Genomic DNA, 55,862 nt, shown 5'->3' on the forward strand with positions numbered 1-55,862 from the left:
CAAGCCCATGGTCATGGCGAATACGGCCGCTACCAGAATGGTGATGACCCTGGACCGGGTGGTGTTGAGCCTGAGGATGATCAGATAGGCGACGATGCCAGCGATCACGATCGAATTCAGCGAGTGGCCGCTGGGGAACGATGGCGAGTGCTCATACGGTGGGATGGCGTCGGCGAGATCGGGGCGGGTGCGGCCAAACAATGGCTTGCCCAGGATGGTGATGAGAAGCGAGCCAAGGCCGGCGGCGAGCATCAGGATTACCGGAGTCCATGAGCGACGCCTCAGGGCAAGGAAAATCATGATCGCCACCGCTATCAGCGGCATGCCCACCGTTCCGCCGATGTTCGTATAGGCGGTGATGGCAACGTCTGCGGCCGGTGATCTGACGGACTTGGCGGCATCGAGGACCGGGTGGTCAAGGCCCGCGACGCCATCGGCCTCGGTCACGGATTCGTAGACTTCCCCAAACGCCCAGGCCAGGGACAGTGCCACGGCCAGGCCCACCACCAGCGTGATGATCAGTGCGGCGTAGGGACCCAGGAATCTGGTGATCCCTTCTGCTCCGCGCGCCAGAGCGTGGCCAACCGGCGACTTCCAGCGGGTCAGGTCCTTTCCCGCGACAAATCTGTCCTGGTTTACCTCACCGGAGACGCCTTGCTCCGGCGCCTCTTTTCCTTCAGTCGTCACTCGTGTCCCCTATCCGTGGCGGCCTCAGTATTGGTGAGTAACCTTAGCAGTTGCTGCCCGGAGGTTCCTGGGTGTTCTTTTCGGTCAGGGGCCCGCTACTTCCCGGTGACAGGCGGCGCTGAGCTGTCAGGCAACATTTGTCCCACTTTGACCAGCAATGTCTGTTCGGGTTTGAGTTCCATGCCGCTGTCCCCGAGGGGCCGAAGTTGCGGGACCGGCTGACCCGTGGCTGGATCCATGAGGACTGAATGGTGCTCTTTGGCGCCAAATGCATTGCGCTCGCCCCACTGCCGAAGGCTGAGGATCGCGGTGAAGAGGTCCCGGCCGGCCTCCGTCAGTTGGTACTCGCTGCGCGTACCGCGGTCGTTGGGAGCCCTGTTCAGGACACCCCTGTCCACAAGGAGCCGGAGGCGATCCGAAAGGATGTTCTTTGCCACCCCGAGCGACCTCTCGTATTCGGAGAAACGACGCTTGCCGTCCAGGGAGTCCCTGATGATCAGCAGGCTCCACTTGTCCCCCACAAGATCGGCGGCGCGGGCAACCGGGCACTCCGGGTCGGTCCACTCGACATCACTTGGTTGCAACATGAAACCATTCTGCCATAAGGTCAAACGGTTGCATATTGAAACCAATCTATGGAGAGGGGGCATCTTGGGCACCAAACAACCCATGCATTCCCGTGAGGGAACCAGCCGGGCTCTCTTGCTGCTGTTGGCCGTTGTGGCCGGCTTCATGGTCTCGAACATCTACTACGGGCAACCATTGCTTGAGCGGATCGGCGCCGATCTGGATTTGCCCACAGCAAGCCTCGGCTGGATCGTCGCGTCCTCCCAGGCCGGCTATCTCCTGGGACTGGTCCTCCTGGTGCCGTTGGGGGACATGGTGAGCAGGCGCTTGCTCATTCCAGTGCAGGTTGCAGCCAGTGCCGTGGGCGCGTGTGCCGTCGCACTGGCGTCGTCGCAGGCTGCCCTCCTGGTTGCTTTCGGGATCCTGGGATTGGCGTCGTCAGTGGTGCAGACCATCGTTGCCTACGCCGCATCGGCCAGTACCCCCGACCAAAGGGGCGGAAACATCGGAACCGTCACGTCCGGCGTCGTGAGCGGCCTCATCCTGGCCCGGACCGTAGCGGGCGGCATGACCGATCTCTGGGGTTGGAGGTCGGTCTACGTTTTCGCCGCGGTGGCCGGGATTGTCCTCGCCGTTGCGGTTTTCCGCGCCCTGCCTGAGGAAGGTGCTTCCAAGGCCAAGGTGGGTTATTGGCGCGTTGCCTCGTCCGTGGTGGTCCTCACGCGGAGGAATCCCGTGTTCCGGACCCGGTCGCTCACCACCTTGCTGCTTTTCGCGTCCTTCGGGGTGCTGTGGAGTGGGATGTCGCTGCTGCTCAGCGGCCCGTCATGGCACCTTCCGCCGGGCTTTATTGGGCTGTTCGGGCTGGCGGGCATGGTGGGCGTTCTCGCTGCTTCCAAAGCCGGCACCGCGTCCGACCAAGGTTGGGGTCTGCGGGTCACAGGGTGGGGGTTGGCGGCGCTCCTGGCCTCGTGGGTCGCGTTGTCCTTCGGCAGTTGGTCGCTGCTGTGGCTCATAGCCGGGATCATCGTGCTCGACGCTGCAGTCCAGGCCGTGCACGTCAGCAGCCAAACGCTCATTGTTGCGGGCGCCGAAGAGTCAGCCAGCAGCATCATCGGCAGCTATATGGTGTTCTACTCGGTAGGGAGCGCCGTGGGGGCAGCGGCTGTTGCGCCCGTCTATGCGGTGTGGGGATGGACCGGCGCCAGTGTTCTGGGGGCGGTATTTGCGCTGGGTGCGCTCGCCGTTTGGGGAACAGATCGGTTTCGGCTGCGGGGTGCTGGAACGCGGTTGGTTCGCTCCGGGCAGCAGGCTGGGGCAGAATGACCTCAACCAGCTGAAGGAGTTCGCACATGCACGATATTCTGACGTCCCGGTTCCTGTTCGGCCCCGGCCCGAGCAATTGCTACCCCGAAGCCATGGCTGCGTTGGCCTATCCGGTCCTCGGGCATCTGGACCCCGTCTTCATTGAGCGCCTTGACCACACCTGCGAGGGCCTCCGGACGGTGTGGGGAACGTCCAACGCACGGACACTTCCGTTGAGTGCCACAGGTTCAGGCGGCATGGAAGCAGCTTTCGTCAACACAGTGTCCGACGGCGACGTGGCAGTGATCGCTGTTAACGGACTGTTCGGGGCGCGCATGTGTGAAGTTGCCCGGCGCTGCGGTGCCACGGTGGTCCGTGTTGACCACGAATGGGGCCAGCCCGTGGATGCCGACCGCGTACTCTCGGCGCACCCCAATCCGAAAGTGATCGCGGCGGTCCACGCCGAAACCTCTGTGGGGGTGCTCTCCGACATCGCGGCCCTCGGCGCGGGCAAAGGTGACGCCCTGCTGATCACCGACGCCGTTACCTCCATCGGCGGGCTGGAACTCCGCGCGGACGACTGGGGGATCGACGTCGGATACGCCGGCACGCAGAAATGCCTGGGTGTTCCGCCGGGACTTTCGCCGTTTACCGTGTCCGACCACGCCTTCGAGCGCCGCGTCAAGGATCCGCGCTCCTGGTACCTCGATATCGGGCTGTTGGGAGGCTATGTTGGCGCGGCCAGCGGTGCCCGGACCTACCACCACACCGCCCCCGTCACCATGATCGCCGGCCTCGAAGCCGCCCTGGACCGCATCCTCGCCGAGGGCCTCGAGAACGTGCAGGCGCGGCACCGTGCAGCCGGTGCGGCGTTGCAGGACGGGCTCCAGGAAATGGGGCTGGAACTGTTCGCCGCCGAAGGCTCCCGACTGCCAAGCCTCACCACCGTGAAAGTGCCCGACGGCGTCAACTCGGCTGCCGTCCGCTCTTACCTTCTGGAGAACTTCAGTATGGAAATCGGCTCGGGAGTGGGGGAGTTCGCGGACACCGTGTGGCGGATCGGCATGATGGGTCCGAATGCGAACAGCGCCTCGGTGACCCTGGTGCTGGGAGCGCTGAAAGAGGCGATCGCGAAAGCCTGACGCTCTCGCACATCCCCGGGGTTGGGCCGAACCCTCTTGCACATCCCCCAGGGTTTGGGCCCAACCGTCTCTCACGTCCCCCGGGGTTTGGGCCCATCGCTCTTGCACATCCCCCGGGTTTGGGGCGGAACCCTCTTGCACATCCCCCGGGGTTTGGGCCCAACCGTCTCTCACATCCCCCGACGCCGACAATCAATCGGTGACGTGACCGGCGTCGTACGTCAACGTAGCTGAGGCCGCGGAACTGCTGTCGGCGGGTCGAATGGACGTGACCGTCAGCAAGCCCGCGCCCGGCAGGGCGATCGACTGGCCCTCGCGGAACGCCTGCTTCCGCTGCTGTTCGGCGGTCCGGATCCAGAATTGGATGGCGGGAGCACCGTCGGCGATACCGATCTTGACTACGCCAACCTTGACGCCGTCGAATGTGGGCTGCATGCCCTGCTTGACTGTAACCAGCTGTTCCATGGCCATCCTTACTTCACGTCCACGGAGTACACGGAGTCGAAGTTTTCCTTGTACTCATCTTCGGTGAGTTCCAGCGTTCCGGACTTATGGTCGTCGTCGCCTTCCAAGTATCCGCCGGAGGGTCCCCACGGGTTGGCCAGGACGATCACTTTGTCGCCGTCGTCGTTGGTCTTTACATCGACCACAACATACGCGTGGTTGGGCACGACGTCGGTGCGGTTGACTTCGTCGGACTCCCAGACCCAGTCGAAGTCGTCATCCTTCACATCTTCGGTGCCCACGGAAACAGCTTGGCCATCCGAGAGTTTGTCCTCGATATCGTCAAAGTACAGCTCGCCGTCCTTGTCTGCGGACTGGCCGGTCATCAGTTCCATGGCCTCGTTGCTGAAGCCGCCGTCGATGTCGTCGTAGGATCCGCCGCGGTGCTCGGCAGCTGCGCGTTCGTAAATGGAAAGCCAGTTCGGCTCGCCGTCGGCGCCGCGGACACCGCCCTCAGTCGACTTGGCCTCCACAGTTACTTCGACGGGTTCGCCGTCTTCGTACAGTGTGACCACCCAGTGCGTGGGCGGATCGCCGACCGGACGCATGTGCGATTCGAGGAACTCGTCCAGCTTGCCTTCGCGCTCCAGCACTTGGGCCACGGAGCCGATTCCTGCCAGCAACCAGCAGTCGCCGATCTGTCCCTGGTTGATGTCGGCGGGGTCGCCGGCGTCGGGGTCGTTGCGAACGTCGCCGGGCACATCGACGTCGGGAGCGTCCGGATTCAGGGGGCCCGGGTCGCCGGGTGGGTTCGAGTCTCCCCGCCCGGAAGCGCTGCCGGATGCTCCGGAGCTGGACTTGTCCTGCTCGTCCGCATTGCGGATCAGCTCTGTGGCCTGCGCCTGCAGCTCGCCGGAAATCTTCTTCAGCATGGGGCGGTGCTCGGAGTCCCACGAGGCCCTGAACATCGCCGCGTCGCGGCCGTCCCACCGCGCATTGCTGATCAGGTGACCCAGCTCCGTGGACAGGGAGGTCATCCGTTCCGAGTGCCGGGACATGGTCCTTGCCAGTGCCCGCAACTGTTCAATGTCAGCGCCGTAGAATCCGGGCATTACTTCTCCCCCTGGGGTAGTTCGCTGGCATCGCAGCTTTCGGACTGCACTGGTGCGGTGATGTCGAGGTAGGCCGGAAACTTCGAGCGGATGGTCACCGTGGCGCCCGCAGCGTCGGTGCTGCGGGTGACCACCCAGCCTCCCGGGGTGGGGTCAGTTCCGTCGAACGCCGGGAACCCGTGCTGCTGCAGGATGGGATCGGCCGCGGCGAATACCTCTTCAAAGCTCCGTGAGGGCTTCACGATGTCCGCGCTGCTTTTCATGCTCCGTAGGGCGAGCACGCATTGGCCATCTTTTACCCGGCTCAGGCTTACGGGGTCGTCCACCGACCAGGTGATACCCGGCAGCTTCGCTTCAAGAGCGGCAACAAGTTCGGTGGTCAGGGCGTCGTACTTGGCGACACTCTCCGCCACGGGCGCCGGGCTGGCCGTAACCGGGGGTGCACTGCTTGGTTCCCGGGTGGGTCCGTCCGGGGTATTGCCGCAGCCCGCAGTCGCCATCAGCGCCAGGGCAGCAGCCAGCGCCCAAGGCTTAAGGTACGTGCTGCGGTTCATTTCGTCCCCAATTTCCGGTTAACGTTCGACGGCGGATCTCACCGAATGCTGTCAGGTTGCGGTTCGCTTGGCGATGGGCAGAACGACCCATGCAGGTGGGAGATGGTTCGGCTCAAGGGTGGGGGATGTGAGAGATGGTTCGGCTCAGGGGTGGGGGAGGTGAGAGATGGTTCGGCTCAAGGGTGGGGGATGTGGGAGATGGTTCGGCTCAGGGGTGGGGGATGTGGAAGAGGGTTGGGCTTATGGGTGGGGGATGTGGAAGAGGGTTTGGCCCAAGGGTGGGGGAGGTGAGAGATGGTTCGGCTCAAGGGTGGGGGATGTGGAAGAGGATCAGGTGTTGCGGGTGAGGATCCAGGTGTTTGTGCCGTCCTGGCGCTCGAACGTCACCGTGGTCACCAAAGCCTCGATGAGTGCCAGCCCGCGCCCGGACTCCGCATCCTCGTCCGGCATGGAAGCCTGCATGTCGTTGGCGAACGGTTCGCGGGCGTTGTAAGCGCTGACCTTCGCGATCAGGCGGGAGGGCCGGACGCTGATGTCGACGTCGATCTCCACGGGCTTCTCCGCCACAGGGAGTGCGTGCTGAACAATGTTCGCTGCCGCCTCAATGACGGCCGTAGCGAAGGTCATCCGGTCCATGTCCGGCACGAACGAGGCATCGTCCCACAAGGCGTCGAGCTCGTTGTGGATGGCCTCGATGGCTTCCTCGTTGGAAGGCCCGTGGAACCCCCGGCGGGCGATGACCTCAGTCATCTCCGAATGCCTCTTCGGCAGTGGAGTACGCCGTGAGGACCCGGTCCATGTTGGTCAGTTCCAGGACCATCTTCACCTGGGGTTGAACGCCGGCAATCCGAAGGTCGCCACCTGCCTGGCGGGCAGCCTTGAGGCAACCGATGAGGGCACCGAGACCCGAGGAATCCATGAAGTCCGTCTCGGCCAGGTTGACCACAACCCTGCTGGATCCACCGGCTACAACCTCATTCACTACCTCGCGGAGCTTGGGCGCTGCCACCATGTTCAGGCGGCCGACGCTCTTCACCTCCGCGTAGGAGTCCTTGACCTCATAGCTAAACTGCATCTGCGTTCCTTTCCTCGGGGCGCTCGGGCCCAACATCTTCGGGGCCGATACCTACAGGCGCATCGCCTGCAGGTACAAAGCCCTTATACAAAACTGCCTTGACCAGCACGCTCAGGACCACCAGGTCGTAAGCAACCCAGGCAACATTGACCAGCGTTCCCAGGGGTTCAGAGAGGCCGGTCAACAGCCGGGCAACACCAACCACCAAGGCGATAGCCAACAACACCGCCACAATGATCTGCGGCCGGATCAGGCTCCAACTCGGTCCGCCGCTCTGGCGTGCCTTGGGGGTGACCGCAAACCCGAGGGGGCGTCCGAACCAAACGTTTCGCGCCGCCGTCGTGCATGCCTTGATCCAGGTGGGGAACAGCGCGAGGCTGTATTGCTGCCCGCGCCAGGTGGGGATGCCGTGGCCGGCCACCACAAACAGCAGCTGGTTCACCACCATGAACGGGATGAAACGGATGAAGAAGTCGAGGCTGAGGCTGCTCACCGGAAGGATGCCCAGAATCAGGTAAATGATGGGCGCCGCGAAGTACACCACGGCTGCGAAGCCGCTCAGGTAGCTCCACATGGTGGAGAAGTACATGAGCCGCTGGCCCCACGACATCCGGCGTTGCACCAGCGGGTTTTCGCGCAGGAGGACCTGCATGGTGCCCTGGGCCCAGCGAAGGCGTTGGGTGAGCATGGTCTTGAGGTCTTCAGGGGCCAGGCCATTGGCCAGGATTTCGTGGTGGTACACGCTCTTCCAACCCAGGCCGTGCAGGCGCATGGACGTTGCCATATCCTCGGTGACGGAGATGGTGGCCAGCGGCATGATTGGCTGTGCTTCGTCGGTGCGTTCCACGGAGATGGCGGACAGGATGGCGTGGACCGATTCCAGCGCACCCAGGGGGGACCAATCGCGTCCGGACATGCGGTCGACGGCGTCACTCGCCACCGTAGTCACGCCCGACTCTCCGACGTGGGCCAGTTCCATCGCGGCGATTTCCTCGAGGTCGGCCTGCAGCGCGGAGAAGTCGGCGGCCACCAGGGTGCGCACGGCCTCGTCCACTTTGCGGCGGACCCGGTACGTGATTTCGCTGAGGGGTGCCCGGGCCTCGAGTTCCAGTTGGGCGGCATTGGTGGCGGCCTCTACCTCGTTGAGCATCTGCTCCACGAGCGGGTTTTTGGCCTCTGCCGAGCGCCGTGCTTTCTTGATGGCGGATCGGGAAGCGGCCAGGGCCCGGCGGACACTGTCCTCGGTGGCTTTGACGTAGCCCACCAAGCCCAGCTGCATGAGGGCTTCCCGGCGGAGGATGGCGTTGGAGCCGCAGAAGAACGCCGCGTTCCAGCCGTCCTTGCCCTGCTGGATGGGTCCGTAGAACAGCGGTGCCTGGCTGCCCAGGGGGTCGTCGGCGGGGACGTTGATGAAGTATTGCGGGGTCTGGACCAGCGCTACGCGGTCATCGTTGAAGTAGCCCAGCGTCTTGTCCAGGATGTCCGGCTCCGGGATCTGGTCGGCGTCGAGGATCAGCAGGTATTCGCCCGAGGTGACCATCAGCGCGTTGTTCAGGTTGCCGGCCTTGGCGTGCCGCGGCATGTCAGGCGTCCAGTCCGCGCCACGCGTCACGTAGCCAATCCCGTGCGACTCGGCGAGTTGGCGCATCTCGGGACGATCGCCGTCGTCGAGTATCCAGGTGCTGTGCGGCCAGCGGATGGCCTTGGCGGCCAGTGCCGTGGTCATCACCAGATCCAGCGGCTCGTTGTAGGTGGTGATGAAGACGTCCACAGTGGCCTCAGCCGGGGGAGCGGGAGGCGGCTTGCGGAGCTTGAGGTTCCACACGGTCAGGCCGAACAGGATCACGTCAATGAGGCTGTACGTTTCGGCGATCACCAACGGAACGGCGATCCACCACGCCTCCCAGTTCAGGGAGGCCATCCAGCGCCACGCCACATAGTTGACGCCCAAAATGACTGTCAGGACAACGAACAGCCGGGTCCAGAAACGTGTCACAATCCCCCCTTTTTTGTGGTTCGTTAGAGTCGGACGTCAGGTTTTCTGCGAACGACGACGGCGGTCACGTCGTCTTCCGCTGTAGCCGCGGGTGCCAACTCAAGAAGGGCAGCGCATACGCCGTCCGAGGTTGCCTCGCTCCGCGCCGACTTTTCCACGTTCCGGATGAAATCTTCGAGGGAAGCGTGGGCGTCAAGCACGCCGTCACTGACGATGACCAGGGTGTCGCCGGGTTCCATCAACAGCTCAGCGGCGGGCCAGTGCTGTCCTTCGAGGATGCCCACCGGCGGGCCGGCGGAAACCAACCTCTGGACCGCCCCCTCAGCCGGGATGTACAGCGCGAGGCCGTGACCGGCGTCGATGTAGCTGAGCCTTCCGGAAGGGGCGTCCAGCCGTGCATGGAACATGGTGGCGAAGGAGCCGGACTGGTCCAGGTCTGTGGTGATGGTGGCGCTGGCCGAGGAGAAGGCGGCGTCGATGGCCGGGGTGTCCGCTACCGAACGCATCACGGCGCGGACTGTGGCTGCGATCAGGGCCGCGCCCATGCCTTTGCCCATGGCATCCGCGAACGTCAGATGCATGCCGTCCCTGGTCTGGTACCAGTCGTAGAAGTCCCCGCCGACGCTGCGGGTCGGGCGGAAGGCACCGGCGACGTCGTATCCCTCAAGCCGCACTGTTTCCCGGGGCAGGAGGCTCTGTTGCACCACGGCTGCGCGCGCAAGTTCGTCCATCTGTGCGGTGTCTTCGGCGGGAGCGGCGGGTGTGCGGGCCCTGCGGAACAATGCCCGGATGCGGGCCTGGAGTTCCTTGGGGCTGAAGGGCTTGTTGATGTAATCGTCGGCGCCGATATCCAGGCCGTTCAGGCGGTCGATCTCATCGGCCCTGGCGGTCAGCATGAGGATGTAAGCGTCCGAGAATTCGCGCAGGCGCTTGCACACTTCCATGCCGTCGATGTCCGGGAGGTTCACATCCAAGGTCACCAATTCAGCGTTGGTGTTGCGGACAGCCTCGACGCCGGACAGACCGTCCGCGGCTTCGGTCACCACAAAGTCGAGCTGCTCGAGGACCAGGACGAGGAGGCCACGGATGTCGGCGTCATCTTCGACGACTACAGCGTGGCGGACGGGCGTGGGAGAGACCATGGCTCCATTAACTAATGCTGCTGGGTATTTGTCACGTTTAGTCACGGTACATGAAACGCCCGCTCACAAAAGTGGGCGGGCGTTACAAGTTTTGTGCAGTTATGTGAGAGAGGGATTCGCTCAGGCCCGGGGATGTGGAAGAGCGTTGGGCTCAGGCCCGGGGGATGTGGAAGAGCGTTGGGCTCAGGCCCGGGGGATGTGGGAGAGCGTTCGGCTCAGGCCCGGGGGATGTGGAAGAGCGTTCGGCTCAAGCCCGGGGGATGTGCGAGAGGGTTAGACGCCCAGCTCTTCCTTCAGCGCCTGGACGTGGCCCTGGGCGCTGACCTGGTACTGGGTGAGCTTCACGGTGCCTTCGCCGTCCAGCACAACGGTGGAGCGGACCAGGCCTTCCACGATTTCGCCGTCAACCAGCTTCTCGCCCCAGGCGCCGTAGGCCAGGGCAACCTTGTGGTCTTCGTCGGAGAGCAGCGGGAAGGTCAGTGCAAATTCGCCGGTGAACTTGGAGAGTGCTTCGGGAGCATCCGGGGAGATCCCGATGACCTCGTAGCCCTTGCCCTGCAGGCTGGCGAGGTTGTCGCGGAAATCGCAGGCTTCGGTGGTGCAGCCGGGGGTGGCTGCCTTCGGGTAGAAGTACACAATGACGTTGCGTCCGCGGTAATCGGACAGCGAGACCTTGGTGCCGTCGGCGTCGAGAAGCGCGAAATCAGGTGCTTGCGTTCCGACGAGGAGTTTCTGGGTCATGGCGATCCTTTACGTTTCACCGGCAAACAGCCGGCCTTCATTTCAAACAACAGCGGTCAAGCAAATTGCGGGGCGTTGATGTTTTACAACAGCGAATCTAGATGCTGTATTCCGCAGGTCCGCGCACCGTGGCATAGGGGCCTGGCACGAACTGGTAGCCGCCACCACGGACGGTGGCGACGGTGTGACGGGCGGAGCCTAGCTTCCGCCGCACCCTTCCAACATAAACGTCGATCGAGCGAAATGCAGCGCCGGGGAGGTCAAATGACTCCAAAAAACGTTGCAATTCTTCACGGCTGATGGCCCGTGAGCAGTTGACCACGAGGTAGCGCAGCAGCTTGTATTCCATGCCAGTAAAGGAAACCGGCTCGCCGTCCAGGAGCACTACTTCAGCGGCGAGGTCCACCGCAAGTTGGCTGCGGCGGCTGGCCAACGTTACGGGCTCGACGGCGGTGCTGCCGCCCTCTTCGGTGCTGTCGCCGCCGTCGGACATGGCTTCCGCTCGGGTCACCGCACGCGCCTCCGCGAGGGCATCGGCGAGCGAGAGAGAGCCGTTGGTACCGGCGTCGGCGGCTTCCTGCGGAGTGCCGCCCCAGGAAGTGTCGCCGACGCCGGAGTGCTCTGCCCCGGTGGCGGGCCAGATGCGGACTTCCGCCTCCGGGGCAAGTTTCATGGCACGGGCCAGCACAAGGCGTGCCGCCCTCTCCCAGACTGCGGGATCGATCTCGTCGCCCTCGGCAGGGTTGACCCAGAGGGCCAGCCCGTGGGCGGTGAGGCCGTTCCGTTCATTCACGCTGCGAGGGTTCTGGCCAGGCCGCCGTCCCGTGGAGCGCGAGGCGGGACCACGGGAAGGCGGCGGCCCGTAGGCATTGACTGCCATGACGGTTGACCTAAACGTTGCCGCGGCGGAGCAGCTTACCGCCGGGGTTCTGGCCGTCGATGGGGGTCCCGCGCAGGTAGGTCTTCCGGACGACGCCGGCCAAGGGGCGGCCGTCGTACGGCGTGATCGGGTTCTTGTGCTTGAGCTTCGTGACGTCCACAACGAAGGCCTCGTCCGGGGCGAAGATGGAGAAGTCGGCGTCGTAGCCCAGGGCGAGCTGGCCCTTGTTGTGCAGGCGTGCCAGGGCGGCGGGCTTCTCGGCCATCCAGGAGACAACCTGCTCCAGCGGGATGCCGCGGTGGCGGGCCTCGGTCCAGATCAGGGACAGGCCCAGCTGCAGCGAAGAAACGCCGCCCCATGCCACTGCGAAGTCACCGTTTTCCAAGTCCTTCAGGTCCAGTGTTGAGGGGGAGTGGTCCGAGACGATGCAGTCGATGGTGCCCTCCTGCAGGCCCTTCCAGAGGAGCTCGCGGTTGGAGGCTTCACGGATGGGCGGGCAGCACTTGTAGGCCGTGGCGCCGTCGGGGATTTCTTCGGCCATGAGGGTCAGGTAGTGCGGGCACGTCTCAACGGTGAGGTTGACGCCGTCGCGCTTTGCTGAGGCGATCATCGGCAGCGCGTCCGAGGAGGAGAGGTGCAGGATGTGGGCGCGGGCGCCGGTCCAGCGGGCACGTTCGATGACCTCGGCGATTGCCTTGTTCTCGGCGCCGCGGGGACGGGATGCCAAGAAGGTTTCGTAGTGGTCGCCGCCGGGATGCGGGGCGCGGTCGATCGCATGGGAGTCCTCGGCGTGCACGATCATGAGGGAGTCGAAGGACTTGAGCTCAGCCATGTCCTCTTCCATCTCATCCGCGTCCAGGTGCGGGAACTCGTCCACGCCGGAGTGCAGAAGGAAGCACTTGAAACCGAAAACACCTTCGTCGTGCAGCGGGCGGAGGTCGCTCTTGTTGCCCGGGATGGCACCGCCCCAGAATCCGACGTCCACAAAAGCCTGGTCCTTGGCGACCACGCGCTTCTGCTCCAGGCCGTCCACGCTGGTGGTGGGCGGGATGCTGTTCAGCGGCATGTCGATGATGGTGGTCACGCCACCGGCGGCTGCGGCACGGGTGGCGGAGGCGAAGCCCTCCCACTCGGTGCGGCCGGGCTCGTTGACGTGGACGTGGGTGTCCACCAGGCCGGGGATGAGGGTTTCGTCGTCTGCGAGTTCAATGACCTCGTTGCCCGTCAGGCCGTTGCCCAGGGGTTCGATGGCGACGATGATGCCGTCGCGGATGCCAACTTCGCGGGCTGCGAGGCCGGCGGTGGTCAGGATGCGCTGGCCCCGGATAACGAGGTCATAGGCGCCGATTGCTTCAGACATTGAGGTACTCCTTGTTTTCGGTCCGTTCCGCCAGGTACACGCCTATGTGCCTACCTAATTGTTCAAGCAACGGACCTGCTTCAGCGATACATTTTTGGACATCTTTTTCCAGATCGGTCAGTGCATGGACCGTGTGGAAGCCGGCATCCGTGAGTTGTTCCCGGCTCAGGGTACTCCGGCCGCACACTGCGATCACGGGAACCCCGTTCCGTTGCGCCGCCCGCGAGACACCCATGGGCGTCTTGCCGAGCAGGCTTTGCTCATCCAGGCTGCCTTCTCCGGTGATCACCAGATCGGCGCCCTTCAGGCGTTCTTCGAGTTCAGTGAATTCAAGCACGACGTCGATGCCCGGCCGCCGCTCTGCCTTCAGCGCCGCGATCGCAATGTAGCCAACGCCGCCCGCTGCTCCGGCGCCTTCTGCCTTGGCGGCGTACTTGGCGTGCTGGCCGGTGGTTGCTGCGAGCACGTCCACGAAGTGGCTTGCTGCCGCGTCCAGTTCGGCGACGTCGTCCGGCGTCGCGCCCTTCTGCGGACCGAAAATGGCTGGGGCTCCGCTGGCCCCCAAAAGGGGATTGTCGACGTCGGACGCCAAGACGAACTCTGTGGCCTCGACGCGGACGTCGAAGTTGGAGAAGTCGATGGTCTCGATGTCAGCGAGAGCGGCACCGCCGCCGGGGAGTTCGTTGCCGTCCTTATCCAGGAACACGGCGCCGAGGCCCTGCAGGACTCCCGCGCCGGCGTCGGTGTTGGCGCTGCCGCCCACACCCAGGATGATCTTGCGGCAGCCGAGGTCCAGCGCGGCGCGGATGAGTTCACCCGTGCCGATGCTGGTTGCGGTCTTAGCGGTCTGAGACGTGGGGCCATCCGGCAGGAGGGCGAGACCGGAAGCCGCCGCCATTTCGATGACAGCTTCCTGCTCCCGCACTGCGAAGTCTGCCTTCACCGGCTCGCCGAGCGGGCCGGTGACGGTGGTGGTCCGGCGGGTGAAGCCGGAGCCGATGGCAGCGTCGATGGTTCCTTCGCCGCCGTCGGCCACCGGAATGCGTGTTGCTTCTATGCCTTTGCCGAACCCCGCCTGCAGGCCTGCTGCCAGGTGCTTGGCGACGTCGGGCGCGGACAGCGAGCCCTTGAATTTGTCCGGGGCGATGACAACACGCATTCCGGTGCCTCCTTACTGTTTTCTCTAGGCTTTGGTCAGGATCGCGGTGGGTGCGTCCGCCGCGGACTCTGCCAACTCTTCGAACTCGTTCACGCCGTTGATCTCAACGCCCATGGAGATGTTGGTGATCTTTTCCAGGATCACTTCAACCACCACGGGAACCTTGAACTCGCCCATGAGTGCCTTGGCCTTGTCGAAAGCGGCCGGCAGATCGTTGGGGTCCTCAACGCGGATGGCCTTGCAGCCCAAGCCCTCGGCAACCTTGATGTGGTCCACGCCGTAGCCGTTGGTCTCCGGGCTGTTGATGTTCTCGAAGGCCAAGGAAACGTTCTGTTCCATGTTGAAGCCGCGCTGGCTCTGACGGATCAGGCCCAGGTAGCTGTTGTTCACCACAACGTGGATGTACGGCAGGTTGAACTGTGCGCCCACGGCCAGTTCTTCAATCATGAACTGGAAGTCGTAGTCACCGGACAGGGCAACAACGGTGGCATCCGGGGTTCCACGAACAACGCCCAGTGCGGCGGGGGCGGTCCAACCCAGTGGGCCGGCCTGGCCTGCGTTGATCCACTTGCGGGCACCGAACACATGCAGCATCTGTGCGCCGGCGATCTGCGAGAGACCAATGGTGGACACGTAGGTGGTGTCGCGGCCGAAGGCCTTGTTCATCTCCTGGTACACGCGCTGCGGCTTGATGGGCACGTTGTTGAAGTTGGTCTTGCGGTGCAGGGAGCCCTTGCGCTCCTGGCACTCGGCAACCCAACCCGAGTAGTTCGGCAGGGTCTTTGCAGCCTGGCGCTCGCGGGCCAGCTCCAACAGACCGTCCAGCGCCGCACCGGCGTCGGACGCAATGCCCAAGTCCGGGGAGAAAACGCGACCGATCTGCGTCGGCTCAATGTCGATGTGCACGAACTTACGGCCGGCCGTGTAGGTGTCCAGGCCGCCGGTGTGGCGGTTGGCCCAACGGTTGCCGATGCCGATCACGAAGTCGCTCTGCAGGAACGTCTCGTTGCCGTAGCGGTGCGAGGTCTGCAGGCCAACCATGCCGGCCATCAGCTGGTGATCGTCCGGGATGGTGCCCCAGCCCATCAGCGTGGGGATAACCGGAACGTTCAGGATCTCGGCCAGCTCAACCAGCTGGGCCGAAGCGCCGGCGTTGATGATGCCGCCACCGGCAACGATCAGCGGGTGCTTGGCAGCGGTCAGCAGGTCCAGCGCCTTTTCGAGCTGCTTGCGGGAAGCCTTGGGCTTCTCCACCGGCAGGGGCTCGTAGGCGTCGATGTCGAACTCGATCTCGGCCATCTGAACGTCGATGGGCAGGTCCAGCAGAACGGGGCCCGGGCGACCCGAACGCATCAGTTGGAACGCCTTCTGGAAAGCACCGGGAACCTGGCCCGGCTCCAGGATGGTCATGGCGAACTTGGTCAAGGGCTTGGCGATGGACTCGATGTCCACAGCCTGGAAGTCTTCCTTGTGCAGCTTGGCAACGGGTGCCTGGCCGGTGATGCAGAGCATGGGGATGGAATCGGCCTGGGCTGCGTACAGGCCAGTGATCATGTCCGTGCCTGCAGGGCCCGACGTGCCGATGCAGATGCCGATGTTGCCATCAGCTGCGCGGCTGTAGCCGTCGGCCATGTGGCTGGCGCCTTCAACGTGGCGGGCCAGCGTGTGGCGGATGCCGCCGTGGGCACGCATTGCTGAGTAGAACGGGTTGATCGCTGCGCCGGGCAGACCGAAAGCTTCGGTTGCGCCTTCCTTTTCCAGGATGGCTACGGCCGCATCAACGGTGCGCATCTTTGCCATGGTGTACTCCTTGTTTTTTGCCCTGAAGGGCGAAGTCTGTGGTGTTTTTGGGTGTGGTGAGGGAGCCGCCGTCGTTTAAGTACGACGGCGGGTTCCCTGCTTTGTTGCTTTTGCCGGCTTGTGCCGGGTGCTTACTTCCGGCCGCTGAGCTGGAGGACCTGCTTGAAGAGGCCCGAGTGGTCGAGGCCGCCGTCGCCCTGGTTGACGGTTGCGGCGACGAGCTGGGCGACGACTGCGCCGAGCGGGACAGCGACGTTGGCTTCGCGGGCTGCGGAGGTGACGATGCCGAGGTCCTTGTGGTGGAGGGCCAGGCGGAAGCCGGGGTCGAAGTTGCGGTCGAGCATCTTCTGCCCCTTCTGGTCGAGGACCTTGGAGCCGGCAAGGCCGCCGCCGAGGACCTTCAGTGCTGCGTCGGTGTCTACGCCGTAGGCCTCAAGGAAGGCGATTGCCTCGCCGAGGACCTGGATGTTGACGGCCACGATCAGCTGGTTGGCTGCCTTGACGGTCTGGCCGGAGCCGGACGGGCCGACGTGGACGATGGTTTTGCCCACTGCGTTGAGGACATCCTGCGCTGCCTCGAAGTCTTCCGCGGAGCCGCCGACCATAATGGACAGGACGGCGTCGATTGCGCCCTGTTCGCCACCGGAGACGGGGGCGTCGAGCGGGCGGATGCCGGCTGCTACGGCGTCGTCGGAGAGGCGCTTGGCGACGTCCGGGCGGATGCTGGATGCGTCGATCCAGATGGTGCCCTTCTTCGCGTTGGCGAAGACGCCGTCCTTGCCGCTGACTACACCCTCAACATCGGGGGAGTCCGGGACCATGGTGATGACGACGTCGGCGTCCTTGACTGCGTCCGCGATGCTCGTGGCACCCTGGCCGCCCTCGGAGACAAGCTTGTCGATCTTGTCCTGGCTGCGGTTGAAACCGGTGACCGTGTGGCCGGCCTTGACGAGGTTGATGGCCATGGGGAGGCCCATAATTCCGAGTCCGATGACTGCAACGTTGCTCATTGTGGTTCTCTTTCTGAAAGTCTTTGTTTTAACTCGAGCGGGCTATTTGGTGAGCGCCGCCGCTGTGGTGAGTGCCGCCGTCGTGCGTTAGTTGGCGTTGGCGCGCTGGCGGATGGCCCAGCTGAAAGCCGTTTCCTGCGGTTCTTTGTACTCGAGGCCGATGTAGCCGTCGTAGCCGAGTTCGCGGCTGCGGGCGATCCATTCGCCGAGGGGGAGGGTGCCGGTTCCGGGAGCTCCGCGGCCGGGGTTGTCGGCGATCTGGATGTGGCCGAAGTCCTTGGCGTGGTTCTCGATGACGGATTCGACGTCGTCGCCGTTGACTGCCAGGTGGTAGAAGTCGGCGAGGAGCTTGATGTTCTGTGCGCCGGATTCTGCTTTGACACGGGCGATGACCTTGAGTGCGTCTTCGGCGGTGAGGAGCGGGTACTTGGGTGCGCCGCTGACCGGCTCGAGGAGGACGGTGCCGCCGATACGGGCGACGCCTTCCGCTGCTGCGGCGAGGTTCTTTGCCGCGAGTTCGTCCTGTTCCTCAGGGGTGAACTCGTCCTGGCGGTTGCCGTAGAGGGCGTTGAAGGCCTTGCATCCGAGGCGCTCACCGATGCCGGCTACGACGTCGATGTTGTCCTTGAACTCGGAGCAACGTCCCTTCCAGGAAACCAGGCCGCGGTCGCCGCCGGGCATGTTGCCGGCGTTGAAGTTCAGGCCTGTGAGCTGAACGCCGGCGTCCTTGATGGCGGTTTCAAACTCGGTTACTTGTACGTCGGTGGGGACGGAGGTTTCGAAGGGCCACCAGAACTCGACGGCGTCAAAACCGGCTGCCTTCGCGGCGGCGGGGCGCTCGAGCAAGGGCAGCTCCGTCAGGAGGATGGAGCAGTTCACTGTGTACGTCATCGTAGGTCCTTCCGAGGAGGGGCTTGGATCTATCTTCCGGGTTGCTTGGCTGCTGCGTTCGTTCTTGGCTTCAGTTTCCGCTTTGTGGAATTTAGATTCTGCTTTATGAAAAGTTTAGGGAAGGTGGGGGTGGGAGTCAAGGGGGCGGGTGCGGAGGTGGGGGGTTTGGGATACCAAGCCTGTCCAGCAGTCTTATGGTGGAAGCCGAATCGTGCTGTGAAAGGGTACGGACCGGTTGCCGGAGCGCCAAGCTGGCCGAAGGCCCGCACTGCGGTACATTTCCTCATAGTCCAGCTACTAAACCGAGGTGAACGCGTGGCTTTGCTACTCCATTTGTCCGATCTTCATCTGGCAGAACAGTCCGTTGGAGATGTTGTTGCCGATAGCAAGACGGATGTTATCGACCTAGGCGACCAGCAGACGCGCCTAAAGATCCTTAAGGACACGCTTCGCGCCCTCGGCGAAGGGCTAAGGGCAGACGGTAAGACGCTTGATTCTATTCTTGTTTCGGGAGACATCACGGTCGGAGGCAGGAAGGACGGGTTTGATCTCCTGGGACCGCTGCTGGCCTGCCTTGGCGAGGCCAAGCCTTCAGACGACAGGATCCTAATCGTTCCTGGCAACCATGATGTCGTTAGGTCGACGAAACCTAGCAGTGTCGAACGCTATGAGCGTTTCCTTAAGCTACGAAGTAAGGACTATAAGACTGCGTACCTTGAGGGAGTAGACCTCGACAGGGAGGGACAGAGGCTCTCAACCTCAACGGACCCGGTCATCGTTGCTGAGGATCAGAGTTTCGTTTTGATCGGACTTAACTCGGCTAATTACTGTGGAATCGACACCAACCCCGAACCGGAATTGGAAGCCTATCTCCCAGACCTCCAAACTAGAGCAGGTACAGATCCCGCGCTTAACTTATTGCTGACAGCGTGGAAAACTCGCGGCCTTGCTGATATAGCCCGGCTGGATCGTCCACAGCTCATCGCTGCACACACCCGGTTAACTTCAGCTCTCAATGACATATCCGCACCTAGCCCCCTTAGAATAGTTGCCCTTCACCATCAAGTTCAGCCAGTGACCGTTACCGAGGAAATTAAGACGTTCGACGGTATTTTGAACCTTGGTGAATTCAAAGACTGGCTGGCCGCGAATCGCATCGATGTAGTTCTGCACGGTCACAAACACGAGGGCAAGGTACTTCCTGACAGTCACCTGCCCCTCAACGATGCAGATAGCCGGGGGCCGCACGATATGCTCATCGTCAGTGCCCCAACTATTCAAGTGGGTCAAAATCGTCGCGATGCCGTCGGGTACCTTATCGAAGTCGAGGGTCCCGCTGCTCGAATCGCTGGAGTGGAGATAGCGGAGGTTCCTGTCCCCGCAACGGGAAGTGCGATGATGCTTGAGCCGCTGAAGTGGGTTCGGCACCAGATTGATCAACCCTCCAGGTACGGAGTTGTAGAGGGAGAAACGGTTGACGATGTTCACAGGAAGCTTTTAGCCCTTCGAAAGCAGTTCGACGCAATTCGGGCGCCGCTGATCTGCCGCATCGCTGACGGTACTTCCGCGTACATCATTCCTGCTTCCTACCCTGAACTCCCTTCCAGTTTCGGTGACCCGCAGGAGTGGTTCACGCGAATGATTGAATGGTGGCAGAAGTCCCGAGAACTGAGATCCGGATACTTCACACATGGGCAGCGCCTGTTCGCGAACACTTCAAGGAGCCGCCCCGACCAGATCGACAAGGCCATCAAGGCCCTACTCGTTAAACCGCAAACCAGTAGGGCAATTGCCGTTCTAATGGATCCATTGAACGACTTAGCGACTGTCAAGACTGAGTTTCCGGCTTTCGTACTAGTCCAGTTCACTAAGAGAGATTCGTACCTAGATGTAACTGCATTTTTCCGCAAGCAGGAGATGCCCCACTGGTGGCCTATCAACGTGGGTGAACTTGCACATCTTCAGCACACAGTGGTGGACGCGTTGCGGAGTCATCTGAATCTGAGTGCTGGTGCCATTACGACAGTAACCGCCATGCCAACAAACGGATCAGCTATCCCGAGGGTTGCGGTCCCGCTCTTAGATCAGAAAGCCGAGGAGCATGCTGGGCTGTTGGACCTCGTGCTCCCTCTCTTCGGTATTGGCTCGTCGAGTGCTGATGTACTTTCGTCATGGCAGGAAGTTATTGAGGACTGGCGTCCCGACGACAAGGCTGCAGCAGACGGCGACCGCATACCGCGCATTGGACTCACCGCGCTCTGCGAGTTGATTGACGCGATCGGGTCAGCAGTGGGAGACTCCGGCCGCATGGCCGGCTTGCTTAGTACGCTGCAAGACCTTGAAGACGCCAACGCCAGCTATGACGGCCGGAACGACAGAGATGCAGCCGTCAGCCGTGCGAAGTGGCGTGCGACCCTCGATAGAAAACTAGGCGTCCTAACAAGGACGCTGCACGAGCTGTTGAAGGTCGAATAGCACATGCATACCTCGATGGATCCAATGAAATGTGAAATAATCGATTCAACGCACACTTACGTGGAGGTTGGAGTCATGTCCGTTGAACTAGCCTTGCCCCAGACGGCGGGGACGCGCGAAATTGTGGACGTTCTACTTGACGAACAAGGAATTCCTTCCGACCTTAGCGGTGAGTCTTTGGTTATCAATGGGGGGAATGTGAAGGACGCCTCCCCATCTTTCGCTGACGAGCTCGTTCGCAGGTTAGCAAGCCGAGGCCCTAAAAGCGTTATCCTGGAGGAGCTACCCGACGGCCTAGCGAATCAGATTCGTCTCTCAGCCAAACTGAGGCGTTTCTCGGCTATGCAGTAGCACGCTTCGCGGGCGTCACGAAGCGATAGACGGCGCTAGTCCCACCTGGCCGCAATCCGTCTGAGTACACGACACATCCGAAACTACCGCCGCCACCTTCGGGATCGTGGGCTTCCGGGCTTAATGAAACGCCAGACTTCTGAACGATCACCTGCATTGCTTCCGAATCGCGCTAAGCTCCAGATATGAGGGACTGAACATTGGAGAGGAACGTCTACCGCGTGAATTATCGAAATGCAGCTGAGGCTTTTACGTCTAAACTTGCCGAGGTTGTGGCAACCGGCTCTGAAGTTCAAGTTCGGGGGCACCTCACTAAGGAGTTAAATCACCAAACGATATCTCTGCTTCGGCCCTTGGAGCGTTGCATTGTTATCCCAAAACGATTCAATGATATATTTGCCACAATAGCTGAGACGATATGGGTGATAGCCGGAAGGAATGATCTATCATTTTTGAATCATTATCTTCCACGTGCTCCAGAGTTCTCCGACGATGGCATGACTTGGCGAGCAGGATACGGCCCCCGTCTACGTAGTTGGGCCGGCATTGACCAACTTGACCGTGTTCGAAGAATTCTTATGGAAGATCCCTCTTCAAGACGTGCCGTTCTCTCTATCTTTGACCCTGCCGTCGATTTTGAAGAGAGCAAAGATATACCCTGTACTAATTGGCTGCACTTTACGGTACGTGATGGATCCCTGGACCTTTGCATCGCTGTGCGCAGTAACGATCTTATGTGGGGTTTTTCCGGAATAAACACATTTGAGTGGAGTGTTCTTCATGAGATGATGGCCTACTGGCTGGGTACCAAGGTTGGAACAGTCACCTACTTTATTTCTTCCCTTCATCTATATGAGCGGCATTTTGAACGAGCTCAACAGATCTTGGCTGGTCGTGGTCATTCGCCGTACTCCTCCTATCCCGCGGAAGTCCAGTTCAATACAACATTTGCGGAACTTCCCTCAATACTCGAACGATGGTTTGAGATTGAGTTCTCGATTAGAGAGGGCATTTCTAAGCCGCAAGAGATCAATGACTTCCCGGATCCCCTACTGCGCGACTACTTGTTCATGCTGGAAGCCTACTGGACACAGAGACGGGCTCCGCACGGTCGCTTTGAACCTCTACTGGCCCAGGTTGGAGATAGGGCGCTAGCGACTGCGGGCATTAGCTACTTTTCCAAAGGTCAAAACAACGTAGAAAACTACGGTCCCGAAATCATAGGGGCGTCTGTGCCAGACAAGAATGATCTGATTCGACATCTGACGAGTCTTCATAGTGTCAAGGACGCGATGTACGGGAACAGTTGGAAACGACGGGGAGAGCAGATCTCGATCATGGCCAACGTTGCGCGAAAGATCGACCGCTTGGTACTTTTTCGTCCTGGTGCGCCGTCCAGCACGGAAAGCGCTCTGGACACTGCCATGGACCTTCTCGTATACGCCATTAAGTACATGACCTATCTGCGCGACGTGCTCGGCGAATCGCCTCCCCCTGGGGTCGAAACGTGGAGTGACGGGCTTGCGGGATTTAACCGCACTATTGAGGACCTTCCCGACGTTCCGTCCGTACGGTCTTACGCCCAAGCAACAGCCGTCGTCACTGAGGCCTTCCAAAAGTTGGAACAGAGCTTTGAATGTAGTGCCGGCGTCGGTGAGCGACAGCCGCTTGTATGGGCGCTTGCAGTCGATGCATGGGCGCTCCTGTGGGCGATGGTGAGTGAGGGGCCGCTGGAAGCGAAACGTCTAATTGATCTCGGCGACGACGGCATCTTTCCCTGATCGCCGATCGGCAGTCGACTCCCATATTTAAGGAAATCCGTCGACGTACGACACCTTCGCCCCAACGTGGCCTAAGCTTCTAGGAAGCTCACTGCACGAACAACATTGAGGCCTGAGCCCTGAACTAGAGGACCGCCCTGAGCCCTGAACTAGAGGACCGCACAGATGATCCGCCCCCAACCACGGCCTGAAGTTTTCGACATCTATTGGAAGTTCGCCTACGAACGACACCGTATCTTCGAGGCTCGGGTCGCGGGTCGGCAAGGGCCGTGGACGGATGATCCCATACTGCGGACATACAAGTTCTGCAATGTTTACCGTGCTGCAGACCGGGTAAGCCAGTATCTTATTCGTGAAATTTGCTATGCGGATGATTCCGACTCTCCAGAAGATCGAATTTTTCAGATTACGGCCTTTAGGACATTCAGTAACATACACACTTGGGAGTCCCTCAAGGGAATTCTAGGACGTAACCCTCGCGTTGCTGATCTTCGAAGTGGCACTCTAGAATCTGCTCTAAACGAAACTAAAAAAACAAATGGTGGGTTATATACCGGGGCCTTTATTCTGTGTGCAACAAACGCTTATGGTCGCGGTCTAAAGCATTTGAACCATGTGGATCTCTTTTCGGATATGTTTCTGAAGAAAGATCTTGCTTCAAAGATTCTCGCTGCAACGACCCTTAAGAACATTTATGATCTTCTGCACAAGTTTCCCCTGATGGGGGACTTCATGTCGTACCAGACAGCCATCGACTTGAACTACTCCAGTCTGGTTAATTTCTCTGAAAATGATTTCACACAGCCAGGCCCAGGGGCATTACGGGGTATAGCCAAAACTTTCTCGAGCACTAACGGCTTATCGCCTAGTGATATTATTATGTGGATGGTGGAACATCAAGAGGAGGAGTTCGATCGCCTCGGTCTCGAATTCACGGGCCTTTGGGGGCGTCCCATCCAAGCCATTGACGCGCAAAATCTCTTCTGTGAAACTGATAAATACTGCCGTGAGGCGGTTCCTTCGCTTGCCTCGGCGCGGACGCGAATAAAGACCAAATACAGGCAGACTACCCAGCCGATTCGTCTGTTCTTCCCGCCAAAGTGGGGAATAAACCATCTTTTGCCGAAAGATCCGGTATTTAACCCGCGTGCGCCCCTACGCGAGTTCGCTCTGGCGTAAGGGTGACATTGCTCAGCGGCACAAGACATGGCCTGCTGACTGGCCCAATGCGGGTTCCAGGGTGTGAATGGCGGTAGCCGGAGGTATGTCCGGCAGTTGGTAAAACTGTTCTGCGGCACGTCATACGCTGACAATCGTTGACAAATCTGTCCGAATATCCGACCATGATGTCATGGAAGAGGACATTCGGGCTGGCTCTGTTGATCTACAGACGAGCGCGGGAGAAGGCCTAAATGCACCTGGTACTCGGGAGGAGCTTGCGGCGCTCTCTTTGGAGGGCATGGCTGATTTAGTTGGACGTGTTGTCGCCTACACCTGTGCGTGGGGTGACGAAGCGACCTCTCAATTTGAACGGGAGGGTGTCAACATGGCCATCGAGAGTGTAGTGGGGGTATTTGCCGCTACGTTCATTACCGAAGCATTCGATGCCGGTCTCATCGATTTCAAGCTCATTGAAGCATGGCAGTGGAGGAGTATTGAGTCAGTAGCCAGGATTATTTTTGAGGCCGTTCAGAATCGATGGGCGTTGTAATGGCTACCTTGATTCAAGCTGAATCAATAAGTGAGGCTTGGCTAAAAAGTCTAGAGTTTACTAATGCGCAACAAAATGGCAAAGCCGTTCATTTGCTGACGTCCGTAGCGGATCCAAGTCGACCGGAAGACCCTCAGATTCGTTCTGCGGTAGACAGGATACTCACGCCCACGACGAAACGTGCGAGCGTTCAGAGCGTTGATACAATCGCGAATACAATCTTTCCGATTTCGCTTTATCCCGATCCTGGCATTTCTTGGTCGTCTGAAAGCAGTACCGATAGTTCTCTTGTGGAGAGTGCCGCTGAGAAGCTGTATAGCAACTATGCAACTATCTTTTCGAACTTACAGAAAGCCCATCGTGAAAATACAAAAGGGACATATTTTTCTCGAATGATTTCGTGGCCCGGGAAGACGATGAATGGGTACAACCAGCTCGAAAAGCGGCTCCAGCATTTGCGTGGTAAGAAGGCGGATCGAGTAACTGCATTTAATGCCAGTGATATGGCTCTTACGGAGCCAGGCGGAGACTCAAGCGAAATTAATATTTACGCAGTTTCTGATCACCGGGTCAGGAGCTTCCCTTGCTTGGTTCACATTGATATCGGTGTTTTCGCTGGCAAAGTAAACCTTCTGGGCGTCTACCGGCATCAGATGCTTATCCAAAAAGGTTACGGAAATCTTATTGGACTCGCTCGTCTACAGAAGTTTATCGCGCAACAGTCCGGATATGGACTCGGCGAGCTGGCTGTTCAAGCTACGTTCGCTTGCGCTGAGCAGCAGTTCTTCACAAAACGAGGCGTGAACGAGTTGGTCGCCACAAAGCTTCAAGGTGCGTTTGAGATATGACCAGCGTGGTAGGTATCGATGCCGTTGACATCCAACGGATTGCAAGGATGCTGGCACTATCGCCGCAACGCTTTGCCGCCTTTGCCTGGACGGAGGCTGAAAGGTCGTACTGCCGTGACCGGCCAGACCGCTATGCGACTAGATGGGCGGCGAAGGAAGCTGTCATGAAAGCTCTCGGCACTGGGTTTGCCACCCTCGACCCGTTGTCAATCGAAGTTGTAACAGTTGAGGACCGCATTCCAATGCTAAGGCTGACTGGGGAAGCAGCTGCGGAAGCCCGGCGACAGCACATCAGTACTTGGGCAATCAGCCTTACACATGAGGGAAACCTGGCCTTGGCTGTAGTAATGGGAACCGGAAGGAATAGTCATGAATGACGAATCGCCAGAAGGGGCTGGAGGAGGCTTGGAGCCGGCTCTACTGGTGGCGGCTCGGTTGCGAGAGGCTCGGGATGTTACAGGTCTGACCCAAGGGGATGTAGCCCTTGCTCTGGGTATTGCCCGAACAAGCGTGGCGGCATTTGAGTCTGGGGTAAGAAAGGTGTCCGCCGTTGAGATCCGTGCGCTTGCCACGCTCTACGGCCGTACCGTCGGCTGGCTTATAGGGGAAGAAGAATCCCCAGATCTGAGTGGGCAGGCGCTGTACCGGGCAACCAATAGCTTGTCGCAAAAGGACCGTGACCAAGTCCTTAAGTTTGCGCAGTTCCTCGCTTCTTCTGCGGCTAACGACGGCAGCCCAGACGGTCAACACAGGACGGGCCATGCTTAGTACAAGTCGCAAGCGCCAGATCACACAGGTCGCAACGCGTACCCTGATGCATAACGGCATAAACATGACCCGACAGGTAGACATTTTCAGCTTGATCAGAAAAAATCGTCTCGTTCTGCGCTTTATGGACCTCGATCGACTTCTGGGTGCCTTCGTCCCCGGAAGTCCTGGTGGTGTGATCATCAACAGCAAGCTCCCCGCGGCACTGCAGAGATATACAGCAGCTCACGAATTTGCCCATTTCGCACTGCACACTGAGGTTTTTGCTTTCGACGGCCAGCTAGAGGTCGAGGGGAGGACGCCGAGTGGATTAGAGTCTGAAGCGCAGCTTTTCGCATCACATCTTCTTATGCCGCTGCCGCTAATGGCGCGAGCAGCCAAGGATGTGGGTCTGGAGCGGGGTAGTGATCCGAACGCCGACCAAGTTTATGGGATAGCGGGCATCGCGGGAGTGAGTTTTTCGGCCGCGCTAGTTCAACTACGAAATCTAGGCATGTTGAATTGGGCCCAAATGCAGTCGCTTCAGGGGGTGCGGCCTCAAAGCGTCGAAGTGAAGCGAACCTTCGGAGAAAAACTAACTGATCGCGGGGCTCATGTTTGGTCTCCGGTCGAACTGGGCCGGGGCAATGTCCAGGATCTATACGTGGGCGACCTCGTTGCCGTAGATCTTCCGGAGAATAGGACTACAGGCTTTCGCTGGTTCGTTTCGCAAAGCACCGATGCGGACTCGGCAGATTACTCTATCGATTCCGATCCCCAAGACATCACCGCCTTGGACCGTTTTATGCTTGCAACTGCTCCGGCAATAACTGTCGGGACAACCCGGGTGTCGCCAAGAGACCCCATGATCGGTGGGGGCGGACGCCGCCAGATACTGATTCGCGCAACCTCCCGGGGTACATGGCGAGTCATTCTGTCGTACGCCCCAGTTCAAAATCCGACCAATTCTGTTGAATCGTTGAACGTGAACGCGGAACTGCATCTTCGTCCCGGTCAGGAGCAGCGAAGGCTCATTCTGGAGAGCTTCCGGGCAAGCGCCGATGGGGAAGTAACATCGTGACAATGCTACCCGTCGACCAGACCCAACCCTGGCCGACCATCGACCTTACAGACCGTTTCATCCCCTTCAGCTTTTCGCAGGGACCTCGTCCACTCTGTCTGGCATTCGCGACCAGCTCGGCTCACAAAATCGCCCGTGGGAGCGTTACTGACTTTAGTCCGGAAGCACTCTGGCATTTTTGCCACAGGAATGGTTACACCCAGCCCGAAGGCACGTCATTTCCAGCGATAGCTGAGGCCATCGGCCGTGAGGGACAGCCATCTCTAGGAGCCTGGCCTTACAACCAAGCCCTCTTCCATGATACGGAGGACGTGCCAGCATTGGCCCAGAAGGAGACATGGAGGACTGCGGTGCTGTCTCCTGTTACGCTCTCGCCTGGGGCACAGACCTACCTTGAGAGGACCCTAACTACGGGGCGCGCGGTCGTCGTCGCCATAGAGGTGTCGGACGAATTCACGTTAGTGAAGGGGGCTGAGGTGGTTGTCGTGCCGGATGTGATCCCCGAACCTCAAGGCGTTCACGCTGTACTTATCGTAGGTGCCGCTGATGATGGGCGCGGTGGGCGGATTTATAGGGTGTTGAACAGCTGGGGGCTCGATTGGGCCGACGGTGGGTTTACTTGGCTCCCCGCCCTCTACCTTGACAAGTACGCAGTGGGCGCCGCCGCTCTGACCCTCTAGCGATTGACCACTTTGCATTCCAAGCTTCTTCTCTTCGTCACATCGCTGGCTGGTGGACAGCAAACCAATAACATAGAACTCAAATATCCTTGCAGGACAGAGTAGCGTGCTTAGTCGGACTCAGGAGCAAAATAATGTTTCCTTCGCTATGGATACTGCAACTGAGTTGGATGTCAGCCAATGACGTTTGGGAGATACATGACTGGGAGACAGCATGATAGTTAGGGCGATGAACTGCGGCGATCCTCAGCAGGTTCCTGGTCTGGACGTGACACTTACGCCACGGCTCTACATTTTGAATTTCGCTGCTTTGGAAGTTCGCAACGGTGATTCAGATGTCGAATACATGAACCTTCGTGACCAACTGATTGCAGTTCCCACATTTGTGGCAGTTGATACCGAAGGCGGCGACTTTGATGCGCTGACTAGTCCGGTGACAAAGTTGGATCCCAGTGATCTAGACTTACCTCTGACGGAGAGAGTTCACAGTAGACTAACGTTCCGGACCTTAGATGGAATCGACAACTACAACTTGGTTATCCGGGGTAATCTCCGAATGCCATTCTTGGTTTCAGATCGCTTTCGGTATTTTGCTGACATAACGGGAACCATCGGAATACTCTCAAGGGAAGCTAATTCAAGCAAGATCGCAGTTTCATCGATTAAGTCAAGTAGTTCTGAAGATGCCATTACACGTGTCGCGGGTATAATGGCGTCAGCTGAATCTTTGCAGCTTGAGAATATAATAGCCAAGTCGAAGCGATGGGATGCTTGCGTTATTGGCAATCCTAGTCTTTATGCCGACTTGCGAGACTTCAATGATGATCAATATGAGGTTTACGAGGTTCAAAAGTATCTAAAGCGGATTCCGCAATGTACTCTTGATCCAGTGTGCTTTCTTTGCGACTCAAAAGAGAACATAACAATTGAACACTGCACCCCAAATTGGCTTATGACAGCCTTAGGGCTGCATCCCATCACGGCCCCGATCGTATGTGAAGAATGCAATAATCGTCTCGGTTTCGAGCTAGAGAAGCCTATGAGCGACCTGTATGCGCGAGATGAAGTACTCGAGAATACTAGTCTGGCGTCAATCTGGGCCGTGAAGACAGCAGTTACTTTGGCTCTTGCTTCAAATATATCGGTCCCCCCCGATTTGAAGGAGGCAATTGCTACTGGGAATCTGGATGGAACTGGTGCAGAAGTCTTTGCATCCAAGATCCCTCGGGGCGACGAGGGCGTGTTTCAGTTTACTGTCACCCGTTTGCGCCGCGCATTGGCAGGAACGTGTTTTTTACTTTCCTTTGCTTTTTCTGGCTACGGTTTTTTGGTCGTACGTTGGGATTCTTTGGAGGTTGGTCAGTTACCACTTATTGACCGAATTTTCCCTACTACTATCATTGGTGCTGATGTTCCGCTGACCGCTCCATTGCTACCCCAATTACTTGAAAGACTGTCTGGTGATGGGTTTGAGTTTAGTTCGATTTCGCATGATCCAATCAAGTCGCCGCGAACCTAGCATACTAGTATCGCGAGGCGTATTTCTCCGGAAGTGAATTGGTCTGTTGGCATTTGGTGGCAATGTTGGTTCAACGATGAAGATGACTAGAAATCATCCTATATTCCGAATTGGGCGCATGCTCTGAGTCTGAGATCAATTCCTGCGAATTCCACCGGCCGAGTAACATCGGCCGGGACGCCCTCGACCTGAGGAGAAAAATGGTGGCTGCGCCCTACGGGTGCTCGAGCTATGCCGAGGAACGCCGACGGTGAGCCACTAATTGCCAAGCATGGGAACTTCCCGGAAGGACAAACGAATGGCTCGGCCGACAGTTCAGGACGTCGCCAGGACTGCTGGTGTGTCCGTGGGGACCGTGTCGCGCGTTCTGAACGGGAGTCCGGCTGTCAGCGAGGCGGCCAAGGAAAAGGTCAACGCCGCTATCAAGACACTGAGCTACCGCCCGCTAGCCTCAGCAAGGGACCTCCGAAGAGACCGAACGATGCGTGTCCTCGCTCTCGCAAAGAACTTGGACTCCCTCGTGATCAGTGAAGTATTCCGTGGTGTCGGCGACGCTGCGGCCGATTCGGGCTATGTCAGCCTCATCGCAGCGACCGACGGTGACCTCGACCGCGAGCAGCAGCTCGTGGACATGCTCCGCAACGGCTCCGTGGACGGACTGGTCATCTTTTCGCCCACAATGCCGGACGATGACGTCAACGCGGTCGCCGAGCAATTGAGCGTCGTCCAAGTGTGTGAAATCGTCGATGCCGAAGCAGCATTCGGGGTGTCCATTGATGACCGCCAGGCCGCTTACGACATCACCAAGCACTTGATCGACACGGGCGCTAAGAAGCTGGCCATGCTCGCCCATAGAGGAGCCCGCTCAGGCCGGCTGCGGGAAGAGGGTTTTCTCCAAGCACTCACGGAAGCGGGCTTGGAACCGGACCAGATCCTGCTTGGCGAGGGCAACTTCGGATTCCACGCCGGCCGCGATCTCGCGAAGAAAATCCTGGAAACAAAGGACCTCCCGGACGCCATCTTCTGTGGAACCGACGTGGTCGCCGCCGGGTGCGTCCGTGAGCTCACCGACGCTGGCCTAAAAGTCCCGGACGACATTGCCGTAGCCGGCTTCGACGACTCAGCCCAGGCAGAAATGTGCGTCCCGGAGCTGACGACCGTTCGCCAACCCGCCTACGAAATGGGCCGCGTAGCCTTCGCTGAACTCCTGGAACGGATGACCGTCGAAGGCTCACATCGCAAGGGAAGAACCTTCCTCCCACACGAACTCGTCATCCGGGACTCCACCAAATAAAGAGGGTTGACAGCTCTCAGTGGTCCCTGTCACACTACTTTGGAATCGATTCCACGGCCGCAAGGCCAACTCTTTTGAAAACATTTGGAATCGATTCCATGAACCAAAAACGAACCACCGGCAAAGAAGCCACCCTCAGCACGCGGAACAGCGAAAACGCGCACTGAACCCCCGCCCACAGCCACCAAAGGAGCCACTTGTGGACTTGAACCGACCTGCTTCTCCGCTCCAGAGCCAGAACCAAGTAACGCCCCGCAACCGAAAAGCCCTCGCATCAGCGGCAATCGCAGCTGCAGCCCTCCTCCTAACCGCGTGCGGCGGGGGAGCCGCGCCCCAAGGTGCCGAGCAAGCGGCAGCTGCCGATCCGGCGTCGGGCGCTAATGCCAGCGGCAACGTGAACATCTGCGGCGTCAAGGACGCGAGCGGCATCTACAAGGGCACAGCGGAAGCGTTCACCAAGGCGAACGGCAAGGTCACGGCCAAGTACACGGAGATCGGAGCCACCACGGATGAAGCCCGCACGCAGATCGTGCAGCGGCTCGAGGGCAAGTCCACCGAGTGCGACCTCTTCGTAACGGACGTCATCTGGACCTCCGAGTTCGCCTCCCAGGGCTGGCTGCTGGACCAGACCAAGCTGGTTGAAGCCAACAAGGACCGGCTCATTCCCTCCACTGTGGAAACCACCAAGTACCAGGACAAGTACTGGGGATCGCCGTTCTTCACCAACGCCGGACTGATCTACTACCAGAAGGACAAGGTGGCAAAGCCAGAGACCTGGCAGCAGCTCTACGCGGAAGCCGCCAAAGCTCCCGGCAACGGCTTCGTCTACCAGGGCAAGCAGTACGAGGGCCTCACGGTGAACTTTCTCGAAATGCTCTACAGCGCAGGCGGCGAAGTCCTGGATGACCAAGGCAACGTCAAGATCGACTCCAAGGAAACCCGCGACGTCCTCAACTTCATGAGCGACGGACTCAAGAACGGCTCAGCCGACCGCGCCGTCCTCACCTACAACGAAGACCCCGCCCGCCTCGCCTACGAGTCCGGCGACTTCGGATACCAGCGCAACTGGCCGCACGTGTACCGCCTGCTCAACGCGACACCGCTGGCGTCCAGCTTCGCGGTCGCGCCGCTGCCCGCATGGGAAGGGGGCAAGGCTTCCGGCGTGCTCGGCGGCTGGAACCTGGCGATCTCGGCCCACTCCACCAACCAGGCCGGGGCCGTCGCGTTCATCGACTTCGCCACCACCCCGGACTGGCAGAAGCACGTGGCCATGGACTACTCGCAGGCCCCGGTGAACGAGGCCGCCTACTCCGACCCGGCGGTCCTGCAGAAGATGCCGTTCGCCACCGAACTCCTCGCCTCCGTGAAGGGTGCCAAGCCGCGCCCGATCTCCCCGGTCTACCCGCAGATCTCGCAGGCGATCTACAAGAACGTCTACGCCGTCCTCTCCGGAACCGCCTCCACCGAGGATGCCGTGAAGAGCATGTCCGAGGAAATCACCGCCGCCAAGGCGAGCTTCTGATCATGGCCCTCAAGACAATTCAAGCCAGCGGCGCACCCGGAGGCCGCTCGCCAAACCGCGTAAGCGGCCGCGACCGGGCCGAGCGGAAGCTCGCGTTCCGCATGACCGCCCCATCGCTGGTCATCATGGCGCTGGTTGCGGCGGTCCCCATCGGCTACGCGATCTGGCTCTCGCTGAACCAGTACAGCGTCCGCACCGCCGGCCTGTCCCGCTTTGTCGGGCTGGACAACTACATCGCCGCCCTCACCAGCAACGAATGGTGGGCCGCCTTCGGCCAGACGTTCCTCTTCGCGGGTCTCTCCGTCAGCCTGGAACTCATCCTCGGTACGGCCATGGCACTCCTGCTCAACCTCGCGTTCAAGGGCCGCGCCGTCCTCCGCACCGTGGTTCTGCTGCCGTACGCGATCATCACCGTGGTCAGCGCCATCACCTGGCAAACGATGTTCCAGCCCAACATGGGCCTGGTCACCAACGTCCTTTCCACGCTGGGGCTGCCGGGCGGCGACGTCGTCTGGCTCGGTGAGCACGGCTACGCGATGGCCGTAATCGTCATGGCCGACGTCTGGAAGACCACCCCATTCGCGGCGCTCATCATCCTGGCCGGCCTGCAGGTCATCTCCGCCGAAACGTACGAGGCCGCGGAACTCGATGGCGCCAGCAAGTGGCAGACCTTCGTGAACATCACCCTGCCGCTCCTGCGCCCGGCAATCGTCCTCGCCGCGATCTTCCGCACCATGGATGCCCTCCGCGTCTTCGACCTGCCGTTCGTCCTCACCCGCGGCGCCAACGGCACCGAATCCATGTCCATGCTCGCCTACGGCCAACTGCGCGAAAACCGGCTGGTGGGCGAAGGCTCGGCGCTATCCATCCTGACCTTCCTCACCGTCATGGTGGTCTCCGTCATCTATATCCGCTTCGGCGGCGGCAACATCCGCGACGTCGCGAAGGAGGAACAATGAGCACGCTGACAGCAGAACGCCCGACGCCGGAACTCGCCACGGCGCGCAAGGCACCCAAGCGCCGCTTGCGCGGGGAATCGAAACTGCACCCACTGGTATGGGTGTTCGTGGTGGCCGTCATGGCTTTCTCGCTCATCCCCTTCTACTGGCTGGTGAACACCTCCCTTAAGAAGGGAGCGAGCCTGTCCAGGGGCGAGCTCTTCCCGAGCCAGCCGACCCTGGAGAACTATCTGGTGGTCTTCCAGAACCCCGAGTTCCTCTTGGCCTTGCGCAACTCGGTGATTATCGCCGTCGTGACTACAACAGTGGCGCTGGTGTTCGCGTCCTTCGCCGCCTATGCGCTGGCCAGGCTGAAGATGCGCCGCAAGGCGATGATCCTGACGCTGATCCTCTCGGTCACCACGTTCCCGGCGATCGCCATCGCGGCCCCGATGTTCTCCATCTGGCGCGAAATCGGCCTGTACGACACCTTGCTTGGGCTCATCATTCCGAAGCTGACCTTCGCGTTGCCGCTGGCGATCTACACGCTGACGTCGTTCTTCAAGGAGATCCCGCGAGAGCTTGAGGAATCCGCCTACATGGATGGCGCCACACCGTTTGTCGCGTTCCGGAAGGTGATCCTGCCGCTGGCGGTTCCCGGTCTGGCGACGACGGCGATCCTGGTGTTCATCTCCGTCTGGAACGAATTCCTCCTGGCCGTCACGCTGACCACCTCGCCGGAATCACGTCCCGTCCCGGTGGCTATCGCGTTCTTCAGCGGCACCAGCGAGTTCGACCAACCCCTTGGCACCATCAGCGCCGCGTCGGTGATCATCACCATCCCGCTCGTGATCCTGGTGCTCTTGTGCCAGAAGCGCATCGTGTCCGGCATGACGGCCGGTGCGGTCAAGGGCTAAGCCCGTCACGAAGTCCCCAAACCCCTCACAGACTCTAAGAAACCACACAAAGAACAGGAACAACGTGAGCATTCAGCAGCAGGCCCCGTCCGCAACCCTCAAGGTAGGAGTTGTGGGCATCGGTTGGGCCGGCCAGCAGCACCTCAAGGCATACAGCAACATTCCCGGCGTCGAAATTGTTGCCGTCGCCGGCATGGAAGAAGAGCTTCTCGCCCAGCTGACCGAGGAGTACGGCATCCCTCATGCCTTCGCCCGCTGGGAGGACATGATTGAGCTTGAGGACCTCGACGCCGTTAGCGTCGCCGTCCCCACGTTCCTGCATGCACCCATCGCGATTGCTTCGCTTGAGCGGGGCCTGCATGTGCTGAGCGAGAAGCCGATCGCGCGCAACGCCGTCGAGGGTCAACAGATGGTGGACGCCGCCCGAAAGGCCGGCCGCGTGCTGGACGTCGCGTTCAACCACCGCCGCCGCGGCGACATCCAGGCGCTGAAGGAAGTGATCGACGCCGGCACGCTGGGACGTCCGTACTACGCCAAGGCATCGTGGCTCCGACGCCAAGGGATCCCGATGCTGGGCAGCTGGTTCACCAATCCTGAGCTCGCCGGTGGCGGTCCGCTGGCTGATATCGGCGTCCACGTGCTGGACTACTCGCTGCACCTGCTGGGGGAGCCGAAGGTCCTGGCGGTCTCGGCCTCAACGCACTCCGAACTCGGCCCCCGCGGCCTCGGCGGCAACGCCCGCTACACAGCCTCGAACTCCAGCCATAAGTTTGAAGTGGAAGACTTCGCATCGGCGTTCATTCGGTTGGAAGGCGGCGGTACCTTGATCCTCGAAGCCGGCTGGGCCACCTACCGCGACGAACGGGACCTGATGGACTTCACCGTTTACGGGACCGACGGCGGAGCAGACTTGCGCTCGGTGGGCGCCTCCGAGAACCCAGTGGCGGACGTGCACGTCTTCACCGAGAAGGACGGCGAGAACGCGGACTTCGAAGTGGTGGCCGAACCCGGGCGAGCCCACCAGGCCGTCGTCGACGATTTCATTACCGCCGTGCGCGGTGGCGAAACTGTGTGGGGAAGCCATGACGGTTCGCTTGCCCTGAGCCGCGCGCTGATACTCGATGCTTGCTACAAATCCGCCCTCGAACAACGTGAAGTGGTGCTCTAAATGACTGATGCGAAATTGAAGATTGTTGTCTGGAACGAGGCCGTCCACGAGGCCCGCAACGAGCCCGCAACCATCGGCGAGATGTACCCGGAAGGCATTCACGGCGCCATCGCCGCCGGACTCCGCGGCTTCTACCCGGACTCTGAAATCTCCACAGCCACCCTCGCTGATCCCGAGCACGGACTCTCCGAAGAAGTCCTTGCACAGACCGATGTGTTGCTCTGGTGGGGGCACATTGCGCATGAGGAAGTTAGCGACGAAGTGGTGGAGCGCGTGCAGCGGCACGTCCTGGGCGGAATGGGTTTGGTGGTGCTGCACTCCGGCCACTTCGCCAAGATCTTCACCCGTTTGTTGGGGACCACGTGCTCGCTGAAGTGGCGCAACGAAGGCGAACGCGAGCTGGTGTGGACGGTCAAGCCCTCGCACCCGATCGCGGCCGGAATTGAAAGCCCGATTGTGATTCCCCAGCAGGAAATGTACGGCGAGCTGTTCGACATTCCGGAGCCCGATGACCTGATCTTCATCAGCTCGTTCACCGGGGGAGAGGTGTTCCGCTCCGGCGTGACGTTTTCCCGCGGCAAGGGCCGGATCTTCTACTTCAGCCCCGGCGACCAGGAATACCCCGTGTACCACCAGCCGCAGATCCAGAAGGTCATCGCCAACGGTGTCGGCTGGGTTGCGCAGCCGGGTGTGTTCCGGGAGGCGCCGGAGGTTTCCAATCCTGCGCGGGGGTGGTTCGAGGAGGCGTAGGACCTCGGGCTGGATGGCCGGCTACGACAAAGCGGCCCGGCGGAGCTTATCTTTTGTCTGCAATTTGCGTGGCAGCTCGTCGGGACCTGATGATTGCCAGTCCGAAAACGCTGCCTGCGGCGGCCAGGAAGAAAAACAGCACCAGCAGTGGCCCCGACATCCCCGGGAAGAGCGGGTTGCGGCCGGTCAGGAAGATTGAAGCCAAGAGGCCCACCATCGACACGCAGAAAATCAGCCCCAGTGCCTTCTGCATGCGGCCCTGGCGAATTGGCAGTGACTTGTTTGAAGTAGCCATGGATTGATCCTATGCCGACAGATCCGGTGAGCATCGGGCCCAGCCATTTCACGCCGTGTCTTCAGGCCGTCACGTCGTCGCCTCTCCCAAGATCAGGTACCACTTCATGTCTGTGAGGGGTTACAGAAGGTCACCCGCGAAATCTGGGACCGAGGCGGCATCGCATCTTCGGTCGGCCACGGCTACTGCGGGGAAAGAATCCGCGCTTTTCTAAAAAACGCCTGATGGTGACAGGAGATTCGATTGGCAGAGGCGGGGATCAACCAACTTCAGAGAGTGACTGCTGGTCGTTTGGTGCCGCTTGATCAACATCGGCGATGAATTTATTCAGCCACTCGATTGCAGGAGCGACATCAGGTACGACGTCGAGGCCCTCGGCAGCTTCGGCGTAGAGGGTCGCCCAGCCTGCTCCCTCGGTCACTATAGGAGGCCAAATATGGGCCTTTCGGTAGTCGAATAAACGAACACATGTGGCACGGACCGCCGCCAGGTTCAGCTGCTCGCGAGAGCACAGGAGCTGCAGGTCTATAAGGTCCCGGGCGCGGTCGCTGCCGGATGCGGTGGATGCGTGTATCTTTTGGGCGATTTGGTGGTCTGCCGGCATTACCGCAACTGGACTTGGGGCAGGGAGACCTACAGAAGTGAACATCTCGACGATGCTGGGCGCCAGTGTGAAATCGGGATCGTCAGCATCGCCAATCTCATTGTGGCCGAGTTCGAACGGCACTGTGCACCAGGGCTTCCCCTCGTAATCGAGCTTCACATCGAACGGCTTCATTACATAGGGGGCGGGAATTCCTTTGGGTTTCGGGGCTTTTCGTTCGGCCAACCGGCCAGTGAAACCAGCCCATCCCTGGGCTAGCCGCTCCTCGAAGTCGGCTCGGAAGCTCGACAGTCCTCCTGATCGGGCGGCGTCAAGGTCGCGGGTAAACCTTGTGTCGGAGCCGTATCGCAGCGCCATCGCACTGCCACCTTTTACTGCACCTTCGGGCAGCATCTGGCCGATCACCACTAGGGCCATCGTCGTCCGCCGGCGAAGGGTGAGGCTTGCGTCTACCTCGAGGTTCTTCAACCGCTGGTTAAGGGCGGCAAGATTCCGGGGCGGGGTGTCGTAGCTCATTTGGAGAGCACCTTCCGCACCCGGTTCCACTCCGCCGTCGTCAGGAGTCCCTCAGTCCGGGCCTTAGCGGCCGCGTCCCGCAGTCGCGTGCTTGGGACTCGGCCAAGGCATTCGAGGAGAGCTTCGCTAAGCTGCTGGGCACGGATCCCCCGGTAGCGTGTAACCTTCGTTCCGGCCTGCGCCTTGGTGACTTTCACATAGGGGGGCATTGTGCGGCGGACCCGACGTTCGGTCCCAACGGTGATCTTTGTAGGATTCACGTCCCCAAGCCCGAGGAGGGCCAGAACGGATTCTCCGCGAAGGTAGGCATCGTCTCCCGCGCGCAATGTCGCTTCGGCGAATTGATCTTCGTCCGTCGGGGGAATGTCGCTCATGCGGTAGAGGCCGTATCCGACGTGATCGAGGCCGCCACGGGCTGTGAGTTTGGGCAATTCGACGGCAGGCACGCCGGCGGTCACGGCATCCGCGGTTGTGACATAACCATGGTTGTCGTAGGCGATCTCCCGCAGCACGTCGCGATATGTTGTCCTCATGGCAAAACAATACCGTAGGCGGTATTGTTTTGCCATTTCTTGCAACCAATTTTGATGTCGTGACTATACCGAAAACGGTATCATTTTGACTCTCCGCAACTTGCTTTGAGGACGCCAACGCAGTCCACTACCCATGCCCACCCGCCTCCAGCCCCGCCCCGACGGCCGCAACAAACGCGTCCGTCTCGGCTGACCGCCTGCTCTTCAGCCACAGCGCCGACGTCCGCCACGCCAGCGGATCACCAACCAACGGACGCCACACCATCCCCGGAGGCAGTGGCGTCCACGGCTCCTCGTTGAAGTGCACTCCACGGCCGGCCATGATCAATCCGTGCGTGAAGTGCTGATTCCGCGCGTGAACGATAGCCGCCGGCAAATACCCGGCGTCCCGGCACGTATGCAGGAACGAGTCGTACAACGTGGGGGCCATGTGCCGCGGGAAGATGATCAGCGGATTTCCGGCCAGGTCACCCAGCGGCACAGCATCCAATAAAGCCAACGGATGCGAAGCATTCAGAACCACCCCAAGAGCCCGCGAGTACAGTGGCCCTGACTCAAAACCCACGCTGCTCAAAGGGTGACGGACCACCGCAACGTCCAGTTCGCCGTCGCGCAGTCGCTCAACCTGCTCAACGGTGGTGAGTTCGTGCAAATTCAGCAGAACGTCAGGCGCAGACGCAGCAAACGAAGAGACCATGGTGGACAGCGCAACAGGGTTCGTGTCCGGCGGCACCGCCACCTGCAGGATGCCCGACGCGCCTGGCCGGATCCGCCGCATCGACTCCTGCGCCATGGCCACATGCTCCAGCACCCCACGTGCGTGTTCCAGCAGCAAAGCGCCGGCCTCGGACAGCTCCACACCGGTACGCCGCCGATGAAACAACTGCACCCCGAGCTCTTTCTCCAGGTCCTTGATGCGCTGCGAAAGCGGCGGTTGGGCCATGTGCAAGCGCTGGGCAGCACGCCCGAAATGCAGCTCCTCGGAGAGCACCACAAAGTACTTGAGATGGTGAAGGTCCATCGCCGCACCATACCAGTTTGGTATCAAGCCGAGTAGATATTGATGTTAGACGGGTCACAATCCCCGATGGTCAGATGGGACTCAAGAAGCCCCACCGAACCAAAGGAATCTCCCAATGTCCCAGGACGTCCTCTTCGAACAGACCGGCCCCACCGCCATTATCACGCTCAACCGCCCTGACAAGCTCAACGCCTGGACCGAAGCCATGCGCAGCGAACTCATCGACTACCTGGAAGGCCTCAAAGTCAACGACGAGATCCGCACGGTCATCCTCACCGGCAGCGGCCGCGCGTTCTGTGCCGGCCAGGACCTGGCCGAGACCGCGTCCATGAACCCCGAGGATCACGAGTCCGCGGAAGCATGGATCGACGGTTTTGACCGCCTCTACCGGGCCGTCCGCAACCTCGACCAGATCACCATCGCCGCGGTAAACGGCGTCGCCGCCGGCTCCGGTTTCCAGTACTCACTCCTCGCGGACCTCCGCGTCGGCGACTCCAAAGTCCGCATGGGCCAGCCCGAAGTCCTCTCAGGCATCCCCAGCATCACCGGCATTTGGGCCATGTGGAGCATCCTGGGCAAGTCCAAGACCTCCCAGTTCGTCCTCACCGGCGAGCTGGTGGACGCTGCGGAGGCCCAGCGTCTCGGCCTCCTTAACTACTTGGCGGACGACGGCGGCGTGCTGGCTTACGCCAAGGACCTCGCCGCCCGCTTGAGCCTCCTTCCTCCGGGCGCGGTCCGCCTGACCAAGAACCGGCTGCGCAGCCTGGAAGACGACGACCTCAGCGATGCCATGGCAGAAGCCAAGCGCGTGCACCGCGAGGCCTATGGCACCGGCGAACCGCAGCGCGAAATGGCCCGCTTCCTCTCCGGCCGCCGTTGAAGGGACGGGATACCAACGTGAAGACCGCAACCCAAGACCGCTACGCCGAACTGCGGAACAGCCACCGCTGGGAGGTGCCTGAGCTCTACAACATGGCCGTCGACGTCGCCGACCGGCACCCAAGGGACAAGCGCGCGCTCATCCTGGAGTCCGCCGTCGAAGGTCAACGAGAGGTGAGCTGGGGCGAAATCCAGGACCGTTCCCGTCAGATCGCCGCCACCCTGCAAAAGGCCGGCATCAAGAAGGGCGACCGCGTCGCCGTCTTGCTGCCCCAACGTTCCGACACCCCGGCTGCGTACCTCGGTGTGCTCCGGACCGGCGCCATCCTGGTTACGATGTCCCTGCTCTGGGCTGCGGAGCCGATCCGCTTCCGGCTGGAGGACAGCGGTGCTTCGGTGATCATCGCCGAGGAGTCGGCTAGGCACCTCTTTGAGGACTATGAGGGCACGTTCATCGACATCGACAGCCCCACCATCAAGGAGGCAACCACCGAATTCCAGGATGTCGAAACCAAAGCCGACGATCCCGCCCTCATCTTCTACACCTCGGGCACCACGGGCCGGGCCAAGGGAATCGTCCACGCGCACCGGACCCTCTTGGGCCACAACGAGTTCGAGTACTGCCACCAGATCGGCGATGGCGACGTGTTCTACGGCGCGGGGGACTGGGCATGGTCGCTCGCCAAGCTCATGGGGCCGCTCCGGCTTGGCGCTACGCACCTGGTTTTCCGGCCCCACGGCGGCTTCGATCCCGCGGCCCTGCTGGAGAGCATGAGCCGTCACCGCGTCACCAGCGCGCTGGTCAACCCCACGTTCCTGCGCAAGATGCGCGAAGACGTGCCCGACGCCGGCACTCGCTTCCCGCTGTCCCTGCGGACGGTTTGCTCGTCCAATGAGCCGCTGACGCCGGACCTGATCACGTGGTTCGAAGCGCAGTACGGGGTGACGTTGCTGGATTACTACGGTTCTACGGAGTCGTACCCGCTGCTGGGCAACTATCCGGACGTGCCGGTCAAGCCCGGTTCCATGGGCCGTCCACTTCCTGGATGGGAGGTCCGCCTGCTGGACGAAAACGAACATGAAGTCCCCGCAGGCGAGACCGGTGAGGTCTGCCTCCGGGCGCGCTCCAACCCGCAATTTCCCTTGGGATACTGGAACATGCCGGAGGCGTCCGCCACAGCATTCGGGGGCGGCTGGTATCACACCAAAGACCAGGCCTACGCGGACGACGACGGCTACTTCTGGTTCCTGGGGAGGACCGACGACGTCATCAAAACGTCCGGCTACCGCGTTGGACCCTATGAGCTGGAGGCAGTCATTCGTGAGCTCGCTCCCGTGCGGGACGTGTCCGTCACCGGTGTGCCCGACGAGCTCCGCGGCCAGTCCATCAAGGCCTGGATCGAACTGATGCCCGGTCACGCTGGGGGAGCAGAACTGAGCGAAACCATCGTGGCGCACGTGAAGGAGAACTTCTCCCGCTTCGCGTACCCGCGATTCATTGAATACGTCTCCGCGCTGCCGAAGTCAGCCACCGGAAAAGTCCAGCGGGCCCAGCTCCGCGAACTCCCACACGTTGTAGCCTCTCCCCGCCTCGCAGGACAACAATCATGAATACGATGACCCAGAAAGTAGCTGGCACCGACTCTTCCCCGCGGCGCAGCCTCAAGCGCGTAGCCGCGGCAGCCGCCGTCGGAAATTTCGTCGAATGGTTCGACTCCGCGGCTTATGCAGTCATGTCCGTCACCATTGCGAAGCTCTTCTTCCCGGATTACTCCACGACGGCGTCACTCCTGGCCGTGTGGGCGATCTTCGCCGGCGGCTTCATCGCCAGGCCGCTCGGGGCGGCTTTCTTTGGACGCTACGGTGACAGGATTGGCCGGAACAAGATGCTCGGCCTCTGCGTGGTGATCATGAGCGCGGCGACGTTCTGCATCGGGATCCTGCCGACATTCGCGGTGATTGGCGTGTGGGCTCCGATCCTCCTCTTCCTGTTCCGCGCGGTTCAGGGCTTCACAACCGGTGGCGAGTACACGGGGTCATCGGCCTTCATCGTCGAATACGCTCCGGAAGGCAAGCGGGCAACGTACGCCAGCATCATCCCCGCCACTGTCGGACTGGCTTCGGTTGCCGGTGCGCTGCTGGGTGTGGCGATTACTTCCACGTTGAGCACTGCTGATCTGCAGGCTTGGGGTTGGCGGATTCCTTTCCTTCTGGCTGCGCCGCTGGGCCTAATCGGACTGTATATACGGTCAAAGGTTGACGACACCCCCGTGTTCCGTGGTCTTGAGAAGACGGGTGAAGTGGCAAAGAGGCCTTTGGGCGATGCCATCCGCATGTGTTCGCGCCAGATCTTCACTCTCTTCGGTTACAGCATCACCAACGCGATCGCGTACTACCTGATGAGCAGCTACATGATTGCGTACATGACCTCGAGCCTTGGCTACTCCTCGGCCGAATCCATGATCACCAGCGTGATCACCATGCTGGTGTACACAGCGGTTTGTCCCCTGGCTGCACGTGCCAGTGACCGCTACGGCCGGAAACGGATGCTGCTGGTGGCCTGCGTGGGCTTCGTGGTGATGACCATTCCCGCGTTCTCCATCATGCCCCTGGGCCTCGGTTTCGCGATCCTGGGAACGAGCGTCCTGGGTGCGTTGGTAGCCGTGATCGGAACGTCCAACGTGCCGGCGCTGGTGGAGATGTTCCCGTCGTCGGTCCGGGCATCCGGTTCAGCGATTGGTTACACACTGGCCTACGTGCTGTTCGGTGGAACGGCTCCCTTTGTAGCCACCGGCTTGGTTGCGGGCTTTGGCTCACCGCTGGCCCCGGCCTTCTACCTGATGGGAATGGCATTGGTGTCGGCGGTGGTGGTGGTCCTGTTCTTCCGGGAAACCAAGGACCTATCGCTGTCGCGGACCACGGTTCTGTAAGTTCGTTTGGCTTGATGCTCTGGCGACCAAACTCAAAGATTTTGGTCGCCAGGGCATCAATCGCTATGACGGATCTTTGCTGGCAGCAGGAGACTTTGGTGGACCCGCCTCTCCCAAGATCAGGTACCACTTCGCCTGAAGCCAAGAGAGCCTGAAGGAGATCGTGTCACCGTCATCGTCGGTAACTGCAGCTTCTTGATGATCGGGCGACTGCCTTACCGACCAAGTTACGGTGACGTCCCCTTGGAGCGATTCTGCCTGGGAAGCCAATATCTCCGCTGCATTCTCTCTGGCCTCCATGTCATTCGCTGAGAGGCCAATAAGCTCCTGGATGTCGCCTTCCCTGGCTGCGTCAACCACGGCATGTGCCACGGAGTCTCGCTGCGCCATGTCAGGGTCGGCGATGTTGTCACAACTGGCTACAGCCAGACAAAGCATGCCAGCAATGGTTATCCGTAAAACAGCGCTGTATAGACGCTTCATGATTTCATTCCATGCTCCACACATCTTCGGGTTAGTGACGTTTGGAGCGTAACCCCGGATTTTGTGACTAGGTGTCGAATCCATGGAAACTAGGTGGTGATTTGCGCCCTCTGGGTGGCGATTATCGGCAAAATGAGTGGTCAGGAGCGCCGCTCTAGGTGTTCAGTATCCTCGGTGTTCAGAGCTGGCCAGACCCACGGCAAACGCCGCATGGGGGATGCTACTTGGCCGCTGTTTCGTCCTCGCGGAGGGCCTAAAAATTTATAGTTACGTGTCATGACCTGTCGGTCTCGTCTTTTACACTGAGGAGAAATGCCCAGAGAAACCATCTGAGGCTCGTGCTTTGGGGGAGAACAGATGACAGAACCGGTGACGTGGAAAGCCATGTCCCCAGCCGAGGTCTGTGACCTTATGGACTTCTGGGCTGCCGCAGACTGGCCGTTGTCTAAAGACGAAGTGCAGAACCTCGCCGTCGAGCGTTTCGGCTGGAGCATCGAGGTGGAGGACGGCGTTTCCTATCTGATGAATACGGTTTCAGGATTCACCATTCCGGACGTATCGACCATAGGCAGCAAGGGGTCCCTGAGCTATATCAACCTCCGGGTTTCAGACGTGATCCGTCAGGTCACGCCCCAATCCACCGAATTCCTTGGCGACAATTTTGCGCTCATAGTGCGTGAAGGCCAGCAGCGTTGGGGAAAGCCGGCAATGCGGAAACCCGACGGCGCGGAGTCAGCAAGCTGGAATCTGCCCACGGGCGCCCGCATCATCTTGAACTGCAACCCGAAGAGTCTCAGTGCGATGTTCCAAACTCCGCAGGGCGTTGAGATCGACCGGAAGCTGGGCGACTAACGTGGCCAGCGCAAAAAGGCGCCAATCCCGCATCCCCAACAGTCCGGCGTCGAATCATTCCTTGGAAAAGGACCAGCCGACATCGCTCATCAAGCCTGGACAGTATGCCGTCCTTGACGGTGTTGAGTATCAGATTCTGCGCCGGGGAGATGCTTGGGTGTTGTTGACGGATACGCCAACGCCGGGTTTCAGTGCTTGGGGCAAGCACGGATACATCCGGGAGATCGGTCCGGGGGAGCAGCTGGAGTGCCATGACGTCAAGCATCGTGGCACGTACCGGGGCTTGATCATCGAAGTCCTTCGGAGTGGCCCACACGGATTCTTGGTGAGCAGCCTGGACCCCTCGGCAGGCGACGAAGGGTTTGAAGGTTTTGATCCCCGTGACCGGGATCAGGAAAAGAATATCCCTCATGATGACCCGGACCTCTTGTTCAGCACTGTCCGGACGCGGGTGCCGATGCCTTGGGCTGAGCGGACACCGAGCGAACGGGCGACCTTCGACTGGAACGATTTCCGGGACAGGCTCGCAGTAACGCTCCGAGGCTTAACGGACCGTGCCATTCTGATCATCACCTCCAGCATGTACCCGAACAGGTATGTGCAATTCGCGAGGCAGGGCGACCGTCTTGACGCAGAGGCCCCGGGGAAAGATGTCGTGGCTAACGCCGTCGAGTCCGTGCTGAAGGACGCAGGTTGGCAGGCACCCGGGGTTGCGGAGCCGAACTGGTCCTCTGGCCTCCCGCTTCCGGCGTTGACCCCCGAGTTCCGTGAGCTCGCGGAGCGGTGCGTGGCCGCGTTGCGAAACTCCTACGGCGTCAAGAGTCCGGACGACCTCAGCTATCGGGCCTGGCGTGAGGCAGAACTGATGCCGGCAGGACAGACTTGGTCGGCGGAACGGGTAGCCGGGATGGATCCAGGTTCTGCTTCCCTGGAACTCCCCGGACTGGGGCTGGACTCGAACCGACTCGACTCAACGGGGACAGTGGAACGGGAGCGCCAACCCACCCTATGGGTCAGCTCCTTGGACCACCCTCTGGTCGAGGAGATTCTCAGCACCCCGCCCACGAAGGCGATCAACCCTCGGGTGAAGCTGAGCCTGCTCACCCACCCTGACGGTGTTCTGGAATGGAGGTTCCTGGCGGGGACGAAGGTCATCGCGGTGACCGATGATGGCACCCTGGAATTGCGTCATGCCGGCTCCAACCCAACGAAAGTAGTGGCCCGGGCTGACTCTGTCCGGCCCTTCGTCCTGGACCTGGTGCGGGGAATGCTCTGGCCGGAGAAGCAGATAGCCACCTTTGAGGATGCGCCCGGGGTTGATGTAAAAGTCGGCCCCAATGGCACAGAGATTCGATGGGGACGCGGCCACTGGGTGGATTTCATCGGCGGTTTCGAGACCTTCCGGGCGGCGTACCCCCTGATTCACCTGCTCAATGCCACCGACGCCGAGATTGTTCAGTCAATGGAGGCCGCTGACGGTCGACCCGTTTTCAGGGTGGGTGAGTCGTTGAAGGATGCCGCTGCCGCGGCCGGGTACAACTTCAACTTTTTCAGCTACTCCGCTTGGAGGGTCTGGCTGGAGAGGGCAAAAAACGAAAACCAAGAAAAAGGGGGAAACACATGACCTGGAAATCAATGCCTCCCGCCGAGGTCTGCGACGTTATGGACTTCTGGATCGCGGCCCCATGGCCGCTGTCAGAGGCCGAGACCCAACAACGTGCTGTGGAGCGGTTCGGGTGGACCACCGAAGTCGAGAACGGCAGGTCTTACCTGATGAACACAGTTGCCAACTTCACGTTCCCTGACGTCATGACCATCGAAGTCAAGAACGTCATGAGGTCAATGAGCCTCGATACCTCGGACACCATCCGGGACATCACGTCGGAATCCACTGATTTCCTCAATGATGCTTTCACCCTCATGGTTCGCGAAGGCCAAGCGAGGTGGGGAAAACCGACACTTCAGAATTTCAAGGACACCCCATCAGCACGGTGGAACGTCGACGGCGGCGCCCGCGTCACGTTCAGATTCAACCCCAAGGGTCTCTCGGCAACATTCGAGACACCCCAGGGCGCGGAAATCGAAAGGAAACTCGGCGACCGCTGACGTCGCCGGCGCCCACTTGGATCAGCGGGTGTGAATCCTCTCGTCACTCAAGGAATTCTCCTGAACCGGCGGATGAAAGCGTCCGTATCGGCGTAGACAGAGATACATGCCTATGAAGGTGACCAAACCCAGGATCGGTCCTGCCCACACCACGATTGACGAGCCGCGCAGAAGAATGCCCGCCACAGCAAAAGCTGTAGTCGCCATGACTATTGCGGGGCTGTCCGAAACAAGCTTGCGCTCCGCCTTGCGTCCGATCTGCCCGTAGAACCCGCCCACGACCACGGGGAAGACGATGAAGATCGCACCCACCAGCAGCAGCCAGGGCATGGGGGTCATAGCCGCCATGCTGATTGTCAGGCCGTAGGATCCGGCCAAAATCAACCAGTAGCCATTGGCACTCTTGCCATAACTTTTCTTCATCTTCTGACGTCCCCAATCGTCGAAAGCCCAGCATAACCAATCCCGCGTGGTGCGCGAAGTCACCTGAAATGGGCTCATCCGCCACCACCTAGGCCACCCCAAACCACCACCTAGACGCCCCCAAAACACCCCTAATTTCGGCCGATTCACCACCTAGTTTCCGCTTTCCGCCCTGTGGCCCTTCTGCCCGCCCATAGTGTCCTTCTCAGAACGAGCACCCGGAAATTCCACCGGGACTGCTCCGGAGAAGAGTGCACAACTATTGGGGGTTGGGTCATTGAAGCTGAGTCAGCAACAGAGCATTGCCGCCGCTGTGGATCAGTGGGTCACCGGCATTTCCGGGCGTATCCGGGGCCATGTCATTTTTGTCGAGAATCCTGACCACACGGAATACGCGAAGACCCTCGCCGATGAGGATTCCGCGGTCCTGGTCCTCAACGGGGACAGGACGGATACCGACATTGTGGTCGTCACAGGATCCTTCGATGTCGCAGGGGAAGAACTCCTGGTGGACGGCACACTGAGCCTGGAAGTCCAGGACTATGTGGCCATCCCGTTCGTGAACCTGGTGGGTGTGACGGTAGTCAGGATTACCACCAAAGAGGATTGGCAAGCCTTCTTCGACGACGCCGAGGAAGCCTGCCGTACGGGGCACTTCGTGCAGCAGCTCACCGAGGTCAACGCAGTGCTGGCTGAGCGGGGACTGCTGAATGGGCAACCAAAGGACAATCTCCTGCTGGCCCGGCTTCACATCACCTGGGACGGTTCGATTCTCAGCGGACCCTACGGGGCCAAAATCGGCGCCATTGGTGACGCGCTGCCAGACCTGAGAGTCAGGGCCATCGCCCTCCGGCCCGAGTCGGCGGTTGCCGCGGCCTACTACCCTTGGGACATCTACGAATCGCTGGCCGCCAAACCGTGGATCGCCCGCTACCTGGCCGCCTTGGACGCGTGGAAATTTGTCGCCCGCGAGGACCGCCCCGCTACCAAGCTGGTGGGTTTCGGAGCCAGCCTTTACGGGGCCACACTGCGGGACGGACTGCCGTCAGCGCATGCTCCCTTCATCCTGAAACGGGGGAGCGAGCATACCCTCCTGGACCCCAGGACCGGCCGTCTCTTCAAGATCGGCCCGGACGCCGCAGCCATTATCGAAGCCGTCTCCAACCTGCGGGACGTCAAGGTAGCGGCCATAGCAGTGGCGCCCGCGCTCAACGTTCCGGCCGCGCTCGCCGAGGAGTCCGCCCGTGCTGTCCTGGACCGCTTTGAGCAACTCGGTATCGACATTGTTGGTGGCCACTGATGACTGTCGTGCCGATCCTTCCTACCCCCAGGACCCCACTTCCGCTGTGGATACCCCTCATCACCCAGCATGACTTCGCAGGGAAAAGTCATACCGCAGTCAGCGCCAACGGCGTCCACGTCACCTACGAAGACGGCCGCCAACGCCTCTGCGCCAAGAGCGGACTCTGGAACACCAACCTGGGCTATGGAAACGAGAACATCGCTGAAGCCGTTGCCCGGGAACTCCGCACCGCGTCCTATCTGCCGCTCTTCCGCACAGCTCACCGCACGGCAATCGAAGCCTCCAACGCCCTTCTGAGCCTGCCGGACCACAGCTTCCACCGGGTCATCTTCTCCACCTCCGGAGGTGCTGCCAACGATGCCGTGATGAAGCTGGCTCGCCAGTACTTCGTCCTGGACGGGCAGCCTGAACGCAAACTCATCGTCGGGCTCAAAGGGAGCTATCACGGGCTGACCTATGGAAGCCAGGCACTGAGCGGTGACGAGCTGGGACAGGCCGTGTACGGAGTGGACCGGCGGAACATCCGCCATATCGGGTTTGACGACGACGGCGCGGAACTGGCGCAGCTCATGTCCAGGGAAGGCCACAGGATTGCCGCGGTCATCATGGAACCCGTTCTGGGGTCGGGTGCGGAAGCTGTGCCGGATGCCTTCATTGAAGAGGTCATCAAGCACCGTGACCAGCACGGCTTCCTCCTGGTCGCAGACGAGGTAGCAACTGGTTTCGGCAGGGTGAGTGGCTGGTTCGCGTCAGAGAAATGGTCCCAACAGCCGGACGTCATCGTCACGTCCAAAGGGCTGACCAATGGCACCAGCGCCTGCGCAGCCCTGCTGATCGCCCAGCGCGTCACGGAGACCTTCGACAAGAACGAGTCCGTCTTCGTTCACGGCGAAACCCAGGCCGGTACCCCGGCAACGTGCGCGGCGATCCTCGGCACCATCGCCGAGATGAAACGGCTGGACCACAACACCCTGACCAAGCAGGTGGCCGCCGGCCTCAACAACCTCATTGGGGAGCTGCAAAACACCCGGGGGATAGGCAACTCATCAGGGCGGGGCTGCATGAGGGCCATCAAACTGCGCTCACACAACGGAACGCCCCTGTCCTCAAACGGTGTACTGGCCGTGGTCCGGCGTATCCATGATGCCGGTGCAATCGTGCAGGCCGGGCCGGGACGGATCCAACTTCTGCCTGCCCTCATTTACACGGAGGAGAACTTCGAAGAACTGGGCACGGCCATCCATGCCGGACTGGCAGCGGCTGAAAAGGACGGGATCTTCGCATGATCGCGGACCACCTGTGGAGGACCCGCTGCGTGATTCTCGACGACGGCACGGCAGCCAAGTACATCGGTGGCCTGGCCCGGGGGCGGGCCGGGTTGGTGGTGGACAGCCATCTGGAAGCGCACAGGGACAAACTGCTGGCCGGCAACCTCAAAGGAGCTCCGGTCCTGGAACTGCGCGCGGCCCCGGTCACCGTTGAAACCGTCCGGACGGTGGGCAGCTTCATCCGCGAAAACGGGCTTCAAACGGTTGCCGGACTCGGCGGCGGTTCGGTACTGGATGCGGTCAAGCTGGCAGCACTTTTCACTGCGGACCCGAGCCTTGCCATCTTCGCCGAACGTCACGCCAAGCGTTCGGGTCTACTGGTCCTCCCGCCGCTCACGAATCCCAAAGAACGTCCAAAAACCATTCTCATGCCGTCCACCGTGGGGACCGGCGCCGAAGTCAGCGCCGTAGCGTGCCTGGACACCGCCGTCGGACGCCGCTTGATTGCCTCGCGACACCTGACCGGTGACGCCGCACTGCTCGACGCCGGCCACCTCGCCACCCTGCCGCAACAGCTGGTTTTCGAGGGGCTGCTGGAAGCGTTCCTGAGGGTGGCCGGGACCATGATCGGCAGCCACCACAGCATTTTTGACGACGACGGCCACGTACTCATTCAACGGATCGTGCGGCTGGGCCGGCAGCTGTCCCGGAAGGACTCCCCGGAGCTGAGACTGGCCGCCGCCCGGCTCAGCATGGAAACGCACACCGGCTGGGCCCTGATGGGACGCAACCCCTACGGTGCCAAGCACTGGTACGTCGCGAACGAACTCGCCTATGTCACGGGCGCTCGGAAGATGACCGCGACGGCGTCGTTGATGGGCCCCATCTGGAAGGAAATAGGCGAAGGCGCGGTGGCCTGGGGTGATGCCCCACGGCTGAACCGGCTCTGGAGCATGGTGACGGCGACGGATCCCGCACTGAACCCCGAGCCCGGGCCGGGGATCGAAGAGCTGATGTGGAAGTGGGGTATTGCCCGGCTCCAAACCATCACCGAGGAAACCCTGGTCCGCACCACAGACGCTGCCATCCGCAACTGGGGCGGTGGTCTTCCCATGCTCCGGGGGATCGACGCCGCACAGATCCAGCACGTCCTCCATGCCGCCGCAGGAGGACCCCACATCTTGCCAGCCCCCACGGGAAATCCACGAGCAGGCAGGGGAAAGGAGGTGAACACATGAACAGCGCAAACGCACTCAAGAGCCTGGACCTCCACATCCAGGAACTCGAGCCCATGGATGTCCCGGATGACTGGGACGAACGAATCAAGGGCATTTCAGCCGGATTGGCACTGGTAGGGATCGCCGTCGCCATCACCTGATCCCCGTTTGGACGCCACAACAACAGCGAGGGGAGGTGAACGCGCATGCAAAAACAGCTCAACATCTCCATCCAGGAGATCGAATCGCTGGACACCCCTGACTTCCAGAACTGGTTCATCGGGGTCTCCCAGGGAGTCGCAATAGGCATCATCGCCGTCAGCATCACGTAGGACCTGTCAACACCATCCAGATAGCGACAAGAAAGGAGGAACCAATGATCGCAAACGCGCCGCTTCAGCTGTCCATCGAAGAGCTCGAAAACCTCGACACCCCGGACGATACACCGTGGTACATCCGGGTTGGTGACGTCATCATCATCGCCGGCATCGTCGTCGGTATCGCCGCCACATAGCCGGTGCACGCGGGTGGTGCCACGTTCCGTCCCCCACCCGCGTGCATCCCGCCACCACTCTCAACCTCCCGGAGAACACGAGTTGATGAACACCGCAAAAGACAAGACCGCCGACGCCGTTCTACGGATCCTGGGCCACATGAATCCTCCCGAGGATCTGTACAGCGTGTCAGGGTCCCGCCTTTATGACCTCGTCACCGCCAACGACCTCACGGAACTGCCGGAGATCCTGACCGCAGCCCGCAAAACGGTGGGACCCATCCTTGAGTTGGCTGCCGGGTCCGGTCGGATTACCCGGCCCCTCCTGACCCTGGGGCGTCCGCTGACCGCCGTCGATTCTTCCCGGGAGATGCTCGCCCTGCTCAAGACCAAGGTGGACACCCAGGCGTTCAATCCGCGTGGCGTCTCCGTGGACATGGTGGAGGCCGACATGTCCGGCTTCGAGCTCGACGGCGGATACGGTTGCGTGGTTCTCGGCGCCAGTTCCATCACCCTCCTGGACCCGGCGGGGCGACGCGCGCTCTTCCAAAGGGTCCGTGACTGCCTGGCACCGGAGGGGCGCTTTCTCCTGACCGTCCTGAACGCGGACAGCCACCACGCATCAGAAGACAACGACGGCGGCACAACAGTTTCGCCGCTGGGCAAGGACTCGTTCCTGATCACCACGGAAAGCCGGGACCCCGCCAACGGTGCCCGCCACGTCACCATGATCCACGTGACCTTTGGCGAGGGCGGCACCTACCGCTCTTCGGCCTACTCCAGCGATATTGCCTTTGTCAGCAACAGCCTCATTGAGGAGGAGCTCGCTGCAGGGGGCCTCGCGATCCTCGAACGCAGGCAGGTTCGCATCGCCACGCGGACCCCTGGGCTGAACGACATTGAACTGTGGGTATGCGGCGTATGAGCATCGATCCCGTGCGTACCCTGGATCCCTCAATGGGTCTGGTCTCGGAATCGGCGGTGTACGTCCCCAACGAGGTTGGACTGTGGCGGACGGCGGGTGTGCTGGCACGTGGGCGGGCATCGCTCCCCGGGTTCGCCTCCGCCGTCGGCGCCTTTGACGTCAGGAAACGCGACTCCATGACCCGGGGTGCGGGCGAAGCTGTGGAGAGGTTCGCGTTGGCTCCGGCGCCCGCGGATGCGGAGTATCTTGTTGCTCCCGCCGGGAGTGTTGATGAGCGGATCGACTTCATCACCCCGGGACTGGGGCGGCCGTCGGCACTCGCTTACGAATTTCCCTGGTACCGGGCCACCAACCTTCTGACCGGAAAGGCCTCGCAGGTTCCCGCCCCGGTGGTGGACTATTGCCCCGGCCACGCCGAGGCGAATCCGTGGGACGGATTCTTCGATCCTTCTCCCAATGGTGCAGCGTCCGGGCCGTCGGAGGACTTTGCGCAGTGTGCAGGCATCGGGGAAGTGCTGGAACGGGATGCCTTCCTTGCGGCATGGCACCAGCGGACGCCGCTCCTCAGCTTCGATGTGGCGAGACTGCCCGACGACGTGCGGACGACGCCGGAGGCCCGGAACTTCCTTCTGCTCCTCGACGCGGCGCGGGCTGCCGGCGTCGAACCGTTGTTGGCTTTCGTCCCCCAAGAGAGCAGCCGGCTGGTCACCGCGGTGTGCGTGATCGCCGTCGAAGGCCAGTTTGCTGCGGTAGGGCTGAAAGCGTCCGCCCATCCGGTCTCTGCTTTGCGGGGAGCACTCCAGGAGGGACTCCAAATTCGGGAGCTGTTCCAATCCCGCACAGCTTCCCGGACTTTGGCGGCCGTGACGGACGACGATTCCCGTGCCGATTTCTGGGCCACGCCTGCCGTGATCGACGGGTTGCTCCGGTGGACACAGTCATTCCAGCCGGGCGGATTACCGGCCACTCAACCCGCGCCGGAGGTTGGGAGTCTGGTTGGATACCTCGCAGGCAGGGACATCCAAACCCATTGGGTGAGCCTCAGCCACAGGCTTCCCGCGGCAGTCCGCGACATGGGATGGGTGGCCGGCAAAGCGGTGTGCCCCGGAGCGGTGCCACTCACCATGGACGAGACCAAAGGACTGTTCCTGCCCGGTCACTTCTCCACCCCGCATCCACTGATATGAACCGGCTCAAAGCGCCCCCTGGCCGGGTGGTCGAGTGGCCCGTGAAGCTCGCCCCGTCGGGATCCATCGATGCGCCGCTGACGGAAAGCGGTCCCTGGATTGTGGCCATTAACGGTGTGCCGAAAGCGCGGGTTTCCGCCGACGTCGCAACCGTTCTGAAAGCGGTGGACGGCAGGAAGGATCCGGCCCAAGTGGCGCTCTCCCTCGGGTTTCCTTGGACAGCGCAGGCCGTCACGGGCATCGTCCGCCAGTTGGCACCCACAGGAATATTCGACGGCGGTGCGGCGCCGGTTGCGATGCCGCGTGTCCAGTTCAGGCCGCCCCTGACCGTGCAGTTCACCTTGTTCAACCCTGCGCCTTTGCTCCAGTTCTTCAGGCCGGTGGTGGCGGTAATGGCAAGACCAGGTATCGCAGTGGTGGCACTTCTCCTCCTTCTCGGCGGGCTGGTGGGCGCGTTCATGGCGGGCCCGAGTATGTGGCGGGTCCTCTCCACGCCCTTGCCGGTGGAGGCGTATCTGTATGTGGTGGCGGCGATGTTCTTCTCCACGCTCCTGCACGAACTGGGCCACGGCATGGCGCTCACATACTTCGGCGGGACACCACGCCGCGTAGGCATCATGCTGTTCTATCTTTCACCGGCATTCTTCTGCGATGTGACCGATGGGTGGCGGCTGAGTGCCAGGAAGCAACGCGTCCTCGTGGCGCTCGCAGGACCCTTGGTGCACGTCGCCCTGGGCAGCATCGTTCTGGCTGCACAGGTGCTTTTGCCCGAGTCACCGGTGAAGGACGCTGCAGTCCTTTATGGCGTCATTTGCTACGCCGTGGCCGTGCTCAACCTGTTTCCCTTTATCAAGCTGGACGGTTACGTTGCCCTGATGTCTGCCGTGGACATCCCGCACCTTCGGAAGAAAGCGCTGGAGGCATTGGCTGAGGTGGCCGGCTACCGGCTCCTCGGATCCCGCCGCATGCCTGCACGGGACCGGTACCTTTCATGGTTTGGCCTTGCAAGCTTCGTTGCCGGGATCGCCTTCATGGTGATCGGATACCAGCGCCTGATGCCGGTTTTCCTTCAGCTGGGTTATGCAGGCCATCTGGTGGTCCTTGCGGTCCTCTGCCTGCTGTTGGTGATGGCGCTCAGGGGAGTGGTCCGGTTCTTTCGGGCTGCGGCAGACAATGGAAGCCCACGCTGGCGGCGGGTCCTGGTGGTGATGCTCGGGTTGCTGACCATCGGGGTGCTGCTGGTGATCATTCCTATCAGGGCGGTGACCGTAGCGGGCTACACCTACCAAGGCGGCCAGCTGAAGATCGTGATGCCGGTCCAAGGGCCTTCCGGCGTTCTGGCGCCCGGAGACCAGGTCACCTTGCAATCGCAGGGGATGATCATCCACGAAAACCTGGGCCGGGCAACCATCGGTGACCAGTCGCCGTCGAACTCCATGGCACCCTTGGACACTTTGGTCCCGGTCGCCTTCCCCGGTGACCCCGTGCCGGTACTGACCTTCTCCAGTGAACTGGTCTCGGGGACCAACCTTGCGTCCGCCGGGCGGGCCGAAGTACTGAGCCAACGAGAGATACGCCTGGGGGAGTGGCTCTGGGCTTCCATCACCGCCTCGCCCTTGTGGCCAGGGCAAACCGGGGCGCAATCCGGGGCGCCCCCAGACTCCACGAAAGGTCAGCCGTGACAAATCACGCCAGTTTTGAACATTTCAGCAAGAAGAGGGGATCGCGTCTTGTCGTCGAGGATCTGACGTTCGATGTCCCAGCCGGACGGGTGGTTGGACTGATCGGCCCTAACGGCGCCGGGAAAAGCACCGCGCTCGCGGGCCTCACAGGATTGCTGGAGGCGACCTCCGGCAAGGCAACGGTGTTCGGCGTCGGCTACCGATCCCTCCGGCGGCCTGCCATCAGGGTTGGCGTGAACCTGGACGGGATGGATGTGGAGCCAGGGCTGACGGGCCGCCGGCATCTGCAGATCTGCCAGCTCGCTGCGGGAGTGGGCAGGGAAAGTGTGGAGCGTGTATTGGAACAAGTGGGTCTGGCTGACGAGGCCAACAAAAAGGTCCGCGACTACTCGCTGGGCATGAAGCAACGCTTGGGCATCGGCTCCGCGTTGGTAGGTAATCCTCGGCTGCTTGTTCTGGACGAGCCCGCCAACGGACTGGATCCGGAGGGCATTCAGTGGCTGCGGCGTTTCCTGCGGGAGTTCGCCGCTGCCGGGGGAAGCGCACTGGTGTCCAGCCACCAACTGATGGAACTGGAGCAAGTGGCAGACCAGGTTGTCATCCTCAAACAGAAGGTCCTGTTCCGCGGGACCCTCGAGGAAGCCAAAGTGCTGGGCGGTGGCAGCCTTGAAGCGGCCTACTTCAAGATCCTGGCGGGTGCCCAATGAGCAGCGGAGCCTTCGCCGCTGTGACCAGCGGAGTCCGATCCGAGCTTCTGAGGTTCGTCAGCGGGTACTCCATCCTGGGCATCGTGGCGTTCAGTGCTTTGGTGCCGTGGTTCGTGGCCAACTTCTTGGGATGGCCGGACAGCTCGGGTGCTTTGTCGGTTTCAGACAACATCCAGATCTTCTGGTCATTGGCCGCAAGTATTGCGCCGGTGGCCACGTTCGCCGGGAGCTATCTGGTCACCCGCGAAGCCTATTACGGGACGCTTCGCCGCACGGTGGTGGCAGCGGGGATGGCGAACGTGGTGGCGGGCAAATACGTGGCTGCGGTGATAGTGGGAATCGGCACCCTGTTAACGGGACTCGTGGTGTGGGGTGGGACCATCGCGTTCTCGCTGCCACCTGACGTTGCGCCGCAACTCCTGGCCCCCGATTCCTTGGGACAGTTGCCGGGGGTAGTGGTGGCCTCCGCTGTAGCCGCCGTCTGGGGTTGCTCGTTGGGGTGGATCTTTCAGCACTACTACGCGACGACGATCATCACCCTGGTAATTCCACTCGCCGTCGAACTGCCCCTCCTGGCGAACGCTCCGGACATGGCCCGCTGGCTTCCGTCCGGCGCCTTGGCAGGAATAGCTTCCGTGCCTTTTGAAGGCTTGCTTGAACCGGTTCCGGCTTTCTTCGTGTCCCTTGGATGGCTGCTTGCCGTGGGCCTTTGCGCAGCGTGGTCCCTCCGCCGAAAGGAGCTCTGACGTGGGTCCCGCATTCCTCTCAGAGCTGCGACGGCCGTGGCTGTG

At 61.0% G+C, this 55,862-nt stretch carries 57 protein-coding genes and 1 pseudogene (2 of these 58 cut by a window edge); 36 read left to right on the forward strand and 22 right to left on the reverse strand.

The features are described 5' to 3' along the window. Together AC6JA3_RS03495 and AC6JA3_RS03500 are read right to left on the reverse strand one after the other, a co-directional pair. On the reverse strand, nt 1-687 hold the 5' portion of the coding sequence (locus tag AC6JA3_RS03495) for a phosphatase PAP2 family protein (protein WP_347782569.1). The gene continues 153 nt to the left of window position 1, outside the view; 687 of the gene's 840 nt are visible here — the first part of the coding sequence; the start codon lies at nt 685-687; the stop codon falls past the left edge of the window. A 95-nt stretch (nt 688-782) separates the two neighbouring features. Then, nucleotides 783-1,274, reverse strand: a complete 492-nt coding sequence (locus tag AC6JA3_RS03500; RefSeq protein ID WP_347782570.1) for a winged helix-turn-helix transcriptional regulator — start codon at nt 1,272-1,274, stop codon at nt 783-785. A gap of 64 nt (nt 1,275-1,338) precedes the next feature. On the opposite strand from AC6JA3_RS03500, the gene AC6JA3_RS03505 reads away from it, so the two are divergent. Both AC6JA3_RS03505 and AC6JA3_RS03510 read left to right on the forward strand, forming a co-directional pair. Then, nucleotides 1,339-2,580, forward strand: a complete 1,242-nt coding sequence (locus tag AC6JA3_RS03505; RefSeq protein ID WP_347782571.1) for an MFS transporter — start codon at nt 1,339-1,341, stop codon at nt 2,578-2,580. Nucleotides 2,581-2,606: 26 nt separating this feature from the next. Then, nucleotides 2,607-3,701, forward strand: coding sequence for a pyridoxal-phosphate-dependent aminotransferase family protein (locus AC6JA3_RS03510; protein WP_026543490.1), 1,095 nt, complete (start codon nt 2,607-2,609; stop codon nt 3,699-3,701). A gap of 192 nt (nt 3,702-3,893) precedes the next feature. Here AC6JA3_RS03510 and AC6JA3_RS03515 read toward each other — a convergent pair whose 3' ends face one another. The 14 genes and pseudogenes from AC6JA3_RS03515 to AC6JA3_RS03580 form a co-directional block, all read right to left on the reverse strand. Next, nucleotides 3,894-4,166: a hypothetical protein gene (locus tag AC6JA3_RS03515; RefSeq protein WP_026547022.1), complete on the reverse strand. Its 273-nt coding sequence runs from the start codon at nt 4,164-4,166 to the stop codon at nt 3,894-3,896. Between the two features lie 8 nt (nt 4,167-4,174). Then, complete coding sequence (locus tag AC6JA3_RS03520; protein ID WP_026547021.1) at nt 4,175-5,257, reverse strand: C2 family cysteine protease; 1,083 nt, start codon at nt 5,255-5,257, stop codon at nt 4,175-4,177. Beyond that, a complete protein-coding gene (locus AC6JA3_RS03525; protein ID WP_026547020.1) occupies nt 5,257-5,811 on the reverse strand; it encodes a hypothetical protein in 555 nt (184 codons plus the stop codon). Before AC6JA3_RS03525 ends, AC6JA3_RS03520 begins: the two co-directional genes overlap by 1 nt. A gap of 330 nt (nt 5,812-6,141) precedes the next feature. Next, complete coding sequence (locus tag AC6JA3_RS03530; protein WP_026543494.1) at nt 6,142-6,561, reverse strand: ATP-binding protein; 420 nt, start codon at nt 6,559-6,561, stop codon at nt 6,142-6,144. Then, on the reverse strand, nt 6,554-6,886 hold the full coding sequence (locus AC6JA3_RS03535; protein ID WP_026543495.1) for an STAS domain-containing protein: 333 nt from the start codon (nt 6,884-6,886) through the stop codon (nt 6,554-6,556). Before AC6JA3_RS03535 ends, AC6JA3_RS03530 begins: the two co-directional genes overlap by 8 nt. Next, nucleotides 6,876-8,882: a glycosyltransferase family 2 protein gene (locus tag AC6JA3_RS03540; RefSeq protein ID WP_347782572.1), complete on the reverse strand. Its 2,007-nt coding sequence runs from the start codon at nt 8,880-8,882 to the stop codon at nt 6,876-6,878. The genes AC6JA3_RS03535 and AC6JA3_RS03540 overlap by 11 nt, the downstream gene beginning before the upstream one ends. A gap of 23 nt (nt 8,883-8,905) precedes the next feature. After that, nucleotides 8,906-10,024, reverse strand: a complete 1,119-nt coding sequence (locus tag AC6JA3_RS03545; protein ID WP_026543497.1) for a PP2C family protein-serine/threonine phosphatase — start codon at nt 10,022-10,024, stop codon at nt 8,906-8,908. A 273-nt stretch (nt 10,025-10,297) separates the two neighbouring features. Beyond that, nucleotides 10,298-10,765 carry a thioredoxin-dependent thiol peroxidase gene (bcp, locus tag AC6JA3_RS03550; RefSeq protein ID WP_026543498.1) on the reverse strand — a complete coding sequence of 156 codons (468 nt, stop codon included), beginning with the start codon at nt 10,763-10,765 and terminating at the stop codon, nt 10,298-10,300. A 97-nt stretch (nt 10,766-10,862) separates the two neighbouring features. Next, a complete protein-coding gene (locus AC6JA3_RS03555; RefSeq protein WP_026543499.1) occupies nt 10,863-11,645 on the reverse strand; it encodes a winged helix-turn-helix domain-containing protein in 783 nt (260 codons plus the stop codon). Between the two features lie 10 nt (nt 11,646-11,655). After that, complete coding sequence (gene allB, locus AC6JA3_RS03560; protein WP_026543500.1) at nt 11,656-13,005, reverse strand: allantoinase AllB; 1,350 nt, start codon at nt 13,003-13,005, stop codon at nt 11,656-11,658. Further along, nucleotides 12,998-14,164 carry a glycerate kinase gene (locus AC6JA3_RS03565; protein ID WP_347782574.1) on the reverse strand — a complete coding sequence of 389 codons (1,167 nt, stop codon included), beginning with the start codon at nt 14,162-14,164 and terminating at the stop codon, nt 12,998-13,000. Before AC6JA3_RS03565 ends, allB begins: the two co-directional genes overlap by 8 nt. Before the next feature lie 24 nt (nt 14,165-14,188). Beyond that, a complete protein-coding gene (gene gcl, locus AC6JA3_RS03570; RefSeq protein ID WP_347782575.1) occupies nt 14,189-15,964 on the reverse strand; it encodes a glyoxylate carboligase in 1,776 nt (591 codons plus the stop codon). 131 nt (nt 15,965-16,095) lie between these two features. After that, nucleotides 16,096-16,980: pseudogene (locus AC6JA3_RS03575) on the reverse strand (2-hydroxy-3-oxopropionate reductase); the annotation flags it as partial. Nucleotides 16,981-17,061: 81 nt separating this feature from the next. Next, complete coding sequence (locus AC6JA3_RS03580; RefSeq protein WP_079941766.1) at nt 17,062-17,865, reverse strand: hydroxypyruvate isomerase family protein; 804 nt, start codon at nt 17,863-17,865, stop codon at nt 17,062-17,064. Nucleotides 17,866-18,180: 315 nt separating this feature from the next. Here AC6JA3_RS03580 and AC6JA3_RS03585 point away from each other — a divergent pair, with 315 nt between their 5' ends. The 16 genes from AC6JA3_RS03585 (at nt 18,181) to AC6JA3_RS03660 (ending at nt 35,647) form a co-directional block, all read left to right on the forward strand. Beyond that, nucleotides 18,181-20,340 carry a metallophosphoesterase gene (locus AC6JA3_RS03585; protein ID WP_347782576.1) on the forward strand — a complete coding sequence of 720 codons (2,160 nt, stop codon included), beginning with the start codon at nt 18,181-18,183 and terminating at the stop codon, nt 20,338-20,340. Between the two features lie 623 nt (nt 20,341-20,963). Beyond that, nucleotides 20,964-22,472, forward strand: coding sequence for a thymidylate synthase (locus tag AC6JA3_RS03590; RefSeq protein WP_347783630.1), 1,509 nt, complete (start codon nt 20,964-20,966; stop codon nt 22,470-22,472). A 165-nt stretch (nt 22,473-22,637) separates the two neighbouring features. Then, on the forward strand, nt 22,638-23,651 hold the full coding sequence (locus AC6JA3_RS03595) for a nucleotide kinase domain-containing protein (RefSeq protein ID WP_347782577.1): 1,014 nt from the start codon (nt 22,638-22,640) through the stop codon (nt 23,649-23,651). Nucleotides 23,652-23,823: 172 nt separating this feature from the next. Then, the gene (locus tag AC6JA3_RS03600; protein WP_347782578.1) at nt 23,824-24,183 is read left to right on the forward strand and encodes a hypothetical protein; all 360 of its coding nucleotides are present in this window, start codon (nt 23,824-23,826) and stop codon (nt 24,181-24,183) included. Next, complete coding sequence (locus AC6JA3_RS03605) at nt 24,183-25,031, forward strand: hypothetical protein (protein WP_347782579.1); 849 nt, start codon at nt 24,183-24,185, stop codon at nt 25,029-25,031. Before AC6JA3_RS03600 ends, AC6JA3_RS03605 begins: the two co-directional genes overlap by 1 nt. Continuing rightward, on the forward strand, nt 25,028-25,408 hold the full coding sequence (locus AC6JA3_RS03610; RefSeq protein ID WP_431768455.1) for a holo-ACP synthase: 381 nt from the start codon (nt 25,028-25,030) through the stop codon (nt 25,406-25,408). The genes AC6JA3_RS03605 and AC6JA3_RS03610 overlap by 4 nt, the downstream gene beginning before the upstream one ends. After that, nucleotides 25,401-25,799, forward strand: coding sequence for a helix-turn-helix domain-containing protein (locus AC6JA3_RS03615; protein ID WP_347782580.1), 399 nt, complete (start codon nt 25,401-25,403; stop codon nt 25,797-25,799). The genes AC6JA3_RS03610 and AC6JA3_RS03615 overlap by 8 nt, the downstream gene beginning before the upstream one ends. Next, nucleotides 25,792-26,859: an ImmA/IrrE family metallo-endopeptidase gene (locus AC6JA3_RS03620; RefSeq protein WP_497919899.1), complete on the forward strand. Its 1,068-nt coding sequence runs from the start codon at nt 25,792-25,794 to the stop codon at nt 26,857-26,859. The genes AC6JA3_RS03615 and AC6JA3_RS03620 overlap by 8 nt, the downstream gene beginning before the upstream one ends. 2 nt (nt 26,860-26,861) lie before the next feature. Further along, the gene (locus AC6JA3_RS03625; RefSeq protein ID WP_347783631.1) at nt 26,862-27,539 is read left to right on the forward strand and encodes a C1 family peptidase; all 678 of its coding nucleotides are present in this window, start codon (nt 26,862-26,864) and stop codon (nt 27,537-27,539) included. A 229-nt stretch (nt 27,540-27,768) separates the two neighbouring features. Then, entirely contained in the window at nt 27,769-29,058 is a 1,290-nt protein-coding gene (locus tag AC6JA3_RS03630) for a hypothetical protein (RefSeq protein WP_497919900.1), read from the forward strand. Nucleotides 29,059-29,356: 298 nt separating this feature from the next. Beyond that, nucleotides 29,357-30,352: a LacI family DNA-binding transcriptional regulator gene (locus AC6JA3_RS03635; RefSeq protein ID WP_347782583.1), complete on the forward strand. Its 996-nt coding sequence runs from the start codon at nt 29,357-29,359 to the stop codon at nt 30,350-30,352. 199 nt (nt 30,353-30,551) lie between these two features. Beyond that, nucleotides 30,552-31,874 carry an ABC transporter substrate-binding protein gene (locus AC6JA3_RS03640; protein WP_347782584.1) on the forward strand — a complete coding sequence of 441 codons (1,323 nt, stop codon included), beginning with the start codon at nt 30,552-30,554 and terminating at the stop codon, nt 31,872-31,874. A gap of 2 nt (nt 31,875-31,876) precedes the next feature. Continuing rightward, a complete protein-coding gene (locus AC6JA3_RS03645; RefSeq protein WP_347782585.1) occupies nt 31,877-32,833 on the forward strand; it encodes a carbohydrate ABC transporter permease in 957 nt (318 codons plus the stop codon). Continuing rightward, nucleotides 32,830-33,729 carry a carbohydrate ABC transporter permease gene (locus AC6JA3_RS03650; protein WP_026547002.1) on the forward strand — a complete coding sequence of 300 codons (900 nt, stop codon included), beginning with the start codon at nt 32,830-32,832 and terminating at the stop codon, nt 33,727-33,729. Before AC6JA3_RS03645 ends, AC6JA3_RS03650 begins: the two co-directional genes overlap by 4 nt. A gap of 64 nt (nt 33,730-33,793) precedes the next feature. After that, nucleotides 33,794-34,897 (forward strand): Gfo/Idh/MocA family protein, encoded by a 1,104-nt coding sequence (locus AC6JA3_RS03655; protein ID WP_347782586.1) that lies wholly within the window; start codon nt 33,794-33,796, stop codon nt 34,895-34,897. Continuing rightward, nucleotides 34,898-35,647 carry a ThuA domain-containing protein gene (locus AC6JA3_RS03660; protein WP_347782587.1) on the forward strand — a complete coding sequence of 250 codons (750 nt, stop codon included), beginning with the start codon at nt 34,898-34,900 and terminating at the stop codon, nt 35,645-35,647. Between the two features lie 46 nt (nt 35,648-35,693). On the opposite strand, the gene AC6JA3_RS03665 is transcribed toward AC6JA3_RS03660, so the two are convergent. The 4 genes from AC6JA3_RS03665 to AC6JA3_RS03680 all read right to left on the reverse strand — a co-directional run bounded on the left by AC6JA3_RS03665 (nt 35,694) and on the right by AC6JA3_RS03680 (nt 38,616). Then, nucleotides 35,694-35,942, reverse strand: a complete 249-nt coding sequence (locus AC6JA3_RS03665; protein WP_347782588.1) for a hypothetical protein — start codon at nt 35,940-35,942, stop codon at nt 35,694-35,696. Nucleotides 35,943-36,201: 259 nt separating this feature from the next. Next, nucleotides 36,202-37,062 carry a nucleotidyl transferase AbiEii/AbiGii toxin family protein gene (locus AC6JA3_RS03670; protein ID WP_347782589.1) on the reverse strand — a complete coding sequence of 287 codons (861 nt, stop codon included), beginning with the start codon at nt 37,060-37,062 and terminating at the stop codon, nt 36,202-36,204. Beyond that, complete coding sequence (locus tag AC6JA3_RS03675) at nt 37,059-37,595, reverse strand: type IV toxin-antitoxin system AbiEi family antitoxin domain-containing protein (RefSeq protein ID WP_497919901.1); 537 nt, start codon at nt 37,593-37,595, stop codon at nt 37,059-37,061. The genes AC6JA3_RS03670 and AC6JA3_RS03675 overlap by 4 nt, the downstream gene beginning before the upstream one ends. Nucleotides 37,596-37,722: 127 nt before the next feature. Then, on the reverse strand, nt 37,723-38,616 hold the full coding sequence (locus tag AC6JA3_RS03680) for a LysR family transcriptional regulator (protein WP_347782590.1): 894 nt from the start codon (nt 38,614-38,616) through the stop codon (nt 37,723-37,725). 115 nt (nt 38,617-38,731) lie between these two features. Here AC6JA3_RS03680 and AC6JA3_RS03685 point away from each other — a divergent pair, with 115 nt between their 5' ends. Genes AC6JA3_RS03685 through AC6JA3_RS03695 form a run of 3 tightly spaced genes read left to right on the forward strand, consistent with a single transcriptional unit; the run spans nt 38,732 to nt 42,425 of the window. Continuing rightward, nucleotides 38,732-39,496 carry an enoyl-CoA hydratase/isomerase family protein gene (locus AC6JA3_RS03685; protein WP_347782591.1) on the forward strand — a complete coding sequence of 255 codons (765 nt, stop codon included), beginning with the start codon at nt 38,732-38,734 and terminating at the stop codon, nt 39,494-39,496. Nucleotides 39,497-39,513: 17 nt separating this feature from the next. Continuing rightward, the gene (locus AC6JA3_RS03690) at nt 39,514-41,106 is read left to right on the forward strand and encodes an acetate--CoA ligase (RefSeq protein WP_347782592.1); all 1,593 of its coding nucleotides are present in this window, start codon (nt 39,514-39,516) and stop codon (nt 41,104-41,106) included. Then, nucleotides 41,103-42,425: an MFS transporter gene (locus tag AC6JA3_RS03695; protein WP_347782593.1), complete on the forward strand. Its 1,323-nt coding sequence runs from the start codon at nt 41,103-41,105 to the stop codon at nt 42,423-42,425. The genes AC6JA3_RS03690 and AC6JA3_RS03695 overlap by 4 nt, the downstream gene beginning before the upstream one ends. A 63-nt stretch (nt 42,426-42,488) precedes the next feature. Here AC6JA3_RS03695 and AC6JA3_RS03700 read toward each other — a convergent pair whose 3' ends face one another. Beyond that, the gene (locus AC6JA3_RS03700) at nt 42,489-42,908 is read right to left on the reverse strand and encodes a hypothetical protein (protein ID WP_026542034.1); all 420 of its coding nucleotides are present in this window, start codon (nt 42,906-42,908) and stop codon (nt 42,489-42,491) included. 357 nt (nt 42,909-43,265) lie between these two features. Between AC6JA3_RS03700 and AC6JA3_RS03705 the strand changes: the two genes are divergently transcribed. From AC6JA3_RS03705 to AC6JA3_RS03715, 3 genes are all read left to right on the forward strand, one after another. Further along, nucleotides 43,266-43,760 carry a DUF6301 family protein gene (locus tag AC6JA3_RS03705; RefSeq protein ID WP_035761074.1) on the forward strand — a complete coding sequence of 165 codons (495 nt, stop codon included), beginning with the start codon at nt 43,266-43,268 and terminating at the stop codon, nt 43,758-43,760. Between the two features lie 61 nt (nt 43,761-43,821). Further along, the gene (locus AC6JA3_RS03710) at nt 43,822-45,384 is read left to right on the forward strand and encodes a TY-Chap domain-containing protein (RefSeq protein WP_497919902.1); all 1,563 of its coding nucleotides are present in this window, start codon (nt 43,822-43,824) and stop codon (nt 45,382-45,384) included. Continuing rightward, nucleotides 45,381-45,866, forward strand: a complete 486-nt coding sequence (locus AC6JA3_RS03715; protein ID WP_347782595.1) for a DUF6301 family protein — start codon at nt 45,381-45,383, stop codon at nt 45,864-45,866. Before AC6JA3_RS03710 ends, AC6JA3_RS03715 begins: the two co-directional genes overlap by 4 nt. Before the next feature lie 21 nt (nt 45,867-45,887). Here the strand turns inward: AC6JA3_RS03715 and AC6JA3_RS03720 are convergent, their stop codons facing one another. Beyond that, nucleotides 45,888-46,367, reverse strand: a complete 480-nt coding sequence (locus tag AC6JA3_RS03720) for a hypothetical protein (protein WP_347782596.1) — start codon at nt 46,365-46,367, stop codon at nt 45,888-45,890. A gap of 199 nt (nt 46,368-46,566) precedes the next feature. Here AC6JA3_RS03720 and mpaB point away from each other — a divergent pair, with 199 nt between their 5' ends. From mpaB to AC6JA3_RS03780, 12 genes are all read left to right on the forward strand, one after another. Beyond that, complete coding sequence (gene mpaB / locus AC6JA3_RS03725) at nt 46,567-47,589, forward strand: daptide biosynthesis RiPP recognition protein (RefSeq protein ID WP_347782597.1); 1,023 nt, start codon at nt 46,567-46,569, stop codon at nt 47,587-47,589. Next, nucleotides 47,589-48,878, forward strand: a complete 1,290-nt coding sequence (gene mpaD, locus AC6JA3_RS03730) for a daptide-type RiPP biosynthesis aminotransferase (RefSeq protein WP_347782598.1) — start codon at nt 47,589-47,591, stop codon at nt 48,876-48,878. The genes mpaB and mpaD overlap by 1 nt, the downstream gene beginning before the upstream one ends. After that, complete coding sequence (mpaC, locus tag AC6JA3_RS03735) at nt 48,875-50,098, forward strand: daptide-type RiPP biosynthesis dehydogenase (protein ID WP_347782599.1); 1,224 nt, start codon at nt 48,875-48,877, stop codon at nt 50,096-50,098. Before mpaD ends, mpaC begins: the two co-directional genes overlap by 4 nt. Beyond that, nucleotides 50,095-50,238, forward strand: coding sequence for a daptide-type RiPP (locus tag AC6JA3_RS03740; protein WP_155854090.1), 144 nt, complete (start codon nt 50,095-50,097; stop codon nt 50,236-50,238). The genes mpaC and AC6JA3_RS03740 overlap by 4 nt, the downstream gene beginning before the upstream one ends. Nucleotides 50,239-50,283: 45 nt before the next feature. Then, complete coding sequence (locus AC6JA3_RS03745) at nt 50,284-50,409, forward strand: daptide-type RiPP (protein ID WP_256378406.1); 126 nt, start codon at nt 50,284-50,286, stop codon at nt 50,407-50,409. 44 nt (nt 50,410-50,453) lie between these two features. After that, nucleotides 50,454-50,591, forward strand: coding sequence for a daptide-type RiPP (locus AC6JA3_RS03750; RefSeq protein ID WP_155854089.1), 138 nt, complete (start codon nt 50,454-50,456; stop codon nt 50,589-50,591). Nucleotides 50,592-50,676: 85 nt separating this feature from the next. Beyond that, nucleotides 50,677-51,495: a daptide-type RiPP biosynthesis methyltransferase gene (gene mpaM / locus AC6JA3_RS03755; protein ID WP_347782600.1), complete on the forward strand. Its 819-nt coding sequence runs from the start codon at nt 50,677-50,679 to the stop codon at nt 51,493-51,495. After that, a complete protein-coding gene (locus AC6JA3_RS03760; protein ID WP_347782601.1) occupies nt 51,492-52,682 on the forward strand; it encodes a YcaO-like family protein in 1,191 nt (396 codons plus the stop codon). Before mpaM ends, AC6JA3_RS03760 begins: the two co-directional genes overlap by 4 nt. After that, nucleotides 52,679-54,364, forward strand: a complete 1,686-nt coding sequence (mpaP, locus tag AC6JA3_RS03765) for a daptide biosynthesis intramembrane metalloprotease (RefSeq protein ID WP_347782602.1) — start codon at nt 52,679-52,681, stop codon at nt 54,362-54,364. Before AC6JA3_RS03760 ends, mpaP begins: the two co-directional genes overlap by 4 nt. Beyond that, nucleotides 54,361-55,071 (forward strand): ABC transporter ATP-binding protein, encoded by a 711-nt coding sequence (locus tag AC6JA3_RS03770; RefSeq protein ID WP_497919903.1) that lies wholly within the window; start codon nt 54,361-54,363, stop codon nt 55,069-55,071. Before mpaP ends, AC6JA3_RS03770 begins: the two co-directional genes overlap by 4 nt. Further along, nucleotides 55,068-55,817, forward strand: coding sequence for a hypothetical protein (locus AC6JA3_RS03775; protein WP_347782604.1), 750 nt, complete (start codon nt 55,068-55,070; stop codon nt 55,815-55,817). The genes AC6JA3_RS03770 and AC6JA3_RS03775 overlap by 4 nt, the downstream gene beginning before the upstream one ends. A 1-nt stretch (nt 55,818) precedes the next feature. Then, nucleotides 55,819-55,862: the 5' portion of a hypothetical protein gene (locus tag AC6JA3_RS03780; RefSeq protein ID WP_347782605.1), read on the forward strand. 640 nt of this gene lie beyond the right edge of the window; the window shows 44 of its 684 coding nt (coding positions 1-44); the start codon lies at nt 55,819-55,821; its stop codon lies off the right edge, out of view.

This window comes from Arthrobacter sp. TmtSoilC79 (genome assembly GCF_059739405.1).

What these genes read in the sequence shown, in the direction of transcription:
- AC6JA3_RS03500 (WP_347782570.1), bottom strand. Translation starts at nt 1,274, where the DNA reads ATGTTGCAACCAAGTGATGTCGAGTGGACCGACCCGGAGTGCCCGGTT.
- AC6JA3_RS03510 (WP_026543490.1), top strand. Translation starts at nt 2,607, where the DNA reads ATGCACGATATTCTGACGTCCCGGTTCCTGTTCGGCCCCGGCCCGAGC.
- AC6JA3_RS03515 (WP_026547022.1), bottom strand. Translation starts at nt 4,166, where the DNA reads ATGGAACAGCTGGTTACAGTCAAGCAGGGCATGCAGCCCACATTCGAC.
- AC6JA3_RS03520 (WP_026547021.1), bottom strand. Translation starts at nt 5,257, where the DNA reads ATGCCCGGATTCTACGGCGCTGACATTGAACAGTTGCGGGCACTGGCA.
- AC6JA3_RS03525 (WP_026547020.1), bottom strand. Translation starts at nt 5,811, where the DNA reads ATGAACCGCAGCACGTACCTTAAGCCTTGGGCGCTGGCTGCTGCCCTG.
- AC6JA3_RS03530 (WP_026543494.1), bottom strand. Translation starts at nt 6,561, where the DNA reads ATGACTGAGGTCATCGCCCGCCGGGGGTTCCACGGGCCTTCCAACGAG.
- AC6JA3_RS03535 (WP_026543495.1), bottom strand. Translation starts at nt 6,886, where the DNA reads ATGCAGTTTAGCTATGAGGTCAAGGACTCCTACGCGGAGGTGAAGAGC.
- AC6JA3_RS03545 (WP_026543497.1), bottom strand. Translation starts at nt 10,024, where the DNA reads ATGGTCTCTCCCACGCCCGTCCGCCACGCTGTAGTCGTCGAAGATGAC.
- bcp (WP_026543498.1), bottom strand. Translation starts at nt 10,765, where the DNA reads ATGACCCAGAAACTCCTCGTCGGAACGCAAGCACCTGATTTCGCGCTT.
- AC6JA3_RS03555 (WP_026543499.1), bottom strand. Translation starts at nt 11,645, where the DNA reads ATGGCAGTCAATGCCTACGGGCCGCCGCCTTCCCGTGGTCCCGCCTCG.
- allB (WP_026543500.1), bottom strand. Translation starts at nt 13,005, where the DNA reads ATGTCTGAAGCAATCGGCGCCTATGACCTCGTTATCCGGGGCCAGCGC.
- AC6JA3_RS03565 (WP_347782574.1), bottom strand. Translation starts at nt 14,164, where the DNA reads ATGCGTGTTGTCATCGCCCCGGACAAATTCAAGGGCTCGCTGTCCGCG.
- gcl (WP_347782575.1), bottom strand. Translation starts at nt 15,964, where the DNA reads ATGGCAAAGATGCGCACCGTTGATGCGGCCGTAGCCATCCTGGAAAAG.
- AC6JA3_RS03580 (WP_079941766.1), bottom strand. Translation starts at nt 17,865, where the DNA reads ATGACGTACACAGTGAACTGCTCCATCCTCCTGACGGAGCTGCCCTTG.
- AC6JA3_RS03595 (WP_347782577.1), top strand. Translation starts at nt 22,638, where the DNA reads ATGATCCGCCCCCAACCACGGCCTGAAGTTTTCGACATCTATTGGAAG.
- AC6JA3_RS03600 (WP_347782578.1), top strand. Translation starts at nt 23,824, where the DNA reads ATGGAAGAGGACATTCGGGCTGGCTCTGTTGATCTACAGACGAGCGCG.
- AC6JA3_RS03605 (WP_347782579.1), top strand. Translation starts at nt 24,183, where the DNA reads ATGGCTACCTTGATTCAAGCTGAATCAATAAGTGAGGCTTGGCTAAAA.
- AC6JA3_RS03610 (WP_431768455.1), top strand. Translation starts at nt 25,028, where the DNA reads ATGACCAGCGTGGTAGGTATCGATGCCGTTGACATCCAACGGATTGCA.
- AC6JA3_RS03615 (WP_347782580.1), top strand. Translation starts at nt 25,401, where the DNA reads ATGAATGACGAATCGCCAGAAGGGGCTGGAGGAGGCTTGGAGCCGGCT.
- AC6JA3_RS03620 (WP_497919899.1), top strand. Translation starts at nt 25,792, where the DNA reads ATGCTTAGTACAAGTCGCAAGCGCCAGATCACACAGGTCGCAACGCGT.
- AC6JA3_RS03625 (WP_347783631.1), top strand. Translation starts at nt 26,862, where the DNA reads ATGCTACCCGTCGACCAGACCCAACCCTGGCCGACCATCGACCTTACA.
- AC6JA3_RS03630 (WP_497919900.1), top strand. Translation starts at nt 27,769, where the DNA reads ATGAACTGCGGCGATCCTCAGCAGGTTCCTGGTCTGGACGTGACACTT.
- AC6JA3_RS03635 (WP_347782583.1), top strand. Translation starts at nt 29,357, where the DNA reads ATGGCTCGGCCGACAGTTCAGGACGTCGCCAGGACTGCTGGTGTGTCC.
- AC6JA3_RS03645 (WP_347782585.1), top strand. Translation starts at nt 31,877, where the DNA reads ATGGCCCTCAAGACAATTCAAGCCAGCGGCGCACCCGGAGGCCGCTCG.
- AC6JA3_RS03650 (WP_026547002.1), top strand. Translation starts at nt 32,830, where the DNA reads ATGAGCACGCTGACAGCAGAACGCCCGACGCCGGAACTCGCCACGGCG.
- AC6JA3_RS03660 (WP_347782587.1), top strand. Translation starts at nt 34,898, where the DNA reads ATGACTGATGCGAAATTGAAGATTGTTGTCTGGAACGAGGCCGTCCAC.
- AC6JA3_RS03665 (WP_347782588.1), bottom strand. Translation starts at nt 35,942, where the DNA reads ATGGCTACTTCAAACAAGTCACTGCCAATTCGCCAGGGCCGCATGCAG.
- AC6JA3_RS03670 (WP_347782589.1), bottom strand. Translation starts at nt 37,062, where the DNA reads ATGAGCTACGACACCCCGCCCCGGAATCTTGCCGCCCTTAACCAGCGG.
- AC6JA3_RS03675 (WP_497919901.1), bottom strand. Translation starts at nt 37,595, where the DNA reads ATGAGGACAACATATCGCGACGTGCTGCGGGAGATCGCCTACGACAAC.
- AC6JA3_RS03680 (WP_347782590.1), bottom strand. Translation starts at nt 38,616, where the DNA reads ATGGACCTTCACCATCTCAAGTACTTTGTGGTGCTCTCCGAGGAGCTG.
- AC6JA3_RS03685 (WP_347782591.1), top strand. Translation starts at nt 38,732, where the DNA reads ATGTCCCAGGACGTCCTCTTCGAACAGACCGGCCCCACCGCCATTATC.
- AC6JA3_RS03695 (WP_347782593.1), top strand. Translation starts at nt 41,103, where the DNA reads ATGAATACGATGACCCAGAAAGTAGCTGGCACCGACTCTTCCCCGCGG.
- AC6JA3_RS03700 (WP_026542034.1), bottom strand. Translation starts at nt 42,908, where the DNA reads ATGAAGCGTCTATACAGCGCTGTTTTACGGATAACCATTGCTGGCATG.
- AC6JA3_RS03705 (WP_035761074.1), top strand. Translation starts at nt 43,266, where the DNA reads ATGACAGAACCGGTGACGTGGAAAGCCATGTCCCCAGCCGAGGTCTGT.
- AC6JA3_RS03715 (WP_347782595.1), top strand. Translation starts at nt 45,381, where the DNA reads ATGACCTGGAAATCAATGCCTCCCGCCGAGGTCTGCGACGTTATGGAC.
- AC6JA3_RS03720 (WP_347782596.1), bottom strand. Translation starts at nt 46,367, where the DNA reads ATGAGCCCATTTCAGGTGACTTCGCGCACCACGCGGGATTGGTTATGC.
- mpaD (WP_347782598.1), top strand. Translation starts at nt 47,589, where the DNA reads ATGACTGTCGTGCCGATCCTTCCTACCCCCAGGACCCCACTTCCGCTG.
- mpaC (WP_347782599.1), top strand. Translation starts at nt 48,875, where the DNA reads ATGATCGCGGACCACCTGTGGAGGACCCGCTGCGTGATTCTCGACGAC.
- AC6JA3_RS03740 (WP_155854090.1), top strand. Translation starts at nt 50,095, where the DNA reads ATGAACAGCGCAAACGCACTCAAGAGCCTGGACCTCCACATCCAGGAA.
- AC6JA3_RS03745 (WP_256378406.1), top strand. Translation starts at nt 50,284, where the DNA reads ATGCAAAAACAGCTCAACATCTCCATCCAGGAGATCGAATCGCTGGAC.
- AC6JA3_RS03750 (WP_155854089.1), top strand. Translation starts at nt 50,454, where the DNA reads ATGATCGCAAACGCGCCGCTTCAGCTGTCCATCGAAGAGCTCGAAAAC.
- mpaM (WP_347782600.1), top strand. Translation starts at nt 50,677, where the DNA reads ATGAACACCGCAAAAGACAAGACCGCCGACGCCGTTCTACGGATCCTG.
- AC6JA3_RS03760 (WP_347782601.1), top strand. Translation starts at nt 51,492, where the DNA reads ATGAGCATCGATCCCGTGCGTACCCTGGATCCCTCAATGGGTCTGGTC.
- mpaP (WP_347782602.1), top strand. Translation starts at nt 52,679, where the DNA reads ATGAACCGGCTCAAAGCGCCCCCTGGCCGGGTGGTCGAGTGGCCCGTG.
- AC6JA3_RS03775 (WP_347782604.1), top strand. Translation starts at nt 55,068, where the DNA reads ATGAGCAGCGGAGCCTTCGCCGCTGTGACCAGCGGAGTCCGATCCGAG.